Source organism: Stenotrophomonas rhizophila (assembly GCF_020857975.1).
Lineage (GTDB): Bacteria > Pseudomonadota > Gammaproteobacteria > Xanthomonadales > Xanthomonadaceae > Stenotrophomonas > Stenotrophomonas rhizophila_C.
Genome location: NZ_JACWUO010000016.1, coordinates 1 through 57,671 on the forward strand (window position 1 = coordinate 1; position 57,671 = coordinate 57,671).

The 57,671-nt window shown below is 68.4% G+C and carries 50 protein-coding genes (1 of these 50 running past the window's edge); 22 read left to right on the top strand and 28 right to left on the bottom strand.

All coding sequences use genetic code 11. The annotated features are described in order from the left end of the window. Nucleotides 1-318: 318 nt before the first annotated feature. Entirely contained in the window at nt 319-1,119 is an 801-nt protein-coding gene (locus IC535_RS14280) for an FHA domain-containing protein (RefSeq protein WP_228887175.1), read from the bottom strand. A 121-nt stretch (nt 1,120-1,240) separates the two neighbouring features. On the opposite strand from IC535_RS14280, the gene IC535_RS14285 reads away from it, so the two are divergent. The 3 genes from IC535_RS14285 to IC535_RS14295 all read left to right on the top strand — a co-directional run bounded on the left by IC535_RS14285 (nt 1,241) and on the right by IC535_RS14295 (nt 3,431). Continuing rightward, a complete protein-coding gene (locus IC535_RS14285; RefSeq protein WP_228887174.1) occupies nt 1,241-1,516 on the top strand; it encodes a polyhydroxyalkanoic acid system family protein in 276 nt (91 codons plus the stop codon). 100 nt (nt 1,517-1,616) lie between these two features. Continuing rightward, nucleotides 1,617-2,135 (top strand): phasin family protein, encoded by a 519-nt coding sequence (locus IC535_RS14290; protein ID WP_228887173.1) that lies wholly within the window; start codon nt 1,617-1,619, stop codon nt 2,133-2,135. A gap of 303 nt (nt 2,136-2,438) precedes the next feature. Further along, nucleotides 2,439-3,431: a restriction endonuclease gene (locus IC535_RS14295; RefSeq protein WP_228887172.1), complete on the top strand. Its 993-nt coding sequence runs from the start codon at nt 2,439-2,441 to the stop codon at nt 3,429-3,431. 1 nt (nt 3,432) lies between these two features. On the opposite strand, the gene hutC is transcribed toward IC535_RS14295, so the two are convergent. Together hutC and IC535_RS14305 are read right to left on the bottom strand one after the other, a co-directional pair. Next, entirely contained in the window at nt 3,433-4,161 is a 729-nt protein-coding gene (hutC, locus tag IC535_RS14300) for a histidine utilization repressor (protein WP_228887171.1), read from the bottom strand. Between the two features lie 30 nt (nt 4,162-4,191). Further along, nucleotides 4,192-5,571 (bottom strand): formimidoylglutamate deiminase, encoded by a 1,380-nt coding sequence (locus tag IC535_RS14305; protein ID WP_228887170.1) that lies wholly within the window; start codon nt 5,569-5,571, stop codon nt 4,192-4,194. A gap of 63 nt (nt 5,572-5,634) precedes the next feature. Between IC535_RS14305 and hutI the strand changes: the two genes are divergently transcribed. The 6 genes from hutI to IC535_RS14335 all read left to right on the top strand — a co-directional run bounded on the left by hutI (nt 5,635) and on the right by IC535_RS14335 (nt 14,941). After that, nucleotides 5,635-6,834: an imidazolonepropionase gene (gene hutI, locus IC535_RS14310; protein WP_228887169.1), complete on the top strand. Its 1,200-nt coding sequence runs from the start codon at nt 5,635-5,637 to the stop codon at nt 6,832-6,834. Nucleotides 6,835-6,857: 23 nt separating this feature from the next. Continuing rightward, on the top strand, nt 6,858-8,399 hold the full coding sequence (hutH, locus tag IC535_RS14315; protein ID WP_228887168.1) for a histidine ammonia-lyase: 1,542 nt from the start codon (nt 6,858-6,860) through the stop codon (nt 8,397-8,399). Then, nucleotides 8,396-9,304: an N-formylglutamate deformylase gene (hutG, locus tag IC535_RS14320; protein WP_228887167.1), complete on the top strand. Its 909-nt coding sequence runs from the start codon at nt 8,396-8,398 to the stop codon at nt 9,302-9,304. The genes hutH and hutG overlap by 4 nt, the downstream gene beginning before the upstream one ends. Continuing rightward, on the top strand, nt 9,301-10,968 hold the full coding sequence (gene hutU / locus IC535_RS14325; protein WP_228887166.1) for a urocanate hydratase: 1,668 nt from the start codon (nt 9,301-9,303) through the stop codon (nt 10,966-10,968). Before hutG ends, hutU begins: the two co-directional genes overlap by 4 nt. Before the next feature lie 232 nt (nt 10,969-11,200). Then, nucleotides 11,201-12,637, top strand: a complete 1,437-nt coding sequence (locus IC535_RS14330) for a serine hydrolase domain-containing protein (protein ID WP_228887165.1) — start codon at nt 11,201-11,203, stop codon at nt 12,635-12,637. 180 nt (nt 12,638-12,817) lie between these two features. Next, nucleotides 12,818-14,941 (top strand): TonB-dependent receptor family protein, encoded by a 2,124-nt coding sequence (locus IC535_RS14335; protein WP_228887164.1) that lies wholly within the window; start codon nt 12,818-12,820, stop codon nt 14,939-14,941. 34 nt (nt 14,942-14,975) lie between these two features. Here the strand turns inward: IC535_RS14335 and IC535_RS14340 are convergent, their stop codons facing one another. The 8 genes from IC535_RS14340 to IC535_RS18745 all read right to left on the bottom strand — a co-directional run bounded on the left by IC535_RS14340 (nt 14,976) and on the right by IC535_RS18745 (nt 21,043). Beyond that, entirely contained in the window at nt 14,976-15,413 is a 438-nt protein-coding gene (locus IC535_RS14340) for a hypothetical protein (RefSeq protein ID WP_228887163.1), read from the bottom strand. Between the two features lie 116 nt (nt 15,414-15,529). After that, nucleotides 15,530-15,922: a hypothetical protein gene (locus IC535_RS14345; protein WP_228887162.1), complete on the bottom strand. Its 393-nt coding sequence runs from the start codon at nt 15,920-15,922 to the stop codon at nt 15,530-15,532. A gap of 77 nt (nt 15,923-15,999) precedes the next feature. After that, the gene (locus IC535_RS14350) at nt 16,000-16,950 is read right to left on the bottom strand and encodes a DUF2268 domain-containing putative Zn-dependent protease (protein ID WP_228887161.1); all 951 of its coding nucleotides are present in this window, start codon (nt 16,948-16,950) and stop codon (nt 16,000-16,002) included. An 81-nt stretch (nt 16,951-17,031) separates the two neighbouring features. Then, nucleotides 17,032-17,409, bottom strand: coding sequence for a VOC family protein (locus IC535_RS14355; protein WP_228887160.1), 378 nt, complete (start codon nt 17,407-17,409; stop codon nt 17,032-17,034). A 222-nt stretch (nt 17,410-17,631) separates the two neighbouring features. Continuing rightward, nucleotides 17,632-18,402 (bottom strand): SGNH/GDSL hydrolase family protein, encoded by a 771-nt coding sequence (locus IC535_RS14360; protein ID WP_228887159.1) that lies wholly within the window; start codon nt 18,400-18,402, stop codon nt 17,632-17,634. Nucleotides 18,403-18,522: 120 nt separating this feature from the next. Next, nucleotides 18,523-18,852, bottom strand: a complete 330-nt coding sequence (locus IC535_RS14365; RefSeq protein WP_228887158.1) for a hypothetical protein — start codon at nt 18,850-18,852, stop codon at nt 18,523-18,525. A gap of 427 nt (nt 18,853-19,279) precedes the next feature. After that, entirely contained in the window at nt 19,280-20,506 is a 1,227-nt protein-coding gene (locus tag IC535_RS14370; protein WP_228887157.1) for a cytochrome P450, read from the bottom strand. Between the two features lie 414 nt (nt 20,507-20,920). Next, a complete protein-coding gene (locus IC535_RS18745) occupies nt 20,921-21,043 on the bottom strand; it encodes a hypothetical protein (RefSeq protein WP_267473054.1) in 123 nt (40 codons plus the stop codon). Between the two features lie 153 nt (nt 21,044-21,196). On the opposite strand from IC535_RS18745, the gene IC535_RS14375 reads away from it, so the two are divergent. Together IC535_RS14375 and IC535_RS14380 are read left to right on the top strand one after the other, a co-directional pair. Next, nucleotides 21,197-21,973: a HipA family kinase gene (locus tag IC535_RS14375; protein WP_228887156.1), complete on the top strand. Its 777-nt coding sequence runs from the start codon at nt 21,197-21,199 to the stop codon at nt 21,971-21,973. Beyond that, nucleotides 21,951-22,340 (top strand): DUF3037 domain-containing protein, encoded by a 390-nt coding sequence (locus tag IC535_RS14380; RefSeq protein WP_228887155.1) that lies wholly within the window; start codon nt 21,951-21,953, stop codon nt 22,338-22,340. Before IC535_RS14375 ends, IC535_RS14380 begins: the two co-directional genes overlap by 23 nt. Before the next feature lie 52 nt (nt 22,341-22,392). Here the strand turns inward: IC535_RS14380 and IC535_RS14385 are convergent, their stop codons facing one another. From IC535_RS14385 to IC535_RS14450, 14 genes are all read right to left on the bottom strand, one after another. Beyond that, nucleotides 22,393-22,845 carry an REP-associated tyrosine transposase gene (locus tag IC535_RS14385; RefSeq protein WP_228887154.1) on the bottom strand — a complete coding sequence of 151 codons (453 nt, stop codon included), beginning with the start codon at nt 22,843-22,845 and terminating at the stop codon, nt 22,393-22,395. A 262-nt stretch (nt 22,846-23,107) separates the two neighbouring features. Further along, complete coding sequence (locus IC535_RS14390) at nt 23,108-25,597, bottom strand: membrane-bound PQQ-dependent dehydrogenase, glucose/quinate/shikimate family (protein ID WP_228887153.1); 2,490 nt, start codon at nt 25,595-25,597, stop codon at nt 23,108-23,110. A 240-nt stretch (nt 25,598-25,837) separates the two neighbouring features. Continuing rightward, complete coding sequence (gyrA, locus tag IC535_RS14395; protein ID WP_228887152.1) at nt 25,838-28,537, bottom strand: DNA gyrase subunit A; 2,700 nt, start codon at nt 28,535-28,537, stop codon at nt 25,838-25,840. A gap of 325 nt (nt 28,538-28,862) precedes the next feature. Further along, nucleotides 28,863-29,924 carry an S-methyl-5-thioribose-1-phosphate isomerase gene (mtnA, locus tag IC535_RS14400; protein ID WP_228887151.1) on the bottom strand — a complete coding sequence of 354 codons (1,062 nt, stop codon included), beginning with the start codon at nt 29,922-29,924 and terminating at the stop codon, nt 28,863-28,865. Nucleotides 29,925-30,013: 89 nt separating this feature from the next. Further along, complete coding sequence (locus IC535_RS14405; protein WP_228887178.1) at nt 30,014-30,670, bottom strand: DUF3011 domain-containing protein; 657 nt, start codon at nt 30,668-30,670, stop codon at nt 30,014-30,016. Between the two features lie 212 nt (nt 30,671-30,882). Next, nucleotides 30,883-31,827 carry an EF-P lysine aminoacylase EpmA gene (epmA, locus tag IC535_RS14410; protein WP_228887150.1) on the bottom strand — a complete coding sequence of 315 codons (945 nt, stop codon included), beginning with the start codon at nt 31,825-31,827 and terminating at the stop codon, nt 30,883-30,885. Further along, complete coding sequence (locus tag IC535_RS14415; RefSeq protein ID WP_228887149.1) at nt 31,824-32,309, bottom strand: GNAT family N-acetyltransferase; 486 nt, start codon at nt 32,307-32,309, stop codon at nt 31,824-31,826. Before IC535_RS14415 ends, epmA begins: the two co-directional genes overlap by 4 nt. 52 nt (nt 32,310-32,361) lie before the next feature. Continuing rightward, the gene (ligA, locus tag IC535_RS14420; protein ID WP_228887148.1) at nt 32,362-34,824 is read right to left on the bottom strand and encodes an NAD-dependent DNA ligase LigA; all 2,463 of its coding nucleotides are present in this window, start codon (nt 34,822-34,824) and stop codon (nt 32,362-32,364) included. A 415-nt stretch (nt 34,825-35,239) separates the two neighbouring features. After that, the gene (zipA, locus tag IC535_RS14425) at nt 35,240-35,974 is read right to left on the bottom strand and encodes a cell division protein ZipA (protein ID WP_228887147.1); all 735 of its coding nucleotides are present in this window, start codon (nt 35,972-35,974) and stop codon (nt 35,240-35,242) included. 42 nt (nt 35,975-36,016) lie between these two features. Further along, the gene (gene smc / locus IC535_RS14430; protein WP_228887146.1) at nt 36,017-39,520 is read right to left on the bottom strand and encodes a chromosome segregation protein SMC; all 3,504 of its coding nucleotides are present in this window, start codon (nt 39,518-39,520) and stop codon (nt 36,017-36,019) included. A gap of 547 nt (nt 39,521-40,067) precedes the next feature. Next, nucleotides 40,068-40,520, bottom strand: a complete 453-nt coding sequence (gene rplI / locus IC535_RS14435; RefSeq protein ID WP_228887145.1) for a 50S ribosomal protein L9 — start codon at nt 40,518-40,520, stop codon at nt 40,068-40,070. Nucleotides 40,521-40,671: 151 nt separating this feature from the next. Next, nucleotides 40,672-40,902 (bottom strand): 30S ribosomal protein S18, encoded by a 231-nt coding sequence (gene rpsR / locus IC535_RS14440; protein WP_002804494.1) that lies wholly within the window; start codon nt 40,900-40,902, stop codon nt 40,672-40,674. 11 nt (nt 40,903-40,913) lie between these two features. Then, nucleotides 40,914-41,351, bottom strand: coding sequence for a 30S ribosomal protein S6 (gene rpsF, locus IC535_RS14445; protein WP_228887144.1), 438 nt, complete (start codon nt 41,349-41,351; stop codon nt 40,914-40,916). A 168-nt stretch (nt 41,352-41,519) separates the two neighbouring features. After that, on the bottom strand, nt 41,520-41,858 hold the full coding sequence (locus IC535_RS14450; RefSeq protein WP_228887143.1) for a HesB/IscA family protein: 339 nt from the start codon (nt 41,856-41,858) through the stop codon (nt 41,520-41,522). A 185-nt stretch (nt 41,859-42,043) separates the two neighbouring features. On the opposite strand from IC535_RS14450, the gene asnS reads away from it, so the two are divergent. From asnS to IC535_RS14505, 11 genes are all read left to right on the top strand, one after another. Further along, the gene (asnS, locus tag IC535_RS14455) at nt 42,044-43,438 is read left to right on the top strand and encodes an asparagine--tRNA ligase (protein WP_228887142.1); all 1,395 of its coding nucleotides are present in this window, start codon (nt 42,044-42,046) and stop codon (nt 43,436-43,438) included. Between the two features lie 51 nt (nt 43,439-43,489). After that, nucleotides 43,490-43,795, top strand: coding sequence for a hypothetical protein (locus tag IC535_RS14460; RefSeq protein ID WP_228887141.1), 306 nt, complete (start codon nt 43,490-43,492; stop codon nt 43,793-43,795). Further along, nucleotides 43,792-44,106: a hypothetical protein gene (locus IC535_RS14465; protein WP_228887140.1), complete on the top strand. Its 315-nt coding sequence runs from the start codon at nt 43,792-43,794 to the stop codon at nt 44,104-44,106. Before IC535_RS14460 ends, IC535_RS14465 begins: the two co-directional genes overlap by 4 nt. 7 nt (nt 44,107-44,113) lie before the next feature. Continuing rightward, nucleotides 44,114-44,752, top strand: coding sequence for an FMN-binding negative transcriptional regulator (locus tag IC535_RS14470; protein ID WP_228887139.1), 639 nt, complete (start codon nt 44,114-44,116; stop codon nt 44,750-44,752). A gap of 77 nt (nt 44,753-44,829) precedes the next feature. Beyond that, entirely contained in the window at nt 44,830-45,492 is a 663-nt protein-coding gene (gene can / locus IC535_RS14475; protein ID WP_228887138.1) for a carbonate dehydratase, read from the top strand. Between the two features lie 25 nt (nt 45,493-45,517). Next, nucleotides 45,518-46,045, top strand: a complete 528-nt coding sequence (locus IC535_RS14480) for a 3-hydroxyanthranilate 3,4-dioxygenase (protein WP_228887177.1) — start codon at nt 45,518-45,520, stop codon at nt 46,043-46,045. Between the two features lie 725 nt (nt 46,046-46,770). Next, entirely contained in the window at nt 46,771-48,048 is a 1,278-nt protein-coding gene (kynU, locus tag IC535_RS14485; RefSeq protein WP_228887137.1) for a kynureninase, read from the top strand. 35 nt (nt 48,049-48,083) lie between these two features. Continuing rightward, nucleotides 48,084-49,451 carry an FAD-dependent oxidoreductase gene (locus IC535_RS14490; RefSeq protein ID WP_228887136.1) on the top strand — a complete coding sequence of 456 codons (1,368 nt, stop codon included), beginning with the start codon at nt 48,084-48,086 and terminating at the stop codon, nt 49,449-49,451. After that, a complete protein-coding gene (gene sbcB / locus IC535_RS14495; protein ID WP_228887135.1) occupies nt 49,451-50,890 on the top strand; it encodes an exodeoxyribonuclease I in 1,440 nt (479 codons plus the stop codon). Before IC535_RS14490 ends, sbcB begins: the two co-directional genes overlap by 1 nt. Next, nucleotides 50,887-51,573, top strand: a complete 687-nt coding sequence (locus IC535_RS14500; protein ID WP_228887134.1) for a DUF2461 domain-containing protein — start codon at nt 50,887-50,889, stop codon at nt 51,571-51,573. Before sbcB ends, IC535_RS14500 begins: the two co-directional genes overlap by 4 nt. Before the next feature lie 89 nt (nt 51,574-51,662). Continuing rightward, entirely contained in the window at nt 51,663-52,238 is a 576-nt protein-coding gene (locus IC535_RS14505) for a DUF2939 domain-containing protein (RefSeq protein WP_228887133.1), read from the top strand. 124 nt (nt 52,239-52,362) lie between these two features. On the opposite strand, the gene IC535_RS14510 is transcribed toward IC535_RS14505, so the two are convergent. From IC535_RS14510 to IC535_RS14520, 3 genes are all read right to left on the bottom strand, one after another. Continuing rightward, complete coding sequence (locus tag IC535_RS14510; protein ID WP_228887132.1) at nt 52,363-53,310, bottom strand: 5'-nucleotidase; 948 nt, start codon at nt 53,308-53,310, stop codon at nt 52,363-52,365. A 49-nt stretch (nt 53,311-53,359) separates the two neighbouring features. Further along, nucleotides 53,360-54,130: an NAD kinase gene (locus IC535_RS14515; RefSeq protein WP_228887131.1), complete on the bottom strand. Its 771-nt coding sequence runs from the start codon at nt 54,128-54,130 to the stop codon at nt 53,360-53,362. 600 nt (nt 54,131-54,730) lie between these two features. Further along, on the bottom strand, nt 54,731-57,671 hold the 3' portion of the coding sequence (locus IC535_RS14520) for an NAD-glutamate dehydrogenase domain-containing protein (protein ID WP_228887130.1). It continues 2,036 nt past the right edge of the window; only the last 2,941 of its 4,977 coding nucleotides appear in the window; its start codon lies beyond the right edge, outside the window; its stop codon occupies nt 54,731-54,733.

The following is a 57,671-nucleotide window of genomic DNA, read 5'->3' on the forward strand; positions in this document are numbered from 1 at the left end:
TTGCCATGAGGAGCCGGCCAGCGGCCGGCGGCACTACGGGCGGGTCCATTGCCATGAGGAGCCGGCCAGCGGCCGGCACTACCGGCGTCGCGCGTAGCCGGCAGTCACGACCAACGGTCGTGACCTACCGGTGGCCGCCGGTCGTGGTCAACCGTCGGTCAGGTCACGGTCGAGGATCGTGATCCGCCGAAGTCTGTCGGGTGGAAAGCCCCCTGAGTCAGGGGGCGCCGCGCACCGGCGGGGTCTGGAAGCCCGGTGAGGCGGGGGCCCGCGGCGTGCGCAGCACACCGTGGGGCGTCAGCGCGCATGCGTTGACGTTTACCGCGCCCCGAACCAGAGCAGGCTGCTGATGATCGCCGCCAGCAGCACCGCGCTGGCCAGCAGCCACGGCCAGCGGCTGACCTGCGGCGGCCGGACGGGGGCGGTGTGGGCGCTGGGCAGGTCGAGCAGGTCGTCCTCGTCTTCGCTGACGATGCGCTTGCGGCCGTCGTGCGGCACTTCCAGCACGAAGCGGTGCTGGGCGTCGAACACCAGCTGGTCGCCGGGCAGCAGCCAGCAGTGGCGGACGCTGACGCCATTGACGCGGGTCGATTCGCCCGCGCCCAGGTCGCGCAGCAGCAGGCGCTCGCCGTGCCGCTCCAGCCGGGCGTGCTGTTCGGCAAAGGCCGGATCGTCGATCACGATATCGGCCTCGGCGCCGCGCCCGATCAGCCGCGGGCGGTCCAGGGTGAAGCCACGGCCGTGGTGCTGGCCGCCCACCCCGCGCAGCACGCGCTGGTCGTCCACGCACTCGTCGCTGCGCGCCGGGGCCTGGCTGAGGGCCTCGCATTCGCCCTGGATCAGCATTTCCACGCCGTCGGCATACACCGCATCGCCGGCGCGCAGCAGCGCCATGCGCCGCACCGGGCGGCCGTTGACGTGGATGCCGCGGATGCCGTTGGCCACCTGCAGCCACAGGCCGCGGTCGTCCAGGCAGAACTGGGCCAGCAGCAGGGTGCCCACCGCGTCATTGCCCAGCCGCACGCTGCCCGAGGCATGGCGCACGATACGTTGCACCCCGGGCCGCAACGGCTGGTCGGGGTGTTGGCGATGGGTGAAGTGAACTAGCAGGTTCTGCACGCGGCGAAAGCCTAGCAGGTTGGATGTCATCGAAGAAGAAGTGTGACGCAGTCCTTGGAGTTATCGCCGAGGATGCGCACAATGCACGCCCCTTTCCCCGCTGTCCCCGCCAGGAGCCTGTATGTCCAGCATCGATATCCGCCACGCCCACGCCCTGCCCGCCGACCAGGCCCGCCAGGCGATCGAGGACGTGGCCGCCAAGCTGGCCGATCGCTTCGGGCTGCGCAGCAACTGGGCCGGCGAGGTGCTGAACTTCACCGGCTCCGGGGTGGATGGCGCGATCGAACTGCTGCCCGGCCAGGTGCGCGTGACCGCCACGCTGGGCTTCCTGCTGTCGGCGATGAAGGGCATGGTCGAAGGCGAAATCCAGCGCGTGCTGCAGGAAAAGCTCGGCTGAACCGATGCTGCATCCGGTGCCGCCAGGGCGCCGGCCATCACACCGCGCAACGCCGGTGCTGATTACGATCGGGCGGGTGTCCACCGACAGGATTGCCCCCATGACCAAGCACGACAACTTCGATGACCGCAGCGCCGCCGGCGACGACCAGCCCTCGCTGCAGGAACAGGCCGAACGCTTCTCGCGCAAGCTGACCGGCTCGGCGCAGCAGGTGTGGCTGGCCGGGCTGGGCGCATTGGGCCGCGCCCAGGCCGAGGGCAGCCGGGTGTTCGACACCCTGGTCAAGGAAGGCGAATCGATCGAGGCGCGCAACCGCGAGCAGGCCGGCGACGCCCCGCGCTGGCGCGACAATGTGGAAGAACACCTGGGCGAGGCCCGCGAGAAGGCGGCCGGTACCTGGGACAAGGTGGAAAAAGCCTTCGACGAGCGCGTCCAGGGCGTGCTCAAGCGCCTGCACATCCCCACCGCCGAGGACGTGACCGGCTTGAATGCGCGTATCGATGCGCTCAATGCACGGGTCAGCCGCGCCGAGAGCCGCACCGCCTCGCCCGGCCCCGGCCCGGCCACCGGTACGCCTGCCGGGCCAAGCACCGGAACCGACACCAGCACCGGCCCGTAACGCCGGGCACTGCGTGCCCCCTGCCCCTGCTACTGGATTGTTGCAAAGCAACACGACTTTGTTGACAATCGGATCGACCCGCCAATCGCTGTTGCGCCGTTTGTTCCCTCCCCTCACGGCTAAGGATTGGCGGGTTTTTTGTGTCTGCGCGACGGCCTCCAGGTAGCGGACCGCGCACGAAATGAGAACTGCGTCACCGACAGGAAGTTCGGGACGCGCCGGCTGCGAATTCGACACCCCGCACACGCCTGCGGGCGCATATAAACTGTCTCTCGCACATCCGTGTTCATCCCCTAGTACCTCATGTTCTCCTGGATTCTGGCTTTACTGCTGGCCCTCGTGGTCTGGTCCCTTGCCACCGCCTGGTTCTGGCTGGTGAAGCGCCGCCGCAAGGAAACCCGGCTGGGGCTCAATGCCCTGGCGGGGATGCACTGGCGTGATTTTTCCGAGATCGTGCGCCGCGCCATGCGCGAGCAGCGTGGCCTGCAGGACGTGCCCGGCGAGGTCGATGACAGCCGCGCGCCGCGCAGCGATTTCCTGATGGACGATGGCCAGCACCGCTGGCTGCTGTCGTGCAAGCACGGCCGCGCCTACCGGATCGGCACCGCGGCGGTGAACGAGCTGGGCGCCGCCGCGCGCCTGGCCGGCGCCCGGGGCGGGATCCTGATCACCGAGGGCATGGTCGAACGCGATGGCCGCACGGCTGCCGAGAAACAGGGCGTGGAAGTCCTCGACGGGAACCTGCTGTGGCCGCTGCTGCAGCCTTACCTGCCCGGTGACATGGAAGCGCGGGTCAAGAACGAGGCCCGCCGCGAGGCGATCCGGCGCATTTCGATCGCCGCACTGGGTTCGCTGACCCTGGGCCTGCTGGTGGGCATGGGCTACATGACCGCGCGGCTGGACAACGACAACACCGCCGCCGTGCCGGCCGCGCAGCCGGCGCGCGCCGTGGCGCCGGCCCCGGTAACCGTCCCGGCGGCCGCCACGCCGCCGGCCGCCCCCCACGCCACTGCTGCGGCTGTCGGCGGCATCGAGGCTGACCCGGACCCGGCCACGCTGGCGCGCTACCAGAAGGAATTGACCCGCACGCTGGCCGGCCAGGCCGGCGTGGTCAGCGCGTTCTGGCTGACCCGGCAGACCCTGTCGATCAACCGCAGCGGCGAGATCGACGCGATGTGGCCGCGGATCTGCGCCGAAGTCAAACGCTATCCGGCCCTGCGCACGGTGCGCATCCAGCTCAATCCGCGCCCGGGCGTGGACGAGCCGGTGCGCTGGCGGCAGTGCACGACGTTGTGATCTAGCGGGTGCCGGGGGCGAACCGTGCCACCAGGTCCCAGGCATCGCCCAGGAACATCTGCCGCACGCAGGTGATGGGTTGTTCGCCGCGCCAGGTCAGCCGGTCGATCACCAGGCAGGCGGTGCCCGGCTTGACCTCCAGCAGTGCCGCGGCGGCCGCATCGGCGCCCCAGGCACTGATGCGGTGCTGGGCACGGGTCCACGACACGTTCTGCAGCAGCCAGCTGCCCGGTGCGGTGGTGTTGAAATCCACGTCCAGCACTTCCGGCACGCCGACCGGGCTGATCAGCCGGTGCTCCAGCGCGAACGGCCGGCCATCGGCGCGGTGCAGGCAGCGGATCGCCAGCAGTTGCTCGCCGCCGGACAGCGCCATCTCGTCCTCGGCCTGCGCCTGCGGGTGGCGATAGGCCCGTTCCAGCAGCTGGTAGCTGTAGACATGGCCACGCGCGCCGACCGCCATGGCGATATCGGGAATTTCCAGCGCCACCTGCTCCAGGTGCGGCGGCTGCCGGGCCACGAACGACCCGGCGCGGCGGCGGCGCTCGATCATGCCGCTCTCGGCCAACGCGGTGAGTACTTTGTTGACGGTCATCCGCGAGCAGCCGTACTGCTCCATCAACTCGTGCTCGTAGGGTATGCGGAAGCCCGGCGGCCACTCTCCGCTGAGGATGCGGCTTTCCAGTTCAGCGCGAATGCGCTGGTTGAGGGTTTGCGCTTTCTTGCCCGTCACTCGGGGTTCCTGGTCAGGCACGGCCGGCACTCAGCGGGCCAGCAACAACGTGCGAAGGGCGGCGGCAAAGCGGGCGGCCACCGCCTCACGCTGCACGTGGCGGCCCTGCCGCACCAGCTGGCGCCCGTGGCGCCATACCGAGCGCACCGCGCCATTACGTGCGGCGAACAGCCAGCTGTCAAGCAAGGCATCGCCGTCGCGCGCGACCAGCGCCGGGTGCTGCGGGTCCAGTTCGACCAGATCGGCCGGCGCGCCGACCTGCAGGCCGGTGACCACCCCCAGCGCCTGCGCGCCGCCCTGCAAGGCCTGCTGGTACAGCCAACGCCCGCTGGACTGGCCATCGCCCGGCGCCAGCACGTTGCGCCCGCGCCAGTGCAGGCGCTGGCCGTACTCGAGCAGGCGCAGCTCTTCGGCCGCATCGATCAGTACATTGGAATCGCTGCCTACGCCGAAGCGGCCGCCGGCGCGCGCGAATGCCTGCATCGGGAACAGGCCGTCGCCCAGGTTGGCCTCGGTGATCGGGCACAGCCCCACCACCGCCTGGCTGGCCAGGATGCGCTGCAGTTCGTCGTCGTCCACGTGGGTGGCATGCACCAGGCACCAGCGCCGGTCCACCGCGGCGTGTTCGTACAGCCACCGCACCGGGCGCAACCCGCTCCAGGCCACGCAGGCATCCACTTCGCGGGTCTGCTCGGCGATATGGATATGCACCGGCCCGGTGGTCAGCGGCAGCAGCGCGGCCAGCTCGTCGCCGGTGACCGCGCGCAGGCTGTGCGGGGCGATGCCCAGTACCGCATCGTCGATGCCGGCCAGCGCGCGCCGGCAGCCGTCGAGCAGGTCGGCAAACCCATCCACGTCATGGATCAGCCGGCGCTGCGCCGGGTTCGGCGCGGCCCCGCCGAAATCGGCATGCGCATAGAACACCGGCAACAGGGTCAGGCCGATGCCGCTGCCCTGCGCGGCCGCGGCGATGCGCTCGGCCATCTCGGCGCGGTTGGCATAGGCGGTGCCGTCGGCGGCGTGGTGCAGGTAGTGGAACTCGCCCACCCGGGTGAAACCCGATTCCAGCATCTCCACATAGGCCTGCTCGGCAATGGCCTGCACCGCCTCGGGCTGCAGGTGGGCCAGGAAGCGGTACATCAACTCGCGCCAGCTCCAGAAACTGTCGCCGCGGTTGCCGCCGATCTCGGTCAGCCCGGCCATGCCGCGCTGGAAGGCGTGGCTGTGCAGGTTGCCCAGCCCCGGCAGCGCGATCGCCAGCGCGGTATCGCCAGGCTGCGCGGGCACGCCTGCGGTGACCTCGGCCAGGCGGCCGCCTGCGCACACAATGCGCACATCGCGGGCCCAGCCCTGCGGCAGCAGCGCATGGGTGGCATGGAAAACAAGGGTCGCGGCGGGGGTGGCTGGCATCACTGGACATCCCGGAAGTGGCGCCTATATTGTATAGACATATAAGCCGAAGCGGTTGCTGCCATGCACTGTGACACCCTCTGGTACCACGCCAACCTGATCACCGTCGATGGCCCGGGCCTGGGCGTGATCGAGGACGGCGTGATCGCCGCCACCGACGGCCGCATCGTGCATGTGGGTGCGACCGGTTCGGCCGCGCATCTGCAGCCGGCGCAGCGCATCGACTGCGGCGGGCGCTGGATCAGCCCCGGCCTGGTCGACTGCCATACCCACCTGGTCTACGCCGGCAACCGCGCCGGCGAGTTCGAGCAGCGCCTGCAGGGCGTGAGCTATGCCGATATCGCCCGCGCCGGCGGTGGCATCGTCTCCACCGTGCGTGCCACCCGCGCGGCCAGCGATGCCGAGCTGATCGCCGCCAGCCTGCCGCGGCTGGATGCGATGCTGGCCGAGGGCATCACCACCATTGAAATCAAATCCGGCTACGGGCTCACCCTGGAAGACGAAAGCAAGCAGCTGCGGGTGGCGCGCGAGCTGGGCCGGCTGCGCGCGGTCGAGGTGGTGCCCACCTTCCTGGGCGCCCATGCCGTGCCGCCCGGGCGCCAGGCGCAGGACTACATCGACGAGGTCTGCGCGGTGATGATTCCGGCCATGGCCGCCGACGGGCTGGCCGAGGCGGTGGATGTGTTCTGCGAGACCATCGGCTTCAGCGCCGCGCAGGCCGAACAGGTGTTCGTGGCCGCCGGCCGGCACGGCCTGGCGGTCAAGATCCACGCCGAGCAGCTCAGCAACCAGCACGGCGCCGCCCTGGCTGCGCGCCATGGCGCGCTGTCGGCCGACCATATCGAACACCTCGATGCCGACGGCATCGCCGCCATGCGCGCGGCCGGCACCGTGGCGGTGCTGCTGCCGGGCGCGTTCTATTTCACCCGCGACACCACCGTGCCGCCGATCGCCGCGTTGCGCGCGGCCGGCGTGCCGCTGGCCCTGGCCACCGATTCCAATCCCGGCACCTCGCCGCTGACCAGCCCGCTGCTGGCCATGAACATGGCCGCCACCCTGTTCCGCATGACCGTGGAGGAGTGCATCGCCGGCTTCACCCGTGAAGCGGCGCGCGCGCTGGGCCGCCATGAGCGCATTGGCCGGCTGGCGCCCGGGCTGGACTGCAACCTGGCCGTGTGGGACATCCAGGCGCCGGCCGACCTGGTGTACCGCATGGGCTTCAATCCCCTGCACGCGCGCGTGATGCGCGGCGTATCCGTCTGAACCCTGTGATGTCTGGAGATTCCATGAGCACGACTTTGACCCTGAACCCCGGTGCGGTGACGCTGGCGGACTGGCGCGCGATCTACGATGGCGCGCAGGTGCGGCTGGACCCGGCCTCGGCCGCGGCGGTGCTGCGCAGCGCGCAGACCGTGGCCGACATCGTGGCCAAGGGCGACCCGGTCTACGGCATCAATACCGGCTTTGGCAAATTGGCCAGCGTGCGCATCGAGCGCGACGACCTGGCCACCCTGCAGCGCAATATCGTGCTCTCCCATGCCGCCGGCGTGGGTGAACCGATGCCGGCGCCGGTGGTGCGGCTGATGATGGCGCTGAAGCTGACCAGCCTGGCCCAGGGCGCCTCGGGCATCCATCCGGACACCCTGGCGCTGCTGGAAGCCTTCCTGCAGCACGACATCGTGCCGGTGATTCCCTGCCAGGGTTCGGTCGGCGCCTCCGGCGACCTGGCCCCACTGTCGCACCTGGCCGCGGTGATGATCGGGGTGGGCGAGGCCTTCCTCGACGGGGAGCGCCTGCCCGCCGCCGACGCCCTGGCCCGGCTCGGCCTGGCCCCGCGCGTGCTGGGCGCCAAGGAGGGCCTGGCCCTGCTCAACGGCACCCAGTACTCCACCGCCTACGCGCTGGCCGGCCTGTTCGAGATCACCACCGTGTTCCAGGCCGCGCTGGTCACCGGCGCGTTGTCGGTGGAAGCGGCCAAGGGCTCGGACACCCCGTTCGATCCGCGCATCCACGCCATCCGCGGCCAACGCGGCCAGATCGCCACCGCCGCCACCCTGCGCGCCCTGATGCAGGGCTCGGCGATCCGCGAATCGCACCGCGACAACGACGTGCGCGTGCAGGACCCGTACTGCCTGCGCTGCCAGCCGCAGGTGATGGGCGCCGCCTTCGATGTGATGCGCCAGGCCGCCACCACGCTGGCGATCGAAGCCAATGGCGTGTCCGACAACCCACTGGTGTTCACCGACACCAACGAGGCGCTGAGCGGCGGCAACTTCCACGCCGAGCCGGTGGCCTTCGCCGCGGACATGCTGGCCATGGCGATCTGCGAGATCGGCTCGATCAGCGAACGCCGCACCGCGATGCTGGTCGACCCGGCCCTGTCCGGCCTGCCCGCCTTCCTGACCCCCAGGCCCGGCCTGAATTCCGGCTTCATGATTCCGCAGGTCACCGCCGCGGCGCTGGTCTCGGAAAACAAGCAGCGCGCCTACCCGGCCAGCGTGGATTCGATCCCGACCTCGGCCAACCAGGAAGACCATGTATCGATGGCCGCGCACGGCGCGCGCCGCCTGCTGGCGATGGCCGAGAACGCGGCCAACGTGGTCGGCATCGAACTGCTGGCCGCCGCCCAGGGCTGCGACTTCCATGCCCCGCTGCGCTCCAGCCAGGCCCTGGAAGGCGTGCGTGCGCGCCTGCGTGCGCAGGTACCCACCCTGCAGGACGACCGCTATTTCCACCCGGACATGGTGGCCGCCACCGCCCTGGTGCGCAGCGGCGCGCTGGCCGAAGGCCTGGCCGCGCTGCTGCCGCAGGTGGAGCCGCTGGCATGAGCACGACACGCATCGGCACACCGCGCCACGGCGCGGCGATCACCGGCCTGCCGGCCACCGACCACCCCATCCACTACGCGCGCCCGCCGTGGCTGCAGGTACACGTGGGCGATGCGCCGCTGATCGTCAGCTTCCCGCATACCGGCAGCGACCTGCCCGAGGACCTGGCCGGCGATTTCGTTTCGCCGTGGCTGGCCCGCCGCGATACCGACTGGTGGGTGGACCAGCTGTACGCGTTCGCCCAGGGCCTGGGCGCCACCACGGTGCGCACGACGATTTCGCGCTCGGTGATCGACGTCAACCGCGACCCCAGCGGCGCCACCCTGTACCCCGGCCAGAACACCACCGGCCTGTGCCCGCTGGTCACCTTCGACAACCAGCCGCTGTACCACCCGGGCCGGGAACCGGACCAGGCCGAAATCGCCCGCCGCCGCGATACCTATTTCGCGCCCTACCACGCCGCGCTGGCCGCGCAGATCGCGCGGCTGCGCCGGCGCCACGCCACCGTGGTGGTCTACGACGCGCACTCGATCCGCTCGATCATCCCGCACCTGTTCGACGGGCAGCTGCCGCAGTTCAACCTGGGCACCAACGACGACACCAGCTGCGACAACGCCCTGGCCGATGTGGTGGAGAACCTGTGCGCGGGCAGCGGCATGAGCCACGTGCGCAATGGCCGTTTCAAGGGCGGCTGGATCACCCGCCATTACAGCGACATCGCCGGCGGCGTGCACAGCCTGCAGATGGAACTGGCCTGCCGCGGCTACATGGACGAGCCCCTGCAACTGGACCCCAGCCAGTGGCCCAGCAGCTACAACCCCTACCTGGGAGCCCCCGTGCACCAGACCCTGCAGCAGGTGCTCAAGGCCTGCCTGGATTTCGCCCATTCCCGGAGCGCTGCATGAACCGTCACGATCCCACCCGCACCATCCTCGCCCCGACCGGCCCCACGCTCACCTGCAAGAGCTGGCTGACCGAAGCGCCGCTGCGCATGCTGATGAACAACCTGCATCCGGACGTGGCCGAGCGCCCGCAGGAACTGGTGGTGTATGGCGGCATCGGCCGCGCCGCGCGCGACTGGGCCAGCTTCGACGCGATCGTGGCAACGCTCAAGCGCCTGGACGATGACCAGACCCTGCTGGTGCAGTCGGGCAAGCCGGTCGGGGTATTCCGCACCCACGTGGACGCCCCGCGGGTGCTGATCGCCAACTCCAACCTGGTGCCACGCTGGGCCAACTGGGACCATTTCAACGAACTGGACAGGAAGGGTCTGGCGATGTACGGCCAGATGACCGCCGGCAGCTGGATCTACATCGGCGCCCAGGGCATCGTGCAGGGCACCTATGAAACCTTCGTGGAAATGGGCCGCCAGCACTACAACGGCAGCCTGGCCGGCAAGTGGCTGTTCACCGGCGGCCTGGGCGGCATGGGCGGCGCGCAGCCGCTGGCCGCGGTGATGGCCGGCGCCTCGTGCCTGGCGGTGGAATGCCGCAGGAGCAGCATCGAAATGCGCCTGCGTACCGGCTACCTGGACACCTGGACCGACAACCTGGACGAAGCGCTGCGCCTGATCGAGGAATCGTGCACCGCGAAAAAGCCGCTGTCGGTCGGCCTGCTCGGCAACGTGGCCGACGTGCTCGACGAACTGCTGCTGCGCGGAGTCAAGCCGGACCTGCTGACCGACCAGACTTCCGCCCACGACCCGGTCAACGGCTACCTGCCGCAGGGCTGGACGGTGGAGGAGTGGGACGACAAACGCGTGTCCGCACCGAAGGCGGTGGAGAAGGCCGCGCGCGATTCGATGGCCAACCACATCCGCGCCATGCTCGCCTTCCATGCACTGGGCGTGCCGACCGTGGACTACGGCAACAACCTGCGCCAGATGGCGCTGGAGGAAGGCGTCGACAATGCCTTCGACTTCCCCGGCTTCGTACCGGCCTATATCCGCCCGCTGTTCTGCCGCGGCATCGGCCCGTTCCGCTGGGCCGCGCTCAGCGGTGATCCGGAAGACATCGCCAAAACCGACGCCAAGGTCAAGGAGCTGATCCCGGACAACCCGCACCTGCACCGCTGGCTGGACATGGCCGCCGAGAAGATCAAGTTCCAGGGCCTGCCGGCGCGCATCTGCTGGGTGGGCCTGGGCGACCGCGACCGGCTGGGCCTGGCCTTCAACGAGATGGTCGCCAATGGCGAACTGAAGGCACCGGTGGTGATCGGCCGCGACCACCTGGACAGCGGCAGCGTGGCCTCGCCCAACCGCGAAACCGAAGCCATGCAGGACGGCTCCGACGCCGTTTCCGACTGGCCGCTGCTCAACGCCCTGCTCAACACCGCCAGCGGCGCCACCTGGGTATCGCTGCACCACGGCGGCGGCGTCGGCATGGGCTTCTCCCAGCACGCCGGCATGGTGATCGTCTGCGACGGCACCGAGGCCGCCGCCAAGCGCATCGCCCGGGTGCTGTGGAACGACCCGGCCACCGGCGTGATGCGGCATGCCGATGCCGGGTATGGGATCGCGGTGGACTGTGCGAAGGAGAAGGGGCTGGATCTGCCGGGGATTCTGGGCTGATCCAGATGCGTCCCGACCAACGGTCGGGACCTGCCGCGTTGTTTGTTCCGAACGGTCGGGACTTACCGCGTTGTGCGTCCCGAATGGTCGGGACGTGCCGGTTGATCGGTTAGGCATCGAGCCCGCCGCTGTTTGCTCTGGCCAGGCCGGGAACGGTGGTCATGACCTCTGCCGCATTGACCGGGACTGCGGCGCTTCCTACTGTGCCGCTTCGCCCTTCGGATGCCCGGCCATGCGCCGTTTCGCCTTCGTGCTTGTACTGCTGTCGGCCGCGTACCTGACCCCGGTCAGCGCGCGTGCCGACGACCTGGACCGCCGCGTCGCCGAGCAGATGCACACCAACGCCGCGCGTTACGGCATCGCCGGCCAGGCCGTGCTGGTGCGCCACAACGGCCAACGCCTGGTGCATGCCGTCGCCGGTGACGCCGATATCGCCGCCCACCGCCCGGTGACCGCGCAGACGGTGTTCAACGTCTATTCGCTGGCCAAGCTGCTGACCAGCACGCTGGTGATGCAGCGGGTGGAAAGCGGCGATATCGCGCTGGATGCCCCGGCCAGCCGCTACCTGCCCGGCCTGCCGGTCCGCTGGCAGGCGATCACCGTGCGGCAGTTCCTGGACCACGCCTCCGGTGTTCCCGAGTACTTCCAGAGCCGCGACGGGGTGGTGTCCACCGCGCAGGGTCCCGGCCTTCCGCCGACGCTGCCGGCAGTATGGGCGATGCTGGACGGGCAACCGCTGCAGTTCGCTCCGGGCAGCGCCAACCGCTACACGCAGACCAACTACCTGGTGCTCACCGCGCTGCTGGAAGCGCAGTACCAGCAGCCGTACGCGCGCATCGTAGAGCAGCGCATCCTGCGACCGTTGGGCCTGCAACACACCTGGCTGGGCCCGCCGCCCAGCGCACGGCGCGATCGCGCGCTGGGCTATATCGGGCGCGCCGGGGTGCTGCAGCGGGAAGACGATGTTGCCTGGCCGTCCTATGCCCACGGTCATGCCGCGCTGCATACCACGCTGGCCGACCTGGACCGCTTCGTGCAGGCGATGAGCCGTGGCGAGCTTGTCAGCCGGTCCGCGCTGTATGGCCTATGGCAGCCGCAGGCATTGGCCGATGGGCGCACCGGTGGATTTGCCAGCGGCTGGGAATACGAGGAAAGCGGTGCCTACCGCGAGGTGGGCCACGATGGCGGCACCCGCGTGCGCGTGCGCATTGCGTTCAAGGACGGCCTGGACGGCGACCGCTACAGTTTCATCTACCTGACCAACGGCAGTGCGAAGAACGTGTGGTCGCGCACGCTGGTGGATAGCACCATGGCCCTGGTGGCGCCACGCGCGTTCCCTCGCCAGACGCTGACCGAACGCCTGATCACCCACGCCCTGCAGGCTGGCGGTGACCGCGACAGCGCTGCCCTGCAGCAGTGGCTGCGCACCGACACCGGCATCGCCGCCAGCGACCTGGAACGCGAGATCAACCGCGCCGGCTACGCCATCCGCGAAAACCTGGGCAATGCCGCCGGGCTGGAGGTGTTCCAGCTCAACACCGAGCTGTTCCCGCGTTCGGCCAACACCTGGGACAGCCTGGCCGAAACCTGCGCGGCGATGGGCGACCAGCGCAACGCCGCACGCTACCTGGCCCGCGCCAGGCAATTGGCCTCGCCGGCCGCGGATTGAACCGGCCGTACCGCTGGTATCGCAGGCGTCGCGTGGAGCCGGCCAGCGGCCGGCACTACCCTCCATACGGCGGGCAAGGGTGACGAACGTCGCCCAGCCTGTTAACTTGCGCACCCCGAATAAAGTTGACAGTGCCGCGCCATGCCGCGTGTTCCACTGTCGGCACCACGATACCTACGAATGACCGCACGTCCGATCCCCGCCCCTGCCCTGTCCCTGCTCGCCACCGCCCTGTCGGCCACACTCGCCGCCGCCCCTGCTGCCCGAGCCGCGCCCGCCGCGCAGGCGGTCACCCTGGACGCGGTCAACGTCACCGCCGCCAGCGATACCGAGCAGGCGCGCGCCGCGCTCAAGCGCATCCCCGGTGCCGGCAATGTAATCGACCTGGCCAATGCCGACCGCCGCCTGTCCAGCAGCGCCGACGTGTTGGCTTATCAGCCCGGCATCAGCGCGCAGTCGCCGGGCAACGAAGGCGCCAAGGTGTCCATCCGTGGCTCGGGCATCAACCGTGGCCCCGGCGCGCACGCGTCGGGCATTTCGGTATCGCTGGACGGCCTGCCGCTGACCGGCCCGGGCGGCACCCCCTACGAACTGCTCGAACCGCTGTGGTTGAGCCGGGCCGAGGTGCTGCGCGGTGCAAATGGGTTCGAGCGCGGCGCGTTGGCGCTGGGCGGCGCGATCAACTATGTGAGCCGCAGTGGCCGCGATTCGGCGGGGCTGGAACTGCAGTACGAAGCGGGCAGCCGCGGGTACCAGAAGCGCGGGGTCGGTTATGGCGGGGTGAGCGGCGATGTCGATTACTACCTCGCCTACACCGACACCGAGTTCGATGGCTACCAGCGCCACGCCAGTGGCGACGGCAAGGGCGCCATGGCCAACCTGGGCTGGCAGATCACCCCGCAGCTGGAAACGCGCTTCTTCGTGCGCTACCGCCAGACCAACCACGAAACCCCCGGGCGCCTGACCCGCGACCAGATCCGCAACGACCCGCGCGCGGCCAACCCGGCCAACCTGGCCATCGACGCGCGCCGCCCGCAGCCGGGCAGCACCTGGATCGGCAACATGACCACCTGGCAGATCGACGAGGCATCCTCGTTGCAGGCCGGGCTGGTGTATCACAACTACCCGATGGACTTGAACGAAAGCCTGTACCGGCAGCAGCTGGATTACGCCAATCTCAATGCCACGCTCGACTACCGCCACCGGCACGTATTGTTCGGCCGCGACAGCGTCACCACGCTGGGCCTGCGCGTCACCCACGACCTGGACGCGGACGTGCGCGAGACGCTGCGCTTTGCCGGCAACGGCCATGCCGCCGGCACCCACACGCGCGATTTCTCCCACCACGGCACCGACAGCACGCTGCACATCGGCAACGACCTGGCCCTGACCGACGCCCTGCATCTGCAGACCGGGCTGGCGCTGATCAATACCCGCCGCGACGTGCAGGTGACCTGGCCGGCCACGCCCGAGCGCCTGCGCGAGCACCAGTGGGACTATGCGCCGCGGCTGGGCTTCACCTGGCAGCAGAGCCCGCAGCTGCAATGGTTCGGCAACCTCAGCCGCTCGGTGGAGCCGGCGCACCCGTGGTCGATGATCTGGGGCTCCAACCAGTATTTCGCGGCAGGCAATGGCGCATCCACCGGTCGCCAGCGCGCGCCCGTGCAGCTGGACAACCAGACCGCCACCACGCTGGAACTGGGCGCACGCGGCGACAACGCGCTCGGCCGCTGGGAGCTGACCGGCTACTACGCCCGCGTGCTGCATGAACTGCTCACCGTGGAAGTACTGCCGGTACCGAACCTGTTCGTGGCCGAGAACAACGCCAGCCCCACCGTGCACCGCGGCCTGGAAGCCGGGCTGGACAGCACGCTGTGGCAGGGACGCGATGGCCGCCTGTCGTTGCGCCAGGCCTACACCTTCAGCGACTTCCGCTACCGCGATGACGCGCTGTTCGGCAGCAATCGCTTGCCCGGCCTGCCCCGCCACTACTACCAGGCCGAGCTGCGCTACGACCACCCCAGCGGTTTCTACGCCGCGCTCAACACCGAGTACGCCTCGGCGATGTTCGTGGACTACGCCAACAGCGTCCGCGCCGACAGCCATGCCATCGTCGGCAGTCGGGTCGGGTTCGATGCCCCCAGCGGACGCTGGCAGGCGTGGGCGGAACTGCGCAACATCGGCGACCGCCACTATGCGGCGACGGTGACGCCGGGCTACAACGATGCCGGCAAGGACGCGGCCCGCTCCACCCCGGGCGAAGGCCGCGGGGTGTATGCCGGCCTGCGCTGGCGCTTCGAGTGAGCACCGTGCCGCCGCGTCCTGCGCGGTGGCGCGCTCATCCCTGCGGATCGTCCAGCGAATGGTCGAGCAGGAACTGGCTGACCCGCTGGCGCAGCGGCAGGTCGTCGGTCAGCCGGGCAGCGTCGTCTGCGCGCAGCGCGAAGGCGTAGGCGATGGCCGGCTCTGCCAATACAAGATGGCGCTGCGCCAGCTCCATGCAGATCGAGGCTTCCGCCTCGGCCGAGCCCAGCTGGCGCACCTGCAGCAACGCACGCTGGTACAGGCCGATCGCCACGCGGTCGTCGCGGGTGAAATCGGCCAGGGTTTCCCACAGGAACGGATGGTCGCGGCCAGCGTCGGCCATGGCGTGGCAGAACTCGCGCAACTGCCCGTGCAACTGCCATTGCGCGCGCGTGTCGCCGGCGCTGGAAGCCTCGGCGATGGCGCGGGCGATGCCCAGCACGTGCTGGTGGATGTCTTCGGGTATGTCCATGCGCCCATCCTAACGGGGCGAGTGCCGCAGCGCCGCGCAAGCTCCTGGACAACGCAGACGATGCCAGCTCCCACGGCAGCACCAGGGTGAACTGCAACGGCCGCGCATGCGTCCGCTCAGATCGCGCTGGCGGCCTGGAAGATCGGCAGGTACAGCGCGAACACGGTGAAGATCGCACCCAACGCCAGCGCCGCCATGCCGGCCAACCCGGCCAGCAGCGGTCCGGCACTGCCGCCCAGACGCCACAGCAGCAGCACCGCTGGCGGGCCCAGCCAGGCCACCGCATAGCCGTGGGCGAACGCCTGCGTCAACGCGGGCGCGGGCATGCCTGCATCGGCCCACGGTTGCAACAGCTCCGGCACCACGCTGGCGCCCAGCACGGTCATCACCGCCGCGGCGAAACCGCTGCAGAACAGCCCCAGCAGCAACCCGCCCAGACCGGTGGCCCAACGCGGCACACGCAACCCAGCGCGCCGCAGGGAAGCATGGGTAAGACGGGGGTCGCGCATGGCAGGCTCCGCAGGAAGGGTATCGGGCAACGCCCGCGTGTGCCGCGAGTATAGCCATGCCCCGCCGCGGAGCTGCCCTACTCCAGCGTGTCGATCGATGGCTGCACCATGCCGGGTGTCCAGCCGCTTTCGGCCAGCAGCTTCCTGGGATCGTCCACCGCCATCAGATGCCGCAATGCCGCCCTGCGGTCTTTGGCCTGGAGGTAGTAGGCCTTGGCGATGCGGTAGCCGACCCAGTAGCCCAGGTCGTAGGGCTGATCGGGGCTGCGGTAGTTGTAGGCCCAGGCCGAGAGATCGGTACTGTCCATGTCGCGCACGAAGGCCGTCTCGATCTCCGCTTCGCGGCCGCGCGTCCACTCGGCGTGGCGCGCGTTGCCGACATTGCCGGAAATCACCTCGGCAACCAGCTCGGCAACGCCTTCGGCCACCGACACCCGCAACACCGTGGCGGTAGGATCGCCGATCTCGAACTCGGTGATCGGCCCCTGCTGGACGTGCGCGTATTCGTGCGCGATGACGTGCACGAAGCGGTCCTGCACGTTCGGGTTCATGAAATCGGCCGAACACAGCGCTTCCAGCCCGATGGTCACGCCGGCCGGTTCGGCGATGCCCACCGGGCGGCCGCGACCCACTACGATCGCCACCGGCGGCAGGCGCGCCTGCGGATGGGCGGCCAGCAGGTGCTGGAACGATTCGGCCAGGCGCTGCTTCGCCACAGGCAATTCGGCCAGGCACTGCCTGGCCTTGGCATACATCGCCGGGTCCTTGCCCATCTGGTCGGCGATGCGCTGCGCGGTCACCCGGCGCAGCTTGGCAAAGGTGTGCAGGCTGGGCGAGCCCTTGGCCAGGTAGTCCTGCTCGAGCTGCTGCACCGTGGGCCTGCCCCCGGTGGCGTCGTAGAGCGCGAAGAAACGCGTGGCGTCTTCGATGTGGATGTCCGGCCCGCGCGCGGGGGCCGCGTGGGCGGCCCCGCCAAGCAACAGCGCCAGCGCCAGCGCCAGCAATGTCATGCGCAGTGCGTCGAGCATGCCTGCCCCCGGGTGTGGATGTCGGGGTTGTATAGCGCGGGCGGCGGCCACCACGCCAGTGCCGGGGAACGGAACGTTCCCTCAGCCAGCCGGCTTGCTCACCGCCTCGATGCGATGGCCGTCCGGGTCGATCACGAACGCGGCGTAATACGCATCGCCATAGTCCGGCCGCAGCCCGGCGGCGCCATTGTCGATGCCACCATGGGCCAGCGCCGCACGATGGAATGCGCCGACGGCTTCGGCCGTGCCGGCAGCAAAGGCCAGGTGGAACCCCGCGCCCGGCGGGCTGGCGTCGTCGCGCAGCTTCAGGCACAGCAGATCCTGGTCGTCGATCAGCCCGTAGCCGATCGCGGTGTCGTCCTCGAACACCCGGCGGTAGCCCAGCGCGCCGAGCACGGCGTCATAGAACGCGCCGGCCACCGCCAGGTCGCGGACGCCAAGGGAAAGGTGATGCAGCATGCGGACGTCCTTGCCATGAGTGCGGAATGCACCGGCGTATTGTAGTGCGCATTGCGCAGCGCACCGCCCAACGCCTATCCGCAGGCGGCCACCAGCGCCTGCAACTGCGCCGCTACCCGGTCGAACGGTGCGATGTCCTGGGCGGCGCCCGGCTGCCGAAGCGCTGCTGGCCGCCGATGCGGCGCCCAAGCTGGACGACACCTGAGCCCTGAGCCGTTCCGCTCAGCGCCGCTGCGCCAGCGCCTTGCCGATTGCCGCCTCGGCCAGCGGCGCCATGCGCGCATAGCCGGCCGCGGTGGGATGCACGCCGTCTTCGGCCAGTGCCTTGTCCAGGCCACCGTCGCGATTGGTCAGCGCGGTGTAGTAATCCAGATAGATCGCGTGGTGGGCGGCGGCATGGCGCTGCAGCGCCGCGTTGAGCGCGCGCACCTTCGGCGCCGGTGCAATGCCGGGCATCCACGGGTATTCGCTGACCGGCAGCACCGAGGCCAGCACCACCGTGATGCGATGTGCCCGGGCCAGCTCCAGCATCGATTGCAGGTTGTCTTCGATCATCGCCTGGGTGGCCGGGCCGGTATTGCCGGCGATGTCGTTGGTACCGGCCAGGATCACCACCACCGCCGGTTGCAGCGCAATCACGTCCTGGCGGAAGCGCAGCAGCATCTGCGCGGTGGTCTGTCCGCTGATGCCGCGGTTGATATAGCCCTTGCCCGGGAAGAACGTATCGCTGCCGGTGCGGCCCCAGCCTTCGGTGATCGAGTCGCCGAACAGCACCACCCGCGGCTGGCCCTTCTTCGGCGCCGGCAATGCGGCGTTCTCGGCCCGGTAGTAGTGCAGTTGCGGCCAGTCACGCAGCCGCTGCTGTGCGTCGCTGCGCCGGTCCTCCACCGGCGCAACGCCGGGCGCCGGTGGCGCCGCAGGCTCGGCCCGGACGGCCGGCGACAGCAGGGAAAGCGCGGTAGCGGCAACGACGGCGTGCAACAGCGAGGGCATCGGTGGATCTCCCGTGGTGGCTGGACAGAGGCTAGCATGCACGCCATGCCGGTAGCCGGCGCAGGCACGCCGCCGAGGGTCGGGGAGCGGGCCGCCGGGTGCACCGCAGGCGCACCGAGCCTAGTGCCGCACGCGCAGGTCCCAGGTCACCAGGTAATCCGGATCCAACACCATGGTGCCATTGGACTGCATGCGGTACGCGCCGGGCTCGGCGGCCAGATACTGCTCCAGCAAGGGCGGCAGATACCGCTCGTGCCCGTCCACGTCATCGCACAACACCACGCCTTCATCGACGTTGATGCGCAGCACCGTGCCCGCATACTGCTGCCGGTCCTGCATCCGACCGTCATGGCCGTAGCGGGTCACCCCCACCAGGACCAGTTTGCCGATCATCTGTTCGGCCTTGGACGCATCCAGGGAAAGCCGGTCACCGTTGAACCCTTCGTTCATCGCTGCGTCTCCTCAATGCCTGGAGCCATCCTAGACCAGGATCCGCATCGCCACCCCATGCCGTGATTTGCGCTTATGTTTGCTTCATCCAGTCCCTTTCGGGGGCCGTCACTTTCACGCAGGCCATGCACATGCCCAGGTATGTAGGTATTCAATCGTGGGCCATCGCGGTGGGTGCACTGGCGCTGTGCGCATACGCGCCTGCAGCGGAGCATTCGCCGACGTTGCACGCATCCCTCCCCGACGGCATCGACTGCCGTTGAACCTGCCGGGCAACTGCTGCAGCGTCAAGATGGATACAGTTCCCGAAGACAGTACGCCTTCGGGCGCCGCTCCATCCCTGCGTCCGTCTGGTAACGCGGCAATCGGCGCCCCCGCCGGCGGTGAAGCGTGATCGCCACGCCGGCGATCTGCCAACGCCGCACCGTCACCCCGGTGCCGGCGTCACCACGCCCCTGAACGCCATCGGCAATGCGAACCCTTCCAGCTTCATCCACGGTGCCGGATCGGTCTGTACCTGGATATCGAACTCGCGGGTGACCAGGGCGCAGAACAGCACGAGCTGCGCATGCCCGACGGCGCTGCCGATGCAGGCGCGCGAGGCGAAGCCGAACGGGACGTAGGCGCCCTTGTTCGGCTGCCGGCGCGAGGGCAGCCAGCGGTCCGGGTCGAACACGTCCGGTGCGTCCCAGAACTCGGGGGAGTGATGCTGGTAATAGGAGGACAGCTCGTAGGCGGCGCCCTTCTTGATCGACACCCCTTCGGCATCGATGTCGTGCCAGGCCGGGCGGCGCAGCGCGAACAGCCCGGGCCAGACCCGGATGGTTTCCTTGATGAAGCGCGAGGTGCACGGCAGTTCCCGCATCGGCAGCGTGTACAGCGCCTCCAGGCTGAGCGCGGTGGTTTCCGCACGGATGCGCTGCTGCCACTCGGGGTAACGGTGCATCGCATACAGCAGGCTGGCCGCGGTAAGCCCGGGCAGGCCGGACATGCCGGCCAGCACGGTCGAGACCAGGTAGGCCACCCGATCCACGCCGATGCGGTCGGCCAGCGGAAGCAGCGACTGCAGGAAATCGTCGCGCGGCTCCGCCGCGCGGGCGCGGCGCTTGATATGCCGCACCACCGTGCGCGCGGCGCGGCGCGACAAGTGGAAGTTCAGCACCCGGCGCCAGAACGAGAAGTCCTGCAGCACGATGCCGTTGTAGCGGGTTTTCTGCTCGCCGATCAGCGCATCGGTATCGCGTTGGTCCATGCCGTCGACCAGCAGCGGCAACAGCGATTCGGAGATGGTCCACCAGCTCAGTTCGCTCAAGTCCTGTACCGCGCCGCAGCGCCGGGTCAGGAAGGCGTGCATGCGCGCGTACAGGCCGCGCATGTGCTGGGGCGCCGCCAGCCGACCGCCCTGCTCACTGAGCAAGGCGCGCACCTCGCGCCAGGCCACCGGTGCGGCCGCGCCGCGCAGGCCCAGGTAGTCGATCAGGGAATCGGGAACGGTGTGCTGGTCGGTATTGGCCTTGTCGACCTTGACCGCCAGCGCCGGATCGAAAATGCCGACCACCTCGTTCTGGAAAGTGAGCACCGGTCCTTCGCGGCCGACCCGCTCCAGCAGGTGGTCGATTGAAACTACTTCCGCATCTGCTGCACGATCGGCCATCGCCCACCCCCGAAATACCAGGGGTGGCCATTGGCCACCCCTGGAATGTTCATGAAAATACGCCGAGCATCTACGCTTAGAAAATAATCCAGTAGATGTATTTCGAGCGGATGCTCTGGGTGGGACTGTGCGAACGCAGATTCAGGGATACTTGCATAGCGCGAACAAAACCAGCCATAACATGACTCCTTAGTTGTTTTGTTGCAACCTGATATCGAATGCCAGCCGATTGACTGGCGCTACCGTTCTAGCACGCACCGCAACGGCGGGCACGCGGTATTTGATCGAATGTGGCGGGCGCACCTCTATTTTGTGATGCACTAAACATTTTCACCGACTACATAAACCCATTTACGTTTGACCTCAGTCGCGCCGGGCACTTTCCTAGGCAGGCGATGGACGCAGGCAGGCGGTTTACTCCAGCGAACGCGGGCTGCTGGTGGAGGTGTGCAGGCGGTCGCCATGGAACATGAAGAACAGCTGCAACGTCATCGGGTGGGTCGCGGTGCCGCCCTTGGCGAGGTGGTCGTCGGCCACACACTCGGTGACGTCCGCACCGGCAGCGGTCCGGGTGCACCCCGATCAGTTCGTGGATCGCAGCCGATGGTGCGCCCGGGGCGCGGCAGCGCCGTCGGAATACGGATGCGCCTCACGGTAAGATGACGCCGCAACCCCGTCAATGGATCCGGCATGCGCACCGTGCACGCACTTCGCTACATCACCCCGCTCCGCGAGGGCGGCTCGCTGCCCGCCGTGGTCGAGACCGACGACGACGGGATGGTGGTGCTCAAGTTCCGTGGTGCCGGGCAAGGGCCGAAGGCGTTGATCGCCGAGTTGATCGCCGGTGAGATGGCGCGCAGCATCGGCCTGCCGATTCCGGAGGTCGTGCTGGTCGAACTGGACCGGGAATTCGCCCGCACCGAACCGGACCCGGAGATCCAGGACCTCATCCGCGCCAGCGAGGGGCTCAACCTGGGCAGCGATTACCTGCCCGGCGCGATCAATTACGACCCGGCCGCGATGCCGGTGGATGCCGGGCTGGCCTCGCGCATCGTCTGGTTCGACGCGCTGATCAGCAACGTGGACCGCACCGCGCGCAACCCGAACCTGATGGTCTGGCACCGCCAGCTGTACCTGATCGACCATGGCGCGGCGATGTACTTCCACCACGACTGGGCCAGCGCCGGCGATGCCTGCGAGAAGCCGTTCGTGTTGATTCGCGACCATGTGCTGCTGCCGTTCGCCAGCCGCATCGCCGAGGCCGACGCCGAACTTGCCGGCCTGCTGCCCGATGCCGAGATCGAGCGCATCGTCGCACTGGTGCCCGACAGCTGGCTGGTGAATGAGCCGGCGTTCGACAGCCCGGCGGCGTACCGCCAGGCCTATGTCGATTACCTCAAGCGCCGCCTGCAGGTGCGTGCCGTGTTCGTCCAGGAGGCCGTCCGTGCCCACGCTGCATACCTATGACTATGCCGTGATCCGCGTGGTACCGCGGGTCGAACGCGAGGAGTTCATCAACGTCGGGGTGATCGTGTCCTGCCCCGGCGCCAGGCACCTGGAAGCGGCGATCGAGATCGATCCGGTGCGGATGCAGGCCTTCGCGCCCAGCCTGGACCTGGATGCGCTGCAACCCTGGCTGGATGCGATCGTGGCGATCTGCCGCGGCGACGCCGATGCCGGCCCGATCGCGCAGTTGCCGGCGCGCGCGCGCTTCCATTTCCTCACCGCCAAGCGCAGCTCGGTGGTGCAGATGTCCAGCACGCATGTGGGCCGCACCGCCGATCCGCCCGGGGTGGTGGAGCATTTGTTGCGCAAGATGGTGCGGGTGCCGTAGCGCCGGGCTCTGCCCGGCTGCTTTTCGGTTACAGGCCGGGCAGAGCCCGGCGCTACGGGGGTGGCCATCGGCACCAGGCGAAGGGGTAGCTGTTCATGCCAGTGGCCAGCCCCGCGCGCACGGGGTTGGCCAGGATGTAGGTTGCTTCGGCCATCAGCTGGCGTTCGTCGCGCTGCAGCTGGTCGTAATAGCCTGGCTGCCAGACTGTCCCTTGGCGACCGTTCAACTGGTTAAGCGCTTTTGCCGACCGGGATTTGAACGTCCGCATCACGATCGACAGCGGGGTGTCGCGCAGGCAGAACATCCAATGGATGTGGTCCGGCATCACCACCCATGCCATTGATTCGGTACGGCCCTGCTCGTCGGAGGCGCGCAGCCAGTGGATGACTTCCTTCGCGTTTGCTGTATCGACAAACAGGCGGGCGCGCCGCGCCGTGACGGTGGTGACTACGTAATAGCTGCCGGCGCTGGAAATGCGTCCACGCTGTAGAGAGGGGCTGGCCATACGCGCATCGTGGGCGACCATGGCCAATGGATGAAGCGGGGAAATCTGCGGGATCGTGTCAGGGGTTTCCGCGACGTCGCGTTGCGGTGGTGCCGGGTTTTGCCTGGCTTGTGTCGGTGTTCGCAGAGCAGCCGGGTAGAACCCGGCTCTACGGCTTGGCGGTGAGCGCCGCGCGCATGGCGATGCGTTCGTCCGATCGGCGCCCGGCGGTCCAATGGCGCGGCTCTACGATCCTGTGCCTGCAGCCGGGTAGAACCCGGCTCTACGGCAGCGCATAGGCAATCACGTAATCGCCCGCCGGGGTTTCCATGAAGTGGTGGCCGCCGGCCATGATCACCACGTACTGGCGCCCGCCGGATGCATAGACCATCGGGTTGGCCTGGCCGCCGGCCGGCAGTTTGGCGTGCCACAGTTCCTTGCCGGTCTTCAGGTCGATGGCGCGCAGCAGGTCGTCGGTGGCCGCGGCGATGAAGATCAGGCCGCCGGCGGTGACCACCGCGCCGCCATTGTTGGGCGTGCCGATCTCGATCGGCAGGCCCGAGCGGATACCGAACGGGCCATTGCCGCGGGCGCTGCCGAACGGGCGATCCCACAGGGTCTCGCCGGTACGCAGGTCGATCGCACGGATGCCGCCGTAAGGGGGCTGCTTGCACAGCAGCCTGGTGAACGGCAGGCGCCAGCCGGCGTTGACGTCGATCGCATACGGCGTACCGGCCTGCGGGTCGCCGGCGCCTTCGGCACCGCCCTTGTCGGCGCGCACCTGTTCGCGCGGCACCCAGCCCAGTTGGTCGGCCCTGGCACGCGGCACCAGCAGGTTGTAGTTGGGCATGTCGTTGTAATTGGCCACGATCACCCCGCGACGCGGGTCCACCGCCACGCTGCCCCAGTCCGAGCCACCGTTGTAGCCGGGGTACTCGATGGAATGGCGGTCGGCGGTCGGCGGGGTGTAGAAGCCCTCGTAGCTGGCCTTGCGGAACTGGATGCGGCATACCAGCTGGTCGATCGGGGTCATGCCCCACATGTCGCGCTCGGTCAGGTCCGGCTTGCGCAGCGTGTGGTACAGCGAGAACCGCTGGGTGCGGGCGCGCTGCGCCGGCTCGACCCCGCCGCCGGGCACCGCGCGTTCCTCGGCCGGGGTCAGCAACTGGCCGGTGCGGCGGTCCAGCACGTACAGGTCGCCCTGCTTGGTCGGCAGCAGCAGGGCCGGCACCTTGCCGGCGGCGGTCGGGTAATCGACCAGGGTGGCCTGCGAGCCCAGGTCGTAGTCCCAGACGTCCTTGCGCACCGCCTGGAAATGCCAGACCGGCTTGCCGGTGTTGACGTCGATGGCGACCAGCGAGGTGGCGTAGGTGTTCTGGGCGTCGGTGCGCGACCCGCTCCAGTAATCGCCGGCCGCATTGCCCATCGGCAGGTAGACCAGGCCGAGCTGGTCATCGCCGGTGGCGGTGGTCCACATGTTCGGGGTGCCACGGGTATAGGTCTGCCCGTGCGGCGGTGCGCCGCTGCGGCCGGGCTGGTCCATGTCCCAGGCCCAGCGCAGCGCGCCGGTGACCGCGTCGTAGGCCTGGATCACCCCCGACGGCGCATCGCGGCGCTGGCCGTCCAGCACCTGGTGGCCGGTGACCACCACGCCCTGCACGATCGCCGGCGGCGAGGTGATCGACACATACCCCGGCGGGCTGTCGCCCATGCCTGCGGTGATGTCGACCTGGCCGTTGTTGCCAAAGCCGGTGCAGGGCTTGCCGGTGGCCGCGTCCACCGCGATCAGGCGGCCGTCCAGGGTGCCTTCGATGATCCGCGTCGCGCAGGCGCTGCGCGGCAGGTGGGTCAGCAGCGGCACGCCGGCCGGCGGTACCGCCAGGTCGGCGGCCACATCGGCCAGTGCCGGGTCCTGGGCGGTGGCCGGCACTTCGTAATAGGCCACGCCGCGGCAGGCGGCCGTGTACGGGATGGAGGCATCCTTGACCTTGGGGTCGAAGCGCCAGCGTTCGCTGCCGTCGGCGGCGTTGAGCGCGATCAACTGGTTGCGGGCGGTGCACAGGTACAGGCTGTCGCCCACCTTGAGCGGCGTGGTCTCGGCGCCCCAGCGTTTTTCCGGCAGGTCGCCGGTACGGAACACCCAGGCCTGCTGGAGGGTGCCGACATTCTCGGCGGTGATCTGCTGCAGCGGCGAGAAGCGGGTGGCGGCGTTGTTGCGGCCGTAGGCGGCCCAGTCGCCCTCGGCCGGGCGGTCGGCCGGCTGCAGCGGCGCATCGCGGGCCGGGGCCAGCCCGGCGCTGCTGATCGGCTCGGGGAAGGCGCCGCTGGCGGCGGTGACCCCGTGCGGCACGAAGGCCAGGGTGAAGGCGGCCACGAACACCAGCGCCAGCACGCCGGCGATGCTGCGCGAGAGCGTGCGCGACACCGGGCGGTCCAGGCGCGGCAACAGCAGCGCCAGCACGAAGGCCAGGCCGACCATCAACCCCAGCCGTGGCACCCAGCGCCAGTAGTTGCCGCCGGACTCCCACCAGGTCCACAGCACGGTGCCGGCCAGCACCAGGGCGAACCATAGCGCGCCGCTGTAGCGGCCCCGCCACAGCTGCACGCCGGCAATCAGCAGGCCGATGCCGGCCAGCACGTAGTACCAGGAGCCGCCCAGGCTGGCCAACCACGCCCCGCCAGCGGTGAGCACCGCGCCCAGCAGCAGGATCGCCAACGCCAGCGCAGCCAGCAGCACAGGCCGCGCCGGGCGGTTCGGTGTGGAGGTGGACATCGCGGTCTCCCGAAGCATCGGCATCGCCGACGTTGCCGCCGGTCCCGCTGCCGGTTATCCCACCGCCATCGTGAAAGCAACGCGTTCTTTGCCTGCCCGCCCGCGGCGGGAATCGCACCTGCCCTGCCCCGCAACTGCCGGGCAGGCACCCTGTCCGATGCCGGACGCGCGCGAAGGCTGGCGCCACAACGGACAACGCCGGCTTGCGCCGGCGTTGTCCGCGGTACCGTGCAGGCAGGCTCAGGCCTGCGGCGGCACCTGCACCACGTCGGCATCCAGCGCCGCCGGTGCATCTTCTTCCACACCCTCGTCCAGCGAGGCATCCATGCGTTCGACCGCCTGGAGCTTCTCTTCCTTGGACAGACGGATCAGGGTCACGCCCTGGGTGTTGCGGCCGACCCGCGAGATTTCCGAACCACGGGTACGCACCAGGGTGCCACCGTCGGAAATCAGCAGCACTTCGTCGCGCGGCCCCATCAGCACCGCACGCACCAGCTTGCCGTTGCGCTCGGTGGTCTGGATGCCGATCACGCCCTGGGTGCCACGGCCCTTGCGCGGGTAATCCGGCAGCGGGGTGCGCTTGCCGTAGCCGTTCTCGGTGGCGGTGAGGATGTACAGCGCGTTGTCGTCGTCGGCACCGTTCTCGATCGCGGCATCGCCGGTATCGGGCGCGGCCTCTTCGACCTGGCTGTCATCCTCGGCTTCATCGCCGTTGCCGCCGGCGCTTTCGGCCACGATCAGGCTGACCACTTCCTCGCCCTTGGGCATCTTGATGCCGCGCACGCCGGTGGCGGTACGGCCCATCGAGCGGACCTTGTCTTCGCCGAAGCGCACGGTCTTGCCGTTGGAGGCGAACAGCAGGATGTCGCGCTCACCATCGGTCAGGCCGACGCCGACCAGCGCATCGCCTTCATCGAGGTTGATGGCGATCTTGCCGCGCGCCAGACGGAACGCGAACTCGCTCAGCGGGGTCTTCTTGACCGTGCCGTTGCGGGTGGCAAAGAACACGAACTGGCCTTCGGCGTACTCGCGTACCGGCAGCACCGCCTGCACCCGCTCACCGGCTTCCAGCGGAATCCAGTTGATGATCGGGCGGCCACGGGCGTTGGAACCGGCTTCGGGCAGCTGGTGCACCGGCAGCCAGAACACCTTGCCGGCGCTGGTGAAGGTCAACAGGGTGTCGTGGGTGTTGACCAGCCACAGCTGTTCGATGAAATCCTCTTCCTTGGTCGACGCCGCGCTGCGGCCACGGCCACCGCGGCGCTGGGCCCGGTAGGCGCTGACCGGCTGGCGCTTGGCGTAGCCGGCGTGCGACAGGGTGACCACCACGTCTTCCGGGGCGATCAGGTCGAGGATGTCCAGGTCTTCTTCGCTGTGGCGGATCTCGGTGCGGCGCTCGTCGCCGAACTCGGTACGCACGTTGATCAGCTCTTCACGGATCACCTGCAGCAGGCGGTCCGGATCTTCCAGGATGTGGATCAGCCCGGCGATGGTTTCCAGCAGCAGCTTGTACTCTTCGGTCAGGCGGTCCTGCTCCAGCCCGGTCAGGCGGTGCAGGCGCATTTCCAGGATCTGGGTGGCCTGGATCTCGGTCAGCTGGTAGCCGCCGTCGAGCAGGCCAACGCCCTTGGGCAGGTCTTCCGGGCGCGAGGTTTCCGCACCGGCAGCGCCCAGCATCGAACCGACCAGGCCCGGCGCCCACAGGCGGGCGAGCATGCGTTCGCGCGCCTCGGTGGGGTTGGGCGAGGTCTTGATCAGTTCGATCATCTCGTCGATGTTGGCCAGCGCAACGGTCAGGCCTTCCAGCACGTGCGCACGCGCACGCGCCTTGCGCAGCTCGAACACGGTGCGGCGGGTGACCACTTCGCGGCGATGGCGCACGAAGGCCTCGAGCATCTGCTTGAGGTTCATCAACTGCGGGCGGCCGTCGACCAGCGCCACCATGTTGATGCCGAACACCGACTCCATCTGGGTCTGCTGGTAAAGGTTGTTCAACACAACCTCGGCCGACTCGCCGCGCTTGATTTCGATGTAGATGCGCATGCCGTCCTTGTCGGACTCATCGCGCAGCTCGCTGATGCCTTCGAGCTTCTTTTCCTTGACCAGCTCGGCGATCTTCTCGATCAACCGGGCCTTGTTCACCTGGTAGGGAATCTCGGTGACGATGATCGATTCGCGGCCATTGTCGGCCACCTCGACATCGGCCTTGGCGCGGATGCGCACCCGGCCACGACCGGTGCGGTAGCCGGCGATGATGCCGGCGGTACCGTTGATGATGCCTGCGGTCGGGAAGTCCGGGCCGGGGATGTACTCCATCAGGCCGTCGACATCGATGTCCGGGTTGTCGATCAGCGCGATGCAGGCGTTGATCGATTCGGTCAGGTTGTGCGGCGGGATGTTGGTGGCCATGCCCACCGCGATACCGGCCGAACCGTTGACCAGCAGGTTCGGGAACCGGGTCGGCATGACCGTCGGCTCCAGTTCCTTTTCGTCGTAGTTGGGCTGGAAATCGACGGTTTCCTTGTCCAGGTCGGCCATCAGCTCATGGGTGAGCTTGGACATGCGCGCTTCGGTGTAACGCATCGCTGCGGCCGAATCGCCGTCGACCGAACCGAAGTTGCCCTGGCCATCGACCAGCATGTAGCGCAGCGAGAACGGCTGCGCCAGGCGCACCAGCGTGTCGTACACCGACTGATCGCCATGCGGGTGGTACTTACCGATGACGTCACCGACGATACGCGCCGACTTGAAGTAAGGCTTGTTGCTGTGCGCGTTCAACTCACTCATTGCGAACAGCACGCGGCGATGCACCGGCTTGAGGCCATCGCGCGCATCCGGGAGTGCGCGCCCCACGATCACGCTCATCGCGTAATCGAGGTAACTCTTGCGCATCTCGTCTTCCAGGTTGACCTGGATGATTTCCTTGGCGGTTTCTGCCATTCGGGTTCCGTTGTCTGGGTGCGGTCCAGTCCGTCGCGCCAGCCCTTGCGGGGCGGCGGCGCCGGAATCTCGATTAACCGTTGGAGTCTACCACAACAGGTCGATTTCCGCCCGTGTTCAGCGGTGTTTTACCTGCAAGAATCAGGAACTTACGGGGGCGTTGCAGGCGTGGTCGGGGTTCGGTCGGGAAAGCCGTACCGGCCAACGGCCGGTACCTACCCGCGAAGGGTTTGGCCGCCCACCCGGATCCCGGTAGGCCACGACCGTTGGTCGTGGCACGGGCGGCCGTTGGTCGTGGCACCGGGCCACCAACGGCCGTGGTCGCTCAGCCGAAGGCGGCGCGCATGTTCACCGCCGTCGGATTGAGAATCACCCCACGCTCGGTGACGATCGCGTCGATCAGGCTGCCCGGGGTGACGTCGAATACCGGGTTCCAGGCGGCGATGCCCTCGGCCACGGTGCGCGTGCCCCCTACCCCGTACAGCTCGCCCGGGTCGCGCTGTTCGATCTCGATCTGCCCGCCGTCGGCGGTGTCCATGTCCACGGTCGAGGACGGGGCCACCACCATGAACTTGACCCCGTGGTGGCGGGCGGCAATGGCCAGCTGGTAGGTACCGATCTTGTTGGCGGTATCGCCGTTGGCGCAGATCCGGTCGGCGCCGACGATCACCCATTGCACCGCCCCGGTCTTCATCAGGTGCGCGGCGGCCGAATCGGCGATCAGGGTGGCGTCGATACCATCCTGCTGCAGCTCCCACACCGTCAGCCGCGCGCCCTGCAGCCACGGCCGGGTCTCGCCGGCGAACACCTTGGCGATGCGCTGCTGGGCCATGCCGGCGCGGATCACGCCCAGCGCGGTGCCGAAGCCGGCGGTGGCCAGCGAACCGGTGTTGCAATGGGTCAGCACGCCGCTGCCGGCCTCGATCAGGCCCGCGCCGAGGGCGCCCATATGGCGGTTGGCGGCCAGGTCCTCGTCGGCGATCGCCTGCGCCTCGGTGACCAGCACCTGCTGCCAGTCGGCACCGGCCAGGGCCAGCGCGCGGCGCATCCGGGCCAGCGCCCAGGCCAGGTTGACCGCCGTCGGGCGCGCCGCGTTGAGCCGCTGCAGCGCCGGTTCCAGCTTGGCCAGCGCCTGGGCGCCATCGGCGGCCTGCACGCCCGCGGCGGCCAGCACCACGCCCCAGGCCGCGGCGATGCCGATTGCCGGCGCACCGCGCACGGTCAGGGCGTGGATGGCCTCGGCCACCGCGTCGCTGCCGCGGCATTCCACGTGTTCCACCACGAACGGCAGCTTGCGCTGGTCGAGCAGTTGCAGGGAATCGCCGGTCCACAGGATCGGGCGGATATGGTCGTAACGGGCGTAGTCGATGTCGGTGGATGCGTTCATCGGGCCATTGTAACGGTGCACCGCGCATCGATCAGCGCCCTGCGCTGAACCCATTGCCCGGTGCCCGGCCCGTCAGCGGCCGGCGGTGCTCAGTTCACCAGGAATTCGGCCCGGCAGCCCTTGTCGACCCAGACCCCGCGCGCGTCCCAGCCCCAGCCGGTGCCCTCTTCGCAGGGGCTGCCGGACAGCTGCTTGCTCAGGCGCGCGCCCTTGCCAATGCTGGCCCCGCAGAAACGACGCTGGCGCGATTTGGATTCGCACACCACCGTGCGCGGCACGTCCAGGAATCCCGAGCCGTCGGCGGCGCCGATCTCGAAGTCGCCCTGGCAGCCACGGGTCACCCAGATTTCGTTGCGGCGCACACCCCAGCTGTGGCCTTCACGGCACGGGATGGCCGACAGCTGGCGCAGCAGCCTTACCGGCGCGCCCTGCAGCACCACCGGGCAGTTCTGCGGGCGGCCGTTGGATTCGCAGCGCAACACCCGGCGCACCAGGCGCGGCCCGCCGGCGGCATTGCGGCCTGCCGGGGCGCGGCTGCGGAACTCGCCACGACACCCCAGCGTCACCCACACCCCGGAGCGGTCGGTACCCCACTCGGTGCCGCGGACGCAGCTGTTGTCCGACAGCTGGCGGACCAGGTCCACGCCCTGCTCCACCGGCATATCGCAGTGCACCCATTCCATGTCGCGCGATTCGCAGCGCACCACCTGGCCGGCATAGCCGGCCTGGCGCGGCTCGGCCGCCATCGCCGGCAGCACCGCGCCGCACAGCACCAGCGTCCACAGCGGCAGCGTCCAGCGCGGCACGCCGCGCACGGGCAGGTCGGTTACTTCCCACAGCTTCATCAACACAGTCCCCGCCGCACCTGAACGATCACATGACCACCTTCGGACATCCTGCGTGATCAGAGCATCATCATGCAGGCCACGCAAGACATCCGTCAGTCAGGTTGCGCCGTTCATGCACGGGCGAAATCCAGCGCCAGCACGTCGGCAATCCGGCCGGTGCGGTTGAGCGCCATCAGCAGCCGGTCCACGCCGACCGCAACGCCGGCGCAGTCGGGCAATGCCGGCAGCGCGGCAAGCAGGTGTTCATCCAGCGGCGGCAATACCGCGCCGCGCGCGCGGCGCACCGCATGATCGCGTTCGAAGCGTGCGCGCTGTTCAGCCGCGTCGTTGAGTTCGTGGTAGCCGTTGGCCAGTTCAACCGCGCCCAGGTACAGCTCGAAGCGTTCAGCCAGCGGCGGCGTGCCCGGGCGCACCCGTGCCAACGCGGCCTGGCTGGCCGGCCAGTCGTGGACCACGGTCAGGGTGTCCTGGTCGAAGCCGGGCTGGATGCGGTGGGTCATCAACAGATCCAGCCAGTCATCGCGGTTGAGCCCGTCGGCGTGGATGTGGACATCGGCCAGCGGGGCCTGCAACTGCTCCAGCGTGGCGGTGAACGGGTCCAGGCCGAGCCGCTGCTGGTACAGGCTGCGGTAGTCGATGACCTGCAGCCCGGCCTGGCGCTGCACCAGCCCCAGCGCGGCACGCACCAGCGCGACGGTTTCTTCGATCAGGCGGTGGTGGTCCCAGCCGACCCGGTACCACTCCAGCATGGTGAACTCCGGGTTGTGGCGGCCGCCGGCCTCGCCGTTGCGGAACACCCGGCCCAACTCGTAGCAATCGCCGACACCGGCGGCGAGCAGCCGCTTGAGCGGATACTCCGGCGAGGTGCGCAGCCAGCGCTGCGCGCTGCCGGCATCGACATGCCCGCTGAAGCAGGTGTGGAAGCTATCGATGTTCGGTTCGGTGTTGCCGGCGGCCGACAGGATCGGGGTTTCCACTTCGAGTACATCGCGCGCGGCGAAGAACCCGCGGATCAGGGCATTGAGCGCGGCACGCTGGCGCAGGGCGGCAATCATGCGCGGGCGTCGCGCAGGCGCTCGGCCAGCGGCAGGGTCAGCAGGTTGCGGGTGTCATCGACGTAGCCGGTGGCCAGGTACAGCCGCCGCGCCAGTTCGTTGTGGTGGTTCACCTCCAGCCGCATGCGCTGCACGCCGCGGGCGTTGGCGCGCTGCTCCAGGATCGCCAGCGCCTGTTTGCCGCGGCCGCGGCCGCGCGCGGCATGGCCGAGGTAGAGCTCATCGAGCAGGGCGAAATGGCCGCCCTGCTCCAGGCTGAAACCCATCGCCAGCGCCGCGTAACCGACCACGCTGCCGTCTTCGGACAACCACAGCAGCACCTCGCCGTTGCGGGGGTCTTCCAGCAACGCGGCCAGGGCCGGGGCCACCCGCGCGGCGTCGAAGTCCAACTTGTCCTCGGCATAGAACGCGCGCATCAGCCCGAGCAGCAGCTCGGTGTCGGCGACGGTGGCCAGGCGGAAATCGAGGGGGGCGGTATGCATGCGGTTTCTCGTGTGTGGCAGGCAGCGGGGCGCGGCGCGCCCCGCCGTGGGTTCAATGCGCGGCCAGGAAGGCGACCAGGCGGTCTTCGTCCCAGACGTCGATGCCGAGTTCTTCGGCCTTGGCCAGCTTGGAGCCGGCTTCGCTGCCGGCCACCACGAAGGCGGTCTTCTTCGACACGCTGCCGGCCACCTTGGCACCCAGCGCCTCCAACCGCGACTTGGCCTCGTCGCGGCTCATCTGCGCCAGCGTGCCGGTCAGCACCACGGTCTGGCCGTCGAGCGCACCGGCGGGTTGTTCGGCCTGTTCCGGCGCCAGTTCCAGCAGCCTGCGACGGTAGTCCTCGGCCTTGAGCAGCAGCGGGCCATGGCCGTCGCGGTCCAGCCAATCGGCCAGGCCCAGCGCCACCTCGTTGGGCAGGCCGGCGGCGACCAGTTGCACCGGCTCGGCATCCAGCAGTGACGCCGCATCGGGCAGCATGGCGGTCAACTTCTCGGCGCGCAGGCGGGTGATTCCGGGAATTTCGGCCTCCACCAGCAACTGGGCGAAATCCAGTCCGTCGCGCAGTTTCGGCGAAGGCAGGTGCACATCGCCGATGCGCACCTGGCCCACCTGCAGCAGTGCATCGATCGCCTGCTGGTTGCCCGGCTGCTCGAAGAAGTGGCCCAGCGAGCGCGCCACTTCGCCACCGATATCGGGCACGCGCTTGAACAGCGGCCAGGGCAGGTGGCGGATCAGTTCCAGGTCGCCGAACCAAGCGGCCAGCGCCTTGGCGGTGCTTTCGCCCACATGTTCGATGCCCAGCGCGAACAGCAGGCGCTCCAGCGTGGTGGTGCGGCTGGCATCGATCGCGGCGATCAGGTTGTCGGCCCACTTTGTCGCGATCTTCTTCGTGTTCCAGTTGAATGCAGCCGGCATCGCCAGCGCGCGGGCGCGCCAGCCCTCCTCCCTGCCGTCCAACTGCAGGATGCCGCGCAGGTAGTGGCCGCTGCCTTCCGGCGGCAGGTGCAGGCCGACCTGGGCGGCCAGCGCCTCGGGCGATTCGGCGTCCAGTGCCAGCTTGAGCTGCAGCAGCTGGTCGCGGGTGAGGCGGTACAGGTCGGCCACGCCGCGCACGATGCCGGCATCGACCAGGGTTTCGATGTACTTGCCGCCCAGCCCGTCGATGTCCATCGCGCGGCGCGAGGCGAAGTGCGCGATCGCTTCCTTGCGCTGCGCCGGGCAGCTCAACTCGCCCGAGCAGCGCCAGGCGGCCTCGCCCTCTTCGCGGACGATCTCCGAGCCGCACACCGGGCACCGCGAAGGCATCTGCCACGGCGTGGTGCCGGCGGGTCGGCGGTCGGCGATCACGCTGACCACTTCGGGAATCACATCGCCAGCGCGGCGCACGATCACCGTGTCGCCCACGCGCACGTCCAGCCGCGCGATCTGGTCGGCGTTGTGCAGCGTGGCGTTGGAGACGATCACCCCTGCCACCGCGACCGGGTTCAGCCGCGCCACCGGCGTGGCCGCGCCGGTACGGCCGATCTGGATCTCGATCGCCTCCACGGTGGTGGTCTGCTCCTGGGCGGGGAACTTGTGCGCGATCGCCCAGCGTGGCGCGCGCGAGACGAAGCCCATCTGTTCCTGGCCGGCGCGGTCGTCGAGCTTGTAGACCACGCCATCGATATCGAAGGCCAGGCCATCGCGGCGCGCGCCGATGTCGTGGTAGTAGGCCAGCAGGCCGTCGCTGCCCTCCACCACCTTGCACAGGTCGCTGACCGGGAAGCCCCACTGGCGCAGCTGCGCCAGCGTGGCCGAATGGGTGGCCGGCAGCTCGCCGCCCTGCACCTGCCCGGTGCCGTAGGCGTAGAAACTGAGCTTGCGCCTGGCGCTCAACTTCGGATCCAGCTGGCGCAGCGAACCGGCCGCGGCGTTGCGCGGATTGGCCAGCACCTTGCCCTCGTGCAGGCGTGCCTGCGCGTTGTAGGCCTCGAAATCGGCGCGCGCCATGTAGACCTCGCCGCGCACTTCCAGCACCTGCGGCCAGCCCTTGCCGGCAAGCGTCTGCGGAATCACCTCGATCTGGCGCAGGTTGGCGCTGACGTCCTCACCGGTGGCGCCGTCGCCACGGGTGGCGCCCTGCACAAAATGGCCCTGCTCGTAACGCAGGCTGATGGCCAGGCCGTCGAGTTTGGGTTCGGCCGAGAAGTACAGCGCATCGCGGCGCAGACGCTCGCCGATGCGGCGGACGAAATCCTGCACTTCCTCGTCGCTGAAGGCATTGCCCAGCGACAGCATCGGCACCGCGTGGCGGACCTCGGCAAAACGCGAGGATGCCTTGCCGCCCACGCGCTGGGTCGGCGAATCGACACGCGCCAGTTCCGGGTGCGCCTGCTCCAGCTGTTCAAGCTCGCGCACCAGGCGGTCGTACTCGACGTCGGGGATCAGCTGCTCGTCGCGTTCGTGGTACGCCTTGCCGGCATCCTCGATCTGGCGGCGCAGCACGTCGGCACGTTCGGCGGGGCTGGGGCTCATACAGGCGGCAATCCGGAAGGGGCCGCCGATTTTACCTCCCCGCCCCTGCCCGCGCCGAGTGAAGAACGCTGGCCGGCGGTCGGGGGCGGCGGTACCGGGCAGAATCGCAGCCGGATCGAGTGCCGGGGGCAACGTACGGTCTTGGCATGACCTGCGTCGAAGGCAGCGCCGGCCTGGGTCATGCGTTCGCCGCGCCGATCCATGCCGTCGGCAGTCGTTCGGGAACCGACCCTACCGGAGCGGCTTGCGATTGCTGGAAGGTGTGGTGCCGGTTCCGACGAAGAGCCCCTTGAGTCAGGGCGCGCGAGGCGCGGGGATCTGGGCATGACGGGGTGCCGGTGGTTTGCAGCGCAAACCGCCGGTCGCATGCGCAACAGCGCATGCGTCTCGCTGATAAGGCGACCGTGAGGTCGCCTTACCAGCGCGGCGCCTTGGTCAACGGCGGTGCCTGGTGCTGGCGGTCGTAAGCGCGCAGTTCGTCGCGGATGTGCGCGATGCGCTGGCGGCCCAGCGCGTTGCGGCCGTCGTCGAGTACCACGCCATCGAGCAGTTCGCCCATGCGCTGCACGGTCGGCAGCATCTTCTCCCAGGCGTCCAGCGCGGTCAGCGGTGCCGGCAGGGTCAGGAAGAAGGCGATCGCCGGGGTTTCCATCTCGCGGATATTGGCCATGTCGAAGCTGCCCGGCTTCATGATGCTGGCCATGGAGAAGATCGGGCCGCGTTCGGGGTGGCCTTCCACCAGCCGGTGGAATACGTTCATGTGGCCAAACACCAGGCCGGTCTTTTCCGCGGCCACCACGATGTCTTCGCCGCGCAGCTGTTCGCCGGCACGGGCGGCCACGAACAGCGAGACGATCTTGTCGAAGTCCTGGTTGGCGCGCTTGCCCAGATCGCTGGCCGGTGCGCCGTCGACCTCGGGCAGGCCCAGTTCGGGCTGGGTGACCCCGTCCTGACCGGATTCGCTGCCGCCATCGGGCGCGCTGCCCGGCTCACCCAGCACCGGCTCGCGGCGCGCGCCATTGGCGTTTTCGGCGCCTTCGACGCGGCGGCCCTGCGATTTTTTCTTGGGACGGCCAAACAGGAAGATCGCGGCGATCAACAGCAGGCCGGCGGCCAGGATGCCGATGCGGAGCAGTGCCATGTCGGACATTCGGGGAGTCTCCGGCTAAATCATTCAGATAAGCATGGCACGTCAGGCGGCGCCCGCCAATCGTGCCGCCTCTTCCAGGTCCACGCTGACCAGACGGCTCACGCCCGGTTCGCGCATGGTCACGCCCGACAACTGGTGCGCGGCCTCCATGGTGGCCTTGTTGTGGCTGACAAACAGGAACTGCACCTTCTCGCTCATTTCCTTGACCATATTGGCCAGTCGGCCGACGTTGGCTTCATCCAGCGGTGCATCGACCTCGTCCAGCAGGCAGAACGGGGCCGGATTGAGCTGGAAGATCGCAAACACCAGCGCCACCGCGGTCATCGCCTTCTCGCCACCGGACAGCAGCGAGATGCTCGACACGCGCTTGCCCGGCGGCCGGGCCATGATCGCCACGCCGGTGTCGAGCAGGTCTTCGCCGGTCAGTTCCAGGTAGGCGTGGCCGCCACCGAACAGGCGCGGGTACAGCTGCTGGACGCCGGCATTGACCCGGTCGAAGGTGTCCTTGAAGCGGCCGCGGGTTTCGCGGTCGATCTTGCGGATCGCCTCTTCCAGGGTATCCAGCGCGGTGGTCAGGTCGATGTTCTGCGCGTCCAGGTACTCCGAACGCTGCGAGGCCTCGCCGTACTCCTGGATGGCGGCCAGGTTGACCGGCTCCAGCCGGCGCATGCGCCCGTCGATCTGGTGCACCGCCTGTTCCCAGTCGCTGATGCGCGCCTCGTCGGGCAGGCTGTTGATCACATCCTGCAGCACGAAACCGGCCTTCTCCACCGCCGCCGACAGCTGGTCGGCGCTGAGTACCAGCGCCTGCTGGTCCAGCTTGCGCTGGGAAATGCGTTCGCGCTGGGCCAGCGCCTGTTCGTCGCGCTGGTGGCGGGTCTGTTCGAAGCTGCGCAGCTCGGCGTCGATGCCGTCGAGCAGGGTGCGCGCCTCGCCCAGCACGCGGTCGGCGCGGACCCGCTCGCCCAGCGCGTTCTGGTGTTCGGCTTCCAGGCTCTGCACCGGTGAATCGCCATCGTCCAGCTGCGCATGCAGTTCGCCCAGGCGCCCCTCCAACTGGCTGCGCTGGGTGCTCATGCGTTCCAGCGCCTGGCTCAGCGAGCCGACCTGGGTACGCTGCGATTCCAGGGTCAAGGCCAGCGCATGCGCGCTTTCGCGCACGCTGCGCGCGGCCTCGCGGGCCTGGTCGCGGGCCTCGCTGAGCTGGCGGCGTTCGCTTTCCAGCGCCTGCCGCACCGCTTCCAGGTCGCCCATGCTGTTGACCGCATCGTCCAGCCGCGCGCGTGCCTCGCGCACCTGTTCGCGGCCGGCATCCAGGGTTTCCAGCAACTGCGACAACTCGCCTTCGATGCGATCGATGCGGGTGCGCGCGGCCTCGACCTTGCCCTGCTGGCTTTGCAGCTGGCCGCCCAGTTCGGACACGCTGCGGTGCGCCAGGTACAGCTGGCGCTGCGCGTCTTCGCGTTGTTGTTCGCCAGCCAGCAGCTGGTCACGGAACTCGGCCAGGCGCGCTTCCAGCGCGGCTTCGCGCTCCTGCAGGCCGTCGATCTGCTCGCGCAGGGTGACGATCTCGCGTTCGCGCAGCAGGGCGCCCTGCTTGGCCGCGCCGGAGCGTGATACGCGCACCCAGCCCTGGCCCAGGCGCTCGCCACAGCGGGTGATCACCGAATCGCCCTCGCCCAGCTGCGCCTGCAGGGCGCGCGCCTGTTCCAGGTCCTCGGCGGCATGCAGGCGGGCCAGCAGGCGTCGGATCGCGGTGGGCCCCTGCACCTTGGCCGCCAGCGAGGTCGGGGCGACCTGCAGCGGCTGCTGTTCGGCCGACACCAGGGCGATGCGGCCATCGCCCAGCTCGGCCAGTTCGCCGACCAGGTGCTCGGGGGCGTCGACCAGCACGCCTTCGATCAGCTGGCCCAGCGCGCTTTCCACGGCATTTTCCCAGCCCGCCTCCACCTCCAGGCGCTCGCCGACGCGTGCGCCCGAATCCAGCCCGCGCGCCTTCAACCAGGCCACGGCGGCGCCCTGTTCCTGGCCCAGCGCGGCCTGCTGCAGGGTCTCCAGCGAAGACAAGCGGCCGCGCGCGGCCTGGGCCTGCTTGCGGATCTCGGCCAGCTCGGTCTGGCCGCTGCGCTGGCGCTCCTGCAGGCCGGCCACGGCCTCCTTGCGCAGCTCGACCTGTTCGTTGAGCCCGTCCAGCGCGGCCTTCTGGGTTTCGTGCTGCAACTGCAGTTCTTCGAAGGTCTGCGCCAGCGCATCCAGGTCCAGCCCGGTGCGCTCGGCGCTGAGGGCTTCGCGGCGGCGGTCGGCTTCCAGCACCTGGCGGTCCAGGTAGTCCACGCGGGTGCGTTCGACTTCACCGGCGCGCGAGGCTTCGGAGGTGCTGCGGGTATGCGCTTCCCAGCGCGCCTGCCAGTCGGCCAGGCGGCCTTCGGCGTCGCGCAGGGCTTCCTGCTTGATTTCGTTTTCTTCCTGCAGCTGTTCCAGCTGCGGCTCGGCCAGCTCGACCGATTCGCGCAGTACGCCCAGCCGGGCCTGGTCGCCGCCGATGTGCTGGCCCAGTTCGGCCAGCGCCTGCTGGGTTTCGTCGCGGGCCTTGTGCAGGCGCTGGGACATTTCGCGCTGGTGCTGGATCTGCTGTTCGAGCCGGGCCAGGGTGCTGCCCACCTGGTAGACCTCGGCCTGGGCGGTGCTCAGCGCATCGGCCGCTTCTTCGCGGCGCACGCGGCTGGTTTCGATCCGGGCTTCGGCATCGCGCTGTTCGGCGATGAACTGCTGCAAGCGGGTTTCTTCCTGCGACAACGCTTCGCGCAGGCCGCTCAGGCGGGTGTCCAGGCCGCGGAACTCAAGGGCTTTCCACTCGGCATCCTTGACCTTGCGCTCTTCCTGCAGGGCCTGGTACTGCTCGGCCTGGCGGGCCTGGCGCTTGAGGTGTTCGAGCTGCTTGCCGATTTCCTCGCGCAGGTCGCCGAGCCGGTCCAGGTTCTCGCGGGTGTGGCGGATGCGGGTTTCGGTTTCCTTGCGGCGCTCCTTGTACTTGGAGATGCCGGCGGCTTCTTCCAGGTATACGCGCAGGTCTTCGGGGCGGGCTTCGATGATCTGGCTGATCATGCCCTGTTCGATGATGGAGTAGCTGCGCGGGCCCAGGCCGGTACCCAGGAACAGGTCGGTGATGTCGCGGCGGCGGCACTTGGTGCCGTTGAGGTAATAGTTGCTGCTGCCGTCGCGGCTGACCTGGCGCTTGACCGAGATTTCGTTGAACGAGGCGTACTCGCCGGAAATGGTGTGGTCGGTATTGTCGAAGATCAGTTCGACGGTGGCCTGGGACACCGGCTTGCGCGCCGAGGAGCCGGAGAAGATGACGTCGGTGAGCGAATCGCCGCGCAGGCGGCTGGCCGAGCTTTCGCCCATGACCCAGCGCACCGCGTCGATGATGTTGGATTTGCCGCAGCCATTGGGGCCCACCACGCCGGTCATGTTGGTCGGCAGGTGCAGCGTGGTCGGATCGACGAAGGATTTGAAGCCGGAGAGCTTGATCGTGGACAGACGCATGGCGTGGTTGGTTTCCGGGGCGAGGGCCTGAAACGACCCCCGCCAGGGTGGATGTCGGGGCGAATCCCACCCCCCAAGCCATTGATGTTGCTGGAATTCAATGGCCCCGAGGGCGACGCGATAGGCTGAGTATAACGGGGCGGGTGTTCCACGGGCGGTGGTGGCGCTGGTTGTGCAGAAGTCACGAGCCTGCGGCGTCTGGCCGGACCTGCTCGGCACCGGCTCGCTCTCTCCCCGCCAGGATCGCGATCCGTCTGGGAGGGGGCGGGTGGCCCCGTCCGGGACTGTCGAAAACATGGGTCCGGCGCATGCGCCGGGCGGGTTGGGCAGGATGCTCAACCCAGGCCTTGCCGGATGCGCAGGACAGCGCATGCGAGCAAGTTTTCGCCAAGCCCCCGGGGATGGGTTTACGTGCGTGTCCCGGACTGGGCCACCCGCCCCCTCCCCACTTGCAGAAGAAAAGCGCCAAAGCCTTTCGCGGCCAACAAAACAAAAACGGGCGCCCTTGCGGGCACCCGTTTCAGTGATTCCCGCCTTTCGGCAGGGATCAGGCCTTTTCGGCTTCCACAACCACCTTGACGGTGGTTTCCACGTCGGCGTGCAGGTGAACAGTCACCTCGTACTCGCCCACGTTGCGGAAGGCACCTTCGCCCAGGATGACTTCGCTCTTTTCCAGCGGCAGGCCGATCTTGGTGAAGGCTTCGGCGATATCGCGCGGGCCGACCGAACCGTACAGCTTGCCTTCGGTCGAGGCATTGGCGGCGATCAGCACGCTCTTGCCTTCCAGCTTGGCCTTGCGGGCTTCGGCGTCAGCGTGGATCGACTGGGCCTTGGCTTCGTATTCGGCGCGCTTGGCTTCGAACTCGGCCACGTTGGTGGCGGTGGCCGGAACGGCCTTGCCGGTCGGGACCAGGAAGTTGCGGCCGTAGCCCGGCTTCACGTCGACCAGGTCGCCCAGGCCGCCGAGGTTGGTGACCTTCTGAAGAAGAATCAGCTTCATGATGTAGCTCCAAATGTATTCGTTAGCGAGGCCCAGGCCCCGCAGCGGATGGCTGTCCGAATATCCGAACGGCAGACCTGGAAACCGCCCGACGCTTCACGGCGCGGGCGGCCAGGTCCACGAAAGCGGCGACCGAAGCCGCCGGCCTTCATCAGACGTCGTGGTTGTCGGTGTACGGGATCAGGGCCAGGAAACGGGCGCGCTTGACGGCCGTTGCCAGCTGGCGCTGGTACTTCGACTTGGTACCGGTCACGCGGCTCGGCACGATCTTGCCGTTCTCGGTGAGGTACTGGCGCAGGGTGTTGAGATCCTTGTAATCGATCTCCTTGACACCTTCGGCCGTGAACTTGCAGAACTTGCGGCGACGGAAGAACTTGGACATGTCAGTGCTCCTTAAGCGGCCGAAGCGGCGTCTTCGCCGGCATCGGTGTCAGCGGCGGGGGTGGTTTCACCTTCTTCGTCATCACGACGACGACGCTCGCCACGCTCGGGCTTGTCACCCTTCTCGTCCTTGCTCTTCATGATCAGCGACTGCTCGGTGTCGGCTTCGTCACGCTTGATGACGAGGTTGCGCAGCACCGCATCGTTGAAGCGGAAGCTTTCCACCAGCTCGCTCAGCACGGCCTGGTCGCACTCGATGTTGAGCATGACGTAATGGGCCTTCACCAGGTTCTGGATCGGGTAGGCCAGCTGACGACGGCCCCAGTCTTCCAGACGGTGGATGGTGCCGCTGCCGTTCTCGACCAGCGACTTGTAGCGCTCGATCATGGCCGGAACCTGTTCGCTCTGGTCCGGATGGACCAGGAACACGACTTCGTAATGACGACTCATGTGTTTTTACCTTTCGGATGTGGCCCCTTGGGGGCCGGACAGCCCCCCGCAGGTGAACGCGGTGGGGCAAGGGTCCTGCCCGGAATCAGGCAGGAAGCCGCAAAGTATGGCAGCAGCAGCGCCCGCAGGCAAGCAACAGCGGGGCTGGACGCCCCGCGCCGGCCCCGATCAGGCCTTGTCGGCCTCGGTGGTGAAGCTCTCCCCGCAGCCGCATTCGGCGGTGGCGTTCGGGTTCCTGAACATGAACGTCTCGCTCAGGCCCTGCTTGCCGAAGTCGATTTCGGTGCCGTCGACCAGGCCCAGGCTGTCGGCATCCACGTAGATGCGCACCCCGTCCTGCTCGAACACGGTATCGCCCTCGCGCTGGTCGCGGGCCAGGTCGGTGACGTGGCCCCAGCCCGAACAGCCGGTGCGGGTCACGCCGAAACGCAGGCCCAGCGCGCCGGGGGTCTGCTCGACGAACGTGCGCACACGGGCAAAGGCAACAGGGGTAAGGCTTACGGCCATGACAGGTGACTCCAGCGGATCGTGATCATTATAGGGTGTGGCGCGCCCCGGGGAGCACCGGGCGCACCCCGCGGTTCATGCGGGCAACAGCCCCGGACCATCGCGAGAAATGCCTCGCAAGCCGAACACCGCACCCGTTAAACTCCGTGTTCAGAGATCGAGTCGATCAACAGAGGATTCAAGTCATGACGGTGGTCAGCGTTGAACATGCGCTTGCCGGGAAGATCCCGGAAGGCGGCGAGGCAACCGTACGCGGTTGGGTACGTACGGTACGCGGCTCTGCGGCGCTGGCCTTCGTCAATGTCACCGATGGCTCCTGCTTCGCCCCCATTCAGGTGGTGGCCAACGACACCCTGGCCAACTTCGACGACATCAAGAGCCTGACGCCGGGCTGCTCGGTGATCGCCCGCGGCACCCTGGTCAAGTCCCAGGGCAAGGGCCAGTCCTTCGAGATCCAGGCCAGCCACATCGAGATCGTCGGCCTGGTCGAAGACCCGCTGACCTACCCGATCCAGCCCAAGCCGATGAGCGCCGAGTTCCTGCGTGAAGTGGCCCACCTGCGCCCGCGCACCAACCTGTTCGGCGCGGTCACCCGTATCCGCAACTGCCTGTCCCAGGCCGTGCACCGGTTCTTCCATGAGAACGGGTTCAACTGGATCAGCACCCCGATCATCACCACCTCCGATGCCGAAGGCGCCGGCCAGATGTTCCGGGTCTCGACCCTGGACATGGCCAACCTGCCGCGCAACGAAAAGGGCGAGGTCGATTTCAGCCGTGATTTCTTCGGCAAGGAAACCTTCCTGACCGTGTCCGGCCAGCTCAACGTCGAGGCTTACTGCCTGGCCCTGAGCAAGGTCTATACGTTCGGCCCGACCTTCCGCGCCGAAAACTCCAACACCACCCGCCACCTGGCCGAGTTCTGGATGATCGAGCCGGAAATCGCCTTCGCCGACCTGGCCGAAGATGCGCGCCTGGCCGAGCAGTTCCTCAAGTACCTGTTCCGCGCGGTGCTCGACGAGCGTGGCGACGACCTGGCGTTCCTGGCCGAGCGCGTGGACAAGAATACGATCACCAAGCTGGAAGGCTTCATCAACGCCCCGTTCGAGCAGATCGACTACACCGAGGCGGTGAAGCTGCTGCAGAAGGCCGACAGGAAGTTCGACTTCCCGGTCGAATGGGGCCTGGACCTGCAGACCGAGCACGAACGCTGGTTGACCGAAGAACACATCGGCCGCCCGGTGGTGGTGACCAACTACCCCGAGCACATCAAGGCGTTCTACATGCGCCTGAACGACGACGGCAAGACCGTGGCGGCGATGGACGTACTGGCCCCGGGCATCGGCGAGATCATCGGCGGCAGCCAGCGCGAAGAGCGCCTGGACGTGCTGGACGCGCGCATGGCGCAGTTCGGCCTGGACCGCGAGCACTACAGCTGGTACCGCGATTTCCGTCGTTATGGTTCGGTCCCGCATGCCGGTTTCGGCCTGGGCTTCGAGCGCCTGGTGGTGTACGTGTGCGGGCTGGGCAACATCCGCGACGCGATCCCCTACCCGCGCGCGCCGGGCAGCGCCGAGTTCTGATCCACGCGCTCTGATCCACGCGTTCTGGCCCGCCCAAGGAGGCACTGACCCATGACCCTGTTCCTCGCGCTGTGTTTCGTCGGCGTGGCGATCGCCGGGTTCAGTGCCTTCGTGATTTTCTGGCCACTGACCCTGGTGCATATCCGCGACCGCCACCCGGCCCTGGCCGACCGCTTCGGCGCCGGTGCGTTCCTGCGCCCGGACGCGCTGGGCTGGCTGCTTGGCCGGCACTACCGCCAGACCCCCGACCGGGCGCTGTCCGGGCTGGCCACGCCAGCCTGGGTCGCGCTGCTGACCCTGTTGGCCGGATTGGGCATGGCTGCCCTGCTCTGGCTGCTTTCGATGGTGATGACATGAATGAAACCCCCTCCAACCGCGACGCATGGTTCTTGGCCAGCCTGGGCAACACGTTGATCTGGGCACGGCTGCGGGTACGCCCGGGCGGCACCGCCGAAGTGTTGGACAGCGATGGCAACACGCTCAGCTACGATAGCGAAGACACCGCGCGTTCGCAGCTGTTCGACGCCGAGTTCGTCGCCTACGAGGGCCTGGACGAAGAGGACGCGCTGATCCGCGGCTTCTCGCTGCATGAAGTGCAGCCGCCGCAGGCCGACAGCGATGCCGACCTGCACGGCCGCATGGTGCAGAGCCTGGGCGCACGCGCGTAACCGGGCCATGTTCATCCCATCGGCCTTCGCCGAGACCGACCTGATCTGGCTGGACCGGTTGCTGGCGCGCGATGCGTTCGTCACCCTGGTCAGCACCGGCGCCGACGGCTACCAGCAGGCCACCCGGCTGCCGGTACTGTACCGGCGCGATGCCGACGGCATCCTGATCGAAGGCCACTGGGCCAAGCCGAACCCGCAGGCCGGGCATGCCGGCCCGGCCATGCTGCTGGTGGATGGCCCGCATGCCTATGTGTCGCCGGGCTGGTATCCGGATAAAGACGCCCAGGCGCGGGTTCCGACCTGGAACTACGCCGCCGCCGAACTGCGCGGCGTGCTCGAACCGGTGACCGCCCCCGATGCGCTGATCGGAATGCTTGACGGCCTGAGCGCGCACTACGAAGCACAGGTGGGCGGCAACTGGGCGCTGCAGCCGATCGAGCCGCGGCAACGGAAAATGCTGGCCGGCATCGTCGGCTTCCGCTTCCGCCCCACCCAGGTGCAGGTCAAGCTCAAGCTGAGCCAGAACCACCCCGAAGCCAACCAGCGCAGCGTGATCGATGCGCTGTCGGCACTGGAAGCGCCGGCCTCGCGCGAGCTGGCGCAGTGGATGCGCTGGCGCCGCGACCACGGCGGCAACGACGACTGAACCCTTCCCCGTTTCCCGCGACGACGCGGCCCCGCCGGCCGCGCCTTGCCCCCACCTCACGTCAGGGACACCGCACCATGAAAGACATCCACAAGCTGCTGCAGAACAACCGCGACTGGGCCGACCGGATCGAGAAGGAAGACCCGGACTTCTTCCAGCAGCTGGCCAGGCAGCAGCACCCGGAATACCTGTGGATCGGCTGCTCCGATTCGCGGGTGCCGGCCAACCAGATCATCGGCATGGCCCCGGGCGAGGTGTTCGTGCACCGCAACGTGGCCAACGTGGTGGTGCACACCGACCTGAACTGCCTGAGCGTGATCCAGTACGCGGTGGACCAGCTCAAGGTCAAGCACATCCTGATCGTGGGCCATTACGGCTGCGGCGGGGTGCACGCCAGCCTGCACAACACGCGGGTGGGCCTGGCCGACAACTGGCTGCGGCATGTCGGCGATGTGGCGCAGAAGCATGCGGCGATCATGGATGCGATCGAGGAACCGGACCTCAAGCATGCACGGCTGTGCGAGTTGAACGTGATCGAGCAGGTGGTCAACGCCTGCCGTTCGACGATCGTGCAGGATGCCTGGGCGCGCGGGCAGAAGCTGATGGTGCATGGCTGGGTGTACAGCCTGAAGGACGGCCGGGTGCGCGAGATGGGCATCGACGTGGGCCGCCCGGAAGACCTGATGCCGGCCTACGAGCAGGCGCTGGCGCATGTTCCGCGCCGCGGCCGGCGCGACTGACCCTTTCCCTCACGGAACCGCCCCCATGCTCGCCTCCCCCATCAATCTGCTGGCCTGGATCGAGGAACACCGGCACCTGCTCAAGCCGCCGGTGGGCAACAAGATGATCGACAACGGCGATTTCATCGTAATGGTGGTGGGCGGGCCGAACAGCCGCACCGACTACCACTACGACGAAGGCCCGGAGTGGTTCTACCAGCTCGAAGGCGAGATGGTGCTGAAGGTGCAGGAAGACGGCGCGGTGCGCGACATCCCGATCCGCGCCGGCGAGATTTTCCTGCTGCCGGGCAAGGTGCCGCATTCGCCGCGGCGCCCGGCCGGTGGCGTGGGGCTGGTGGTGGAACGCAAGCGGCTGGCGCATGAGCGCGACGGGCTGTTGTGGTTCTGCGAGCAGTGCAACCACAAGCTGCACGAAGAGTACTTCACGCTGGAGAACATCGAGACCGATCTGCCGAAGGTGTTTGCGCGGTATCAGTCTTCGTTGGCACTGCGGACGTGCGCGAATTGCGGGCATGTTGATCCGTTGCCGGGCGCTGTTGCGGCTGAAGGCTGAAGGCTGAGAAGCCGAGAAGCCGAGAAGCCACAGAGCTTGGAGCTGCACGGTCCAGTGTCCATAGGCTGGGTTGGCGCGGGTGGGTTTGCGGGACACGCCGTAAACCCATCCTTGGGGGCTTGGCGAAAACATCCATGTTTTCGACAGTCCCGCAAACCCACCCGCGCCAACCCTTCCATAGCTGGCTGGTGCTCAAGGGAAAATCGCTGGACGCCCAGCGGTTCATACGCGAACAAGACGCGCTGGTAGGGTCGATCCTCGATCGACTGCCGATACCCTCTCCCCACCCGGTGGCAGCATGACCTCCGAACGGAATGCAGCCGACCGGCGGTCGGCTCCACCAAGAGCACACTGTTTCCTTTTTTAGGTGGGGAGGTGCCGAGCATGGCTCGGCACTACCAGGGCGGAGCGGATCCGCGTTTCGCCGCCCATGGTCGAGGTATGCCGCCCCCCGCTCTTCCCCTGCACACCAGCCAAGTATCCGGGGGCCGGGGCGGGTGGGTTTGCGGGACCCTCCATCGCATGGATGCGATGGCGGAGCTTACAGGGACGTACTTGCAGCGTGTCCCGCAAACCCACCCGCCCCGGCCCCATTCCAGTCGATGCACACGCCAGGGGTTTGCCGTTGCGGCTGCCGTTGCTACCGGCCCCACCCACGCCCCCAGATTCAGCCCAGACCCCCACCACCCGGTAAACTGTCAGCCACTGTCACCGCTGGCCGTACCATGTCCGAGATCCTCAGCCGCACCCATGCCGTTGCCCTGGACGCCGCCGATCCGCTGCGCGCCATCCGCAACGACTTCGTGTTCCCCCAGCACAACCACCGCGACCAGACCTACTTCGTCGGCAATTCGCTGGGCCTGCAGCCGCGCGGCGCCAAAGCCGCCGTGCAGGAAGTGATGGACAAGTGGGCCGGCCTGGCCGTCGAAGGCCACTTCACCGGTGACACCCAGTGGCTGCGCTACCACCGCCTGGTCAGCGAGCAGCTCGCCCGCGTGGTCGGCGCCCTGCCGTCTGAAGTGGTTGCCATGAACACCCTCAGCGTCAACCTGCACCTGATGATGGTCAGCTTCTACCGGCCCACCGCGCAGCGTCCGGCGATCCTGATGGAAGCCGGCGCCTTCCCCACCGACCGCCACGCGGTCGAATCGCAGATCCGCTTCCACGGCTTCGACCCGGCCACCGACCTCATCGAAGTCCAGCCCGACGAACCCAACGGCACGATCTCGCTGCAGGCCATCGAGCGCGCCATCACCGAGCACGGCCCGCGCCTGGCGCTGGTGCTGTGGCCCGGCGTGCAATACCGCAGCGGCCAGGTGTTCGACCTCGATGCCATCACCCGCATGGCCCGCCTGCAGGGCGCCCGGGTCGGCTTCGACCTGGCCCACTCGGTCGGCAACGTGCCGCTGCAGCTGCACGACATCGCCCCGGACTTCGCGGTCTGGTGCCACTACAAATACCTCAACGCCGGCCCCGGTGCGGTCGCCGGCTGTTTCGTGCACGAACGCCACCACCGCGACACCAGCCTGCCCCGCTTCGCCGGCTGGTGGGGGCACGAAGAAGCCACCCGCTTCAAGATGGCCCCGCAGTTCGTCCCGGCCGTCGGAGCCGAGGGCTGGCAGCTCAGCAACCCGCCCGTGCTCGGCCTGGCGCCGCTGCGCGCAGCCCTGGACGTGGTCGACAAGGCCGGCGGCATCGCCGCCATGCGCGACAAATCGCTGCGCCTGACCGGCCTGCTCGATGCCCTGGTGCGCGCCCGCCTGGCCGGCGTGCTCGACGTACTCACCCCCACCGAACCGGACCGCCGCGGTTGCCAGCTCTCGCTGCGCGTGGCCGGCGGCCGCGAACGCGGCCGCAGCCTGTTCGAATACCTGCAGACCGTCGGCGTGCTCGGCGACTGGCGCGAGCCGGATGTCATCCGCATCTCGCCCACCCCGCTGTACAACCGCTACCAGGACCTGCACCACTTCATCGACGAAGTGGAAGCCTGGGCAGGCCTGTAAGCCCGTCTGCCCTCCCCGCCCCCACGGACACCGCCTTGATCGCTACCCCCTCCCGCTCGCTGAGCATCATCGGCGCCGGCCTGGCCGGCTCCCTGCTCGCCATCCTGCTGTCCCGCCAGGGCTGGCGGATCACCCTGTACGAACGCCGCGGCGACCCGCGCGTGAGCGACTACGAGTCCGGCCGCTCGATCAACCTGGCGCTGGCCGAACGCGGCCGCAATGCGCTGCGCCAGGCCGGCGTCGAAGACGCGGTGATGGCCAAGGCGGTGATGATGCGCGGGCGCATGGTCCACCCACGGCAGGGCCAGCCGCAGCTGCAACGCTATGGCCGCGACGACAGCGAGGTGATCTGGTCGATCCACCGCAGGGACCTCAACACCACCTTGCTGCAGCTGGCCGAAGACGCCGGCGCCACCGTGCATTTCCATCGCCGCCTGCATACGGTCGACTTCGACGCCGGCTACGCGCGCTTCATCGACGACCGCGACGACCAGCCGCATGACATCCGCTTCGACACCCTGATCGGGGCCGACGGTGCCGGCTCGGCCCTGCGCGCGGCGATGAACCGCAAACAGCCACTGGACGAGCGCACCGAGTTCCTCGACCACTCCTACAAGGAGCTGGAGATCCCGCCGACCGCCGACGGCGGCTTCCGCATCGAGGCCAATGCGCTGCACATCTGGCCACGCGGACACTACATGTGCATCGCCCTGCCCAACCACGAAGGCACCTTCACCGTCACCCTGTTCCTGCCCAACGAAGGCGACCCGAGTTTTGCCACCACCAACAGCGGCGCCGAAGCCGAAGCCCTGTTCGCGCGCGATTTCCCCGACGCGCTGGCGCTGATCCCCAACCTGCGCCGCGACTGGGAAGAACATCCGCCCGGCCTGCTCGGCACCCTGCACCTGGCCCACTGGCACCTGCAGGGCCGCGCGGTACTGCTCGGCGATGCCGCGCATGCGATGGTGCCCTTCCACGGCCAGGGCATGAACTGCGCCTTCGAGGACTGCATCGCGCTGGCCGGCCACCTGCTGGAACAGGATTCGCTGGCCGAGGCCTTCGCCGCCTTCGAGGCCGACCGCAAGCCCAATGCCCAGGCCATCCAGCAGATGGCGCTGGAAAACTACCTGGAAATGCGCGACCGCGTCGCCGACCCGCAGTTCCTGCTCCAGCGCGAACTGGAACAGGCACTGCAGGCGCGCTGGCCGACCCGCTTCGTGCCGCACTACACGATGGTCACCTTCCTGCACACCCCGTACGCGGTGGCGCTGGAACGCACCGAGCTGCAGCGGCACATCCTCCAGGACGCCACCGCCGGGCACGACAGCCTGGACCGCATCGACTGGACCGCGCTGGAGCGCATCGTGCACGCGCAGTTGCCCGTGCTAGAGGGCGCGCACTGATGACTGACAGCTTCCTGTTCTACGACCTGGAAACCTTCGGCCAGGACCCGCGCCGTACCCGCATCGCGCAGTTCGCCGGCATCCGCACCGATGCCGACCTGAACATCATCGACGAGCCGGTCAGCTTCTACGTCAAGCCCGCCGACGACATCCTGCCCTCGCCGATCGCCACCCTGATCACCGGGATCACCCCGCAGCACGCGCTGCAGGCAGGCATCAGCGAAGCCGAGGCGTTCTCGCGCATCAACGACCTGATGGCGAGGCCGGGCACCTGCACGCTGGGCTACAACACGCTGCGCTTCGACGACGAGTTCGTCCGCCACGGCCTGTTCCGCAATTTCTACGATCCCTACGAGCGCGAGTGGCGCAACGGCAACTCGCGCTGGGACCTGCTGGACATGATGCGCCTGCTGCATGCACTGCGCCCGGACGGCGTGGTCTGGCCACAGCGCGAAGACGGCGCCACCTCGTTCAAGCTCGAACAACTGGCCAGCGCCAACCAGGTGCGCCAGGGCGACGCCCACGAAGCGCTGTCGGACGTGCATGCCACCATCGGCCTGGCCCGGTTGTTCAAGCAGGCCCAGCCGCGGTTGTGGGAGTACGCGCTGAAGCTGCGCGACAAGCGCTTTGTCGGCGGCCTGCTGGATGTCGATGCGATGCAGCCGGTGCTGCACATTTCCATGCGCTACCCGGCCCAGCGGCTGTGCGCCGCCCCGGTGCTGCCGCTGGCGCGCCACCCGTTCATCAACAACCGCGTCATCGTGCTCGACCTGGACGGCGACATCGCGCCGCTGCTGGAGCTGCCGCCGGAAACCATCGCCGCACGCCTGTATACCCGCGCGGCGGACATGGCCGAAGGCGAGCAGCGCGTGCCGCTCAAGGAAGTGCACCTCAACAAGGTGCCGGCGCTGGTGGCATGGAACCACCTGCGCCCGGCCGACCATGCGCGCCTGGGCCTGGACGTGGCCGCGATCGAGGCCAAGGCCGCGCAGCTGCGCGCGCTGGGCCCGGCGCTGGCCGAGAAGGTCCGCCAGGTGTTCGGCGGCGAGCGCGCACGGGGCCCCAGCGATGTCGACGCCTCGCTGTATGACGGCTTCCTTGCCGATGGCGACAAGGCCTTGATGGCCCGCATCCGCACCAGCCCGCCGGCCGAGCTGGCCAGCTTCGCCGAGCGCCTGCGCGATCCGCGCATGCCCGAGCTGCTGTTCCGCTACCGCGCGCGCAACCATCCCGACAGCCTGGATGCGACCGAGCGCACGCGCTGGAACCACTACCGCCGCCAGCGCCTGCTGGGCGACACCGCGCTGGGCGAGCAGACCCTGCCGCAGTACCGCGCGCAGCTGGAGGCGCTGGCCACCGAGCACGCCACCGACCCGGGCAAGCTGGCGTTGTTGCAGCAGCTGCGCGACTGGGGCACCCACCTGGAGCAGAGCCTGTGAGTACCTATTTCACCCCTGCCAGCTTCACCTTCCTGCGCGGGCTGGCCCGCCACAACGACAAGACCTGGTTCAACGAGCACAAGCCCAAGTACGAAGCGCACGTACGCGAACCGTTCCTGCGCCTGATCACCGACCTGCAGCCGGACCTGGCCGCGGTCAGCCCGCACTTCCGCGCCGACCCGCGCAGCGTCGGCGGCTCGCTGTTCCGCATCTACCGGGATGCGCGCTTCTCCAATGACAAGTCGCCGTACAAGACCTGGCAGGGCGCGCGGTTGTTCCATGAGCGCCGCAAGCAGGTGCCGGCGCCGTCGTTCTACATCCACCTGCAGCCCGGCGGCAGCTTCGTCGGCGCCGGCCTGTGGCACCCCGAGCCGGCCACCCAGCGCAAGCTGCGGCACTTCATCGTCGACAACCCGGGCAGCTGGAAGGCCGCTGCGCACTCGCCGGTGCTGCGCAGGAAATTCGACTTCGAACAAAGCGAAAAGCTGGTGCGGGCGCCGCGCGGCTTCGAGCCGGACTTCGAGTTCATCGACGATCTCAAGCACCGCAACTGGGTATTCTGGCGCGCGTTGGACGATGCGGTGATGACCGGCCCGCGGCTGCGCCAGACCCTGGCCGCCGACCTGGCCACCCTCGGCCCGTTCGTGGACTACCTGTGCGCGGCACTGGACCTGGAATTCTGACCATCACCCCGCGCCTGGACCGGCGGCCTTCACGCCGATTGACGCGCGCTGCGGCAAGCTCATCGAGGACTCCTGCCGATGCGTGATACATGAAGAAACTGCCCTGGGTGCTGCTGGCCGTGCTGCTGTTGCTGGGCGGGATCGGCGTCAGCGGCCCCTACCTGACCCTGCGCGGCCTGGCCAAGGCGATCGAAACCGGCGACACCGCCAAGCTCGACCGCTATGTCGATTTCCCGATGCTGCGCGCCAACCTGCGCGCCCAGCTCAACGACTACGTGGTGCGCCGCGCCGGGCCGGAGCTGCAATCGAACCTGCTCGGCGCGCTGCTGCTGGGTGCCAGCGAGAAGCTCACCGGCACCGCGGTGGACGCGATGGTCACCCCGACCGGGATCGACGCATTGCTGGAAGGTCATACCCTGTGGAAGCGCGCCAGCAACGACCTGGAAAGCAGCGACGCCTACGCCGCGCCGCGCAAGCCGCGGCCACTGCAGGGCGCCGAACACCATTTCCAGTCGCTGTCGCGCTTCACCGCCACCGCCCGCACCCCGCAGGGCGCGCCGCTGGTATTCGTGCTGCAGCGCTCGGGCCTGCGCTGGAAACTGGTGGATATCCGCCTGCCGCTGGAGGATACACAGGTCGCGCCGATGGTATTGCCGATCCGGTAGGTATCCGCCGTTGGTGGATACGCTGCAGTGCCGATCATCGGTATGCGCCACCACCCACGGCCCGCGCCACCACCAACGGTGGTGGCCTACCGCCGGCGCCCGCACCGCCCGTTCCGGCGGTGGATCACCCGTCGTTGGCCACGCCATGCGGCACGTGCCCGGCGGCCACGCTCTGGTGCTGGCGGGCGCTGTCGATGTTGTGCTGGGAATCGTCGAAGAAGATGTCCGCGCCGAACGCCTCCAGGAACGGCCCCTTGTGGCGGCCGCCCAGGAACAGCGCCTCGTCCAGGCGCACGCCCCACTCGCGCAGGGTGCGGATCACCCGCTCATGCGCCGGCGCCGAGCGTGCGGTGACCAGCGCGGTGCGGATCGGCGCATCTTCGCCGGACGGGAACACCGCCTGCAGCGTGTGCAGCGCGGACAGGAAATTGCGGAACGGGCCGCCACTGAGCGGCTCGCGCGCGTTCTCGCGCTCATGCCGGCCGAACGCTTCCACGCCCTGCTCGCGCGAGATGCGTTCGCTTTCATCGCCGAAGATCACCGCATCGCCGTCGAAGGCGATGCGCAGCTGGCCCAGCGGCCGGCCCAGGTCGACCTGTTCGGCCGCGGCGATGGTCTCGCCCGGCGGCTTGGGCAGGATGGTGGCCGCGGCAATGCCATGGGCCAGCGCGCGGCGCACCGATTCGGGATTGGCCGACAGGAACAGGTCGGTGCCGAACGGCTTGACGTACGGCCAGGTGGGCTCGCCGGCGGTGAAGGTGGCGCGGATGATGCCCAGCCCGTAGTGCTGGATCGAATTGAAGATGCGCAGGCCGGTATCGGCCGAGTTGCGCGACAGCAGGATCACTTCCACCCGCGGCGACTCCGGCGACTGGCCCTGGTTGAGCGCCAGCAGCTTGCGCACCACCGGGAAGGCCACGCCGGGGCGCAGCACGTCGTCCTCGTGCTGGCGCTGGTACTCGGCGTAGGCGTCCACACCTTCGGCCTCGAACAGCGCATGGCCTTCTTCCAGGTCGAACAGCGCGCGCGAGGTCACAGCTACGGTCAGCAAACGGGGGGTGTTGTCGCCCATGGCAGTCACAGATCCAATGCGGCCAACGTGGCCGGCCAGCTATTGTCGGTCAAAACATGAACTGTTCGCTGAGGATCCGGTCTTCCAGGTTGTGTTCCGGATCGAACAGCAGGGTCACCCGGCGCTCGCGCGACTCGCGGATGGTCACTTCGATCACGTCGCGGGTCTCGTGCGAGTCGGCGGTGACGCTGACCGGGCGCTTGTACGGGTCCAGCACCCGGAACCGCACTTCGGTGTCGGCCTTGAGGATGGCCCCGCGCCAGCGCCGCGGGCGGTAGGGCGCCAGCGGGGTCAGCGCGATGGTATGCGAGCCCAGCGGCAGGATTGGGCCATGCGCGGAATAGTTGTAGGCGGTGCTGCCGGCCGGGGTGGCCACCAGCACGCCGTCGCCGATCAGCTCCGCCACCCGTTCCTGGCCGTTGAGGTCCACGCCGATATGCGCGGCCTGGCGGGTCTGGCGCAGCAGTGAGACGTCGTTATAGGCCAGCGAGCCGGTGGTGGTACCCGATTCGGTCAGCGCCAGCATCTCCAGCGGGCGCAGGTTGGCCGGTTCGGCCGCGACCAGCCGTGCCGGCAGATCGTCGTCGCGGAACTGGTTCATCAGGAAGCCGACCGTGCCCAGTTTCATGCCGAACACCGGCTTGCCCAGCGCCGCGTGGCGGTGCAGGGTCTGCAGCATGAAGCCATCGCCACCGAGCGGGCACAGCACATCGGCCTGCTCGGGCGGGCAATGGCCATAACGGTCCAGCATCAGCGCCAGCGCCTGCTGGGCCGCCTCGGTGTTGCTGGCCAGGAAAGCGATACGGTAGGTGTCGCTCATCGGTGAATCCGGTGGGGCGGTATGTTGCTAGAGCATACCTGCCGCACCACAGCAAAGCAGCCGCCACCCGCCGTTCTGAGTTGGGGGCGGGGGGTGTGGATTCACGAGACACGCCGCAAGTACATCCGTGTAGGCTCCGCGGCGCCATCCATGGCGCCGAGGGTCCCGTGAACCCACACCCCCCAACCCTCGACAGTTGGCTGGTTGCCATGGAAGAGCGAAAAGCTGGCGAGCACTGGGTTCCTGTATAGGTTATGAGGTCGGGCATTGAAGAGCAGCCATTCGTTAGACGCCCCTCCAACGTCAGCGCACGTGCTGTGCTTCTGCACTTTGCTCTGCAATGGCCACCGATGAACTGTCGAGGCCGGGGCTGTGTGGGTTCACGGGACCCTCCACCGCATGGATGCGGTGGCGGAGCCTACAGGGACGTACTTGCGGCGTGTCCCGTGAACCCACACAGTCCCGGCCAGCCCAAGCGCCAACGGCACTCGCTGCTTTGCAGCTTTTCCGCACCAAGCCAAACAACCAAACAAAAACGGCCCCGCGTGAGCGGGGCCGTCCGTTTGTAGCATCAGCCAAGCAAACGCCCGGCGTTACACGTTACGCACCGTGCGCGGCCAACTGACCTAGGCGCTGCACCGCGACCGAGACGGTCGGGTAGTCCAGGGTCTTCTGCTCGGCCAGTTCAGCCAGCATCGCCAGGGTGAAGCGCAGGCTGCTGTCGTCACGGCCGATCCATGCGGCTACCTTGGCTTCGGCGCTGCCGCCCTTCATCGACAGTACCTGGGCAGCCAGGTTGCGGTGATGGGCGGCCAGCTCGTCGCGCAGCACGCCACGGGCCACCGCGTGCCAGCGGCCGTTGACCTCCAGCGCATCGATCTGCTCGAACAGCCACGGCAGCTGCAGGGCATCGCCCAGGCGGAAGTGGACCTTGGACACATCCACCGGCTTGAGCTTGCGGGTCCGGGCCAGTTCGATGATGTCGAACGCCGGTTCCAGGAACTGCAGCTCGGACAACTGCTGCGCCAGCGCCGGCGGCAGGCCCTTTTCCTTCCACTCGGCCACGCTGGCCTCGTAGGCCGGGCGCTGCGAATCGGGCAGCACGCCGGAGGCCACGCGGATATCGTTGAAGGCGGCCTGGTAACGGTTGACCGCTTCGGTGATGCCCGGCATCGCACCCTGGCGCGACAGCAGCCAGCGCACGAACGAACGCTGCAGCTTCCAGATCACTTCCAGCGCGTCGATCTGCACCGACTCGGGCAAGGTGCCATCGAGGGCGTCGATCTGCGCCCACAGCGCGCGCGCGTCCAGCGTTTCACGGCTGATCGTATAGGCCTTGGCGACCTCGGCCACGCTGCGGCCGGTGTCTTCCTGCATGCGCATCAGGAAGGTGGCGCCCATCCGGTTGATAGTCTGGTTGGTCACTGCCGTGGCGATGATTTCGCGCTTCAGGCGGTGGCGCTCCATCGCATCGGCGTACTTCTTCTGCAGCGGCGTGGGGAAGTAACGCTGCAGCTCCTTGGACAGGTACGGGTCTTCGGGGATGTCCGATTCGAGCAGCTGCTGGAAGGCCACCAGCTTGGAATAGGACAACAGCACCGACAGCTCCGGACGGGTCAGGCCCTGGCCGCGCGCCTTGCGGGCCGACAGCTCGGCGTCCGACGGCAGGAACTCGATCTGGCGGTCGAGCAGGCCCTGCTGTTCCAGAGTACGGATGAAGTGCTGCTTGGAGCCCAGGCGCTTGACCGCCATCCGCTCCATCAGGCTCAGGGCCTGGTTCTGGCGGTAGTTGTCGTTGAGCACCAGCGCGGCCACTTCATCGGTCATCGAGGCCAGCAGCTTGTTGCGCTGTTCGATGGTCAGCTTCTTGGCCCGCACCACATCGTTGAGCAGGATCTTGATGTTGACTTCGTGGTCGGAGGTATCCACGCCGGCCGAGTTGTCGATGAAGTCGGTGTTGAGCAGCACCCCGGCCTGGGCAGCCTCGATGCGGCCCAGCTGGGTCATGCCCAGGTTGCCGCCCTCGCCCACCACCTTGCAGCGCAGCTCGCCACCGTTGACGCGCAGTGCGTTGTTGGCGCGGTCGCCGACGTCGCTGTGCTGCTCGCTGGCGGCCTTGACGTAGGTACCGATGCCGCCGTTCCACAGCAGGTCGACCGGGGCCTTGAGGATGGCGCTCATCAGGTCGTTCGGCGACAGCGCCTTGACGCTGTCGTCCAGGCCCAGCACCTCGCGCACCTGCGGGGTGAGTTCGATCGACTTCAGCGTGCGCGGGAAGATGCCGCCGCCCTTGCTGATCAGCTTGGCATCGTAGTCGGCCCAGCTGGAGCGCGGCACGGTGAACAGACGTTCGCGTTCGACGAAGGTGGTGGCCGCATCCGGGTTGGGGTCCAGGAAGATGTGGCGGTGGTCGAACGCGGCGACTAGGCGGATGTGGCGCGACAACAGCATGCCGTTGCCGAACACATCGCCGGACATGTCGCCCACGCCCACCGCGGTGAAGTCCTGGCTCTGGCTGTCGCGGCCCAACGCACGGAAGTGGCGCTTGACCGACTCCCACGCACCGCGCGCGGTGATGCCCATGCCCTTGTGGTCGTAACCGACCGAACCGCCGGAGGCGAACGCATCGCCCATCCAGAAGCCGTGGGCCAGGGCCAGGCCGTTGGCGATGTCGGAGAAGGTCGCCGTGCCCTTGTCGGCGGCCACCACCAGGTACGGGTCGTCCATGTCGTGGCGGACCACGTCCACCGGCGGCACGATCTTGTTGTTGACGATGTTGTCGGTGATGTCCAGCAGGCCCTGGATGAACAGCTTGTAGCAGGCCACGCCGTTGGCGAACACCGCGTCGCGGTCGCCGTTGAGCGGCGGCGTCTTGGCGAAGAAGCCGCCCTTGGCGCCAACCGGCACGATCACCGTGTTCTTGACCATCTGCGCCTTGACCAGGCCCAGCACTTCGGTGCGGAAGTCTTCGCGACGGTCCGACCAGCGCAGACCGCCGCGGGCGACGGCACCAAAGCGCAGGTGGGTGCCTTCCACGCGCGGGCCATACACGAAGATTTCGCGGTACGGGCGCGGCTTGGGCAGGTCCGGCACCAGCGCCGAATCGAACTTGAAGCTGATGCAGTGGCCCGGCTGGCCGTCGGCATCGGTCTGGTAGTAGCTGGTGCGCAGGGTGGCGTCGATCACGCCCATGAAGCTGCGCAGGATGCGGTCTTCGTCCAGGCTGGAGACACGGTCCATCAGCTTGAGCAGGGCCTCGCGCGCGGCATCCATCTGCGCCTTGCGGTCGCCCTTGCGGGCCTCGACCACGGTCTTGAGCACCTTCAAGGTGGCCTCGTCGCCGCCGGACAGCACATTCAAGTGCGTGCGCAGCTGGGCTTGGCCTTCGGCGATGGCGTCCTTGCTTTCGTTGCCGGTGGCCGGGTCGAAGCGCGCTTCGAACAGCTCCACCAGCAGGCGGGCCAGCAGCGGGTAGCGGGCGAACGTGCCTTCCACGTAGGCCTGCGAGAACGGCACGCCGGTCTGCAGCAGGTACTTGCAG

Excerpts from the sequence above, each read along its gene's own strand:
- IC535_RS14305 (WP_228887170.1), bottom strand. The coding sequence starts at position 5,571 with ATGCCAGCCACCCCCGCCGCGACCCTTGTTTTCCATGCCACCCATGCG.
- IC535_RS14515 (WP_228887131.1), bottom strand. The coding sequence starts at position 54,130 with ATGAGCGACACCTACCGTATCGCTTTCCTGGCCAGCAACACCGAGGCG.
- IC535_RS14375 (WP_228887156.1), top strand. The coding sequence starts at position 21,197 with ATGCGCACCGTGCACGCACTTCGCTACATCACCCCGCTCCGCGAGGGC.
- IC535_RS14460 (WP_228887141.1), top strand. The coding sequence starts at position 43,490 with ATGACCCTGTTCCTCGCGCTGTGTTTCGTCGGCGTGGCGATCGCCGGG.
- IC535_RS14335 (WP_228887164.1), top strand. The coding sequence starts at position 12,818 with ATGACCGCACGTCCGATCCCCGCCCCTGCCCTGTCCCTGCTCGCCACC.
- IC535_RS14470 (WP_228887139.1), top strand. The coding sequence starts at position 44,114 with ATGTTCATCCCATCGGCCTTCGCCGAGACCGACCTGATCTGGCTGGAC.
- sbcB (WP_228887135.1), top strand. The coding sequence starts at position 49,451 with ATGACTGACAGCTTCCTGTTCTACGACCTGGAAACCTTCGGCCAGGAC.
- IC535_RS14355 (WP_228887160.1), bottom strand. The coding sequence starts at position 17,409 with ATGCTGCATCACCTTTCCCTTGGCGTCCGCGACCTGGCGGTGGCCGGC.
- IC535_RS14405 (WP_228887178.1), bottom strand. The coding sequence starts at position 30,670 with ATGGCGGCCGAGCCGCGCCAGGCCGGCTATGCCGGCCAGGTGGTGCGC.
- IC535_RS14360 (WP_228887159.1), bottom strand. The coding sequence starts at position 18,402 with ATGCCCTCGCTGTTGCACGCCGTCGTTGCCGCTACCGCGCTTTCCCTG.
- IC535_RS14285 (WP_228887174.1), top strand. The coding sequence starts at position 1,241 with ATGTCCAGCATCGATATCCGCCACGCCCACGCCCTGCCCGCCGACCAG.
- rpsR (WP_002804494.1), bottom strand. The coding sequence starts at position 40,902 with ATGTCCAAGTTCTTCCGTCGCCGCAAGTTCTGCAAGTTCACGGCCGAA.
- IC535_RS14415 (WP_228887149.1), bottom strand. The coding sequence starts at position 32,309 with ATGCATACCGCCCCCCTCGATTTCCGCCTGGCCACCGTCGCCGACACC.
- asnS (WP_228887142.1), top strand. The coding sequence starts at position 42,044 with ATGACGGTGGTCAGCGTTGAACATGCGCTTGCCGGGAAGATCCCGGAA.
- IC535_RS14290 (WP_228887173.1), top strand. The coding sequence starts at position 1,617 with ATGACCAAGCACGACAACTTCGATGACCGCAGCGCCGCCGGCGACGAC.
- rplI (WP_228887145.1), bottom strand. The coding sequence starts at position 40,520 with ATGAAGCTGATTCTTCTTCAGAAGGTCACCAACCTCGGCGGCCTGGGC.
- IC535_RS14510 (WP_228887132.1), bottom strand. The coding sequence starts at position 53,310 with ATGGGCGACAACACCCCCCGTTTGCTGACCGTAGCTGTGACCTCGCGC.
- IC535_RS14480 (WP_228887177.1), top strand. The coding sequence starts at position 45,518 with ATGCTCGCCTCCCCCATCAATCTGCTGGCCTGGATCGAGGAACACCGG.
- epmA (WP_228887150.1), bottom strand. The coding sequence starts at position 31,827 with ATGATTGCCGCCCTGCGCCAGCGTGCCGCGCTCAATGCCCTGATCCGC.
- ligA (WP_228887148.1), bottom strand. The coding sequence starts at position 34,824 with ATGAGCCCCAGCCCCGCCGAACGTGCCGACGTGCTGCGCCGCCAGATC.
- IC535_RS14365 (WP_228887158.1), bottom strand. The coding sequence starts at position 18,852 with ATGAACGAAGGGTTCAACGGTGACCGGCTTTCCCTGGATGCGTCCAAG.
- IC535_RS14505 (WP_228887133.1), top strand. The coding sequence starts at position 51,663 with ATGAAGAAACTGCCCTGGGTGCTGCTGGCCGTGCTGCTGTTGCTGGGC.
- gyrA (WP_228887152.1), bottom strand. The coding sequence starts at position 28,537 with ATGGCAGAAACCGCCAAGGAAATCATCCAGGTCAACCTGGAAGACGAG.
- hutH (WP_228887168.1), top strand. The coding sequence starts at position 6,858 with ATGAGCACGACTTTGACCCTGAACCCCGGTGCGGTGACGCTGGCGGAC.
- IC535_RS14450 (WP_228887143.1), bottom strand. The coding sequence starts at position 41,858 with ATGGCCGTAAGCCTTACCCCTGTTGCCTTTGCCCGTGTGCGCACGTTC.
- smc (WP_228887146.1), bottom strand. The coding sequence starts at position 39,520 with ATGCGTCTGTCCACGATCAAGCTCTCCGGCTTCAAATCCTTCGTCGAT.
- zipA (WP_228887147.1), bottom strand. The coding sequence starts at position 35,974 with ATGTCCGACATGGCACTGCTCCGCATCGGCATCCTGGCCGCCGGCCTG.
- rpsF (WP_228887144.1), bottom strand. The coding sequence starts at position 41,351 with ATGAGTCGTCATTACGAAGTCGTGTTCCTGGTCCATCCGGACCAGAGC.
- hutU (WP_228887166.1), top strand. The coding sequence starts at position 9,301 with ATGAACCGTCACGATCCCACCCGCACCATCCTCGCCCCGACCGGCCCC.
- IC535_RS14330 (WP_228887165.1), top strand. The coding sequence starts at position 11,201 with ATGCGCCGTTTCGCCTTCGTGCTTGTACTGCTGTCGGCCGCGTACCTG.
- IC535_RS14345 (WP_228887162.1), bottom strand. The coding sequence starts at position 15,922 with ATGCGCGACCCCCGTCTTACCCATGCTTCCCTGCGGCGCGCTGGGTTG.
- kynU (WP_228887137.1), top strand. The coding sequence starts at position 46,771 with ATGTCCGAGATCCTCAGCCGCACCCATGCCGTTGCCCTGGACGCCGCC.
- IC535_RS14340 (WP_228887163.1), bottom strand. The coding sequence starts at position 15,413 with ATGGACATACCCGAAGACATCCACCAGCACGTGCTGGGCATCGCCCGC.
- IC535_RS14350 (WP_228887161.1), bottom strand. The coding sequence starts at position 16,950 with ATGCTCGACGCACTGCGCATGACATTGCTGGCGCTGGCGCTGGCGCTG.
- IC535_RS14370 (WP_228887157.1), bottom strand. The coding sequence starts at position 20,506 with ATGGCCGATCGTGCAGCAGATGCGGAAGTAGTTTCAATCGACCACCTG.
- IC535_RS14390 (WP_228887153.1), bottom strand. The coding sequence starts at position 25,597 with ATGTCCACCTCCACACCGAACCGCCCGGCGCGGCCTGTGCTGCTGGCT.
- IC535_RS14385 (WP_228887154.1), bottom strand. The coding sequence starts at position 22,845 with ATGGCCAGCCCCTCTCTACAGCGTGGACGCATTTCCAGCGCCGGCAGC.
- IC535_RS14465 (WP_228887140.1), top strand. The coding sequence starts at position 43,792 with ATGAATGAAACCCCCTCCAACCGCGACGCATGGTTCTTGGCCAGCCTG.
- hutI (WP_228887169.1), top strand. The coding sequence starts at position 5,635 with ATGCACTGTGACACCCTCTGGTACCACGCCAACCTGATCACCGTCGAT.
- IC535_RS14295 (WP_228887172.1), top strand. The coding sequence starts at position 2,439 with ATGTTCTCCTGGATTCTGGCTTTACTGCTGGCCCTCGTGGTCTGGTCC.
- hutG (WP_228887167.1), top strand. The coding sequence starts at position 8,396 with ATGAGCACGACACGCATCGGCACACCGCGCCACGGCGCGGCGATCACC.
- mtnA (WP_228887151.1), bottom strand. The coding sequence starts at position 29,924 with ATGAACGCATCCACCGACATCGACTACGCCCGTTACGACCATATCCGC.
- can (WP_228887138.1), top strand. The coding sequence starts at position 44,830 with ATGAAAGACATCCACAAGCTGCTGCAGAACAACCGCGACTGGGCCGAC.